This window comes from Tersicoccus solisilvae (assembly GCF_014643255.1).
In the GTDB taxonomy this organism is placed as follows: domain Bacteria; phylum Actinomycetota; class Actinomycetes; order Actinomycetales; family Micrococcaceae; genus Tersicoccus; species Tersicoccus solisilvae.
Genome location: NZ_BMJI01000001.1, coordinates 505,851 through 562,404, shown reverse-complemented (window position 1 = coordinate 562,404; position 56,554 = coordinate 505,851). Strand labels below are relative to the sequence as shown.

Annotated in this window: 52 protein-coding genes (2 of these 52 only partly in view); 28 read left to right on the top strand and 24 right to left on the bottom strand. The window is 70.0% G+C overall.

The window, feature by feature from the left end; translation table 11 throughout:
- Both IEX22_RS02705 and paaZ read right to left on the bottom strand, forming a co-directional pair.
- On the bottom strand, positions 1-223 hold the 5' portion of the coding sequence (locus tag IEX22_RS02705) for a GNAT family N-acetyltransferase (RefSeq protein ID WP_188665922.1). Its footprint begins 272 nt before the window's first position; only the first 223 of its 495 coding nucleotides appear in the window; it begins with the start codon at positions 221-223; the stop codon falls past the left edge of the window.
- An 82-nt stretch (positions 224-305) separates the two neighbouring features.
- On the bottom strand, positions 306-2,375 hold the full coding sequence (gene paaZ / locus IEX22_RS02700) for a phenylacetic acid degradation bifunctional protein PaaZ (protein WP_188665920.1): 2,070 nt from the start codon (positions 2,373-2,375) through the stop codon (positions 306-308).
- Between the two features lie 136 nt (positions 2,376-2,511).
- On the opposite strand from paaZ, the gene IEX22_RS02695 reads away from it, so the two are divergent.
- The 4 genes from IEX22_RS02695 to IEX22_RS02680 all read left to right on the top strand — a co-directional run bounded on the left by IEX22_RS02695 (position 2,512) and on the right by IEX22_RS02680 (position 4,986).
- Positions 2,512-2,925, top strand: a complete 414-nt coding sequence (locus tag IEX22_RS02695; RefSeq protein ID WP_188665919.1) for a PaaI family thioesterase — start codon at positions 2,512-2,514, stop codon at positions 2,923-2,925.
- A gap of 74 nt (positions 2,926-2,999) precedes the next feature.
- Positions 3,000-3,479: a hypothetical protein gene (locus tag IEX22_RS02690; protein WP_188665917.1), complete on the top strand. Its 480-nt coding sequence runs from the start codon at positions 3,000-3,002 to the stop codon at positions 3,477-3,479.
- Positions 3,480-3,532: 53 nt separating this feature from the next.
- Positions 3,533-4,504 (top strand): NAD-dependent epimerase/dehydratase family protein, encoded by a 972-nt coding sequence (locus IEX22_RS02685; protein ID WP_188665916.1) that lies wholly within the window; start codon positions 3,533-3,535, stop codon positions 4,502-4,504.
- Between the two features lie 83 nt (positions 4,505-4,587).
- Entirely contained in the window at positions 4,588-4,986 is a 399-nt protein-coding gene (locus IEX22_RS02680; RefSeq protein ID WP_188665915.1) for a GNAT family N-acetyltransferase, read from the top strand.
- Positions 4,987-6,091: 1,105 nt separating this feature from the next.
- Here the strand turns inward: IEX22_RS02680 and IEX22_RS02675 are convergent.
- The 3 genes from IEX22_RS02675 to IEX22_RS02665 all read right to left on the bottom strand — a co-directional run bounded on the left by IEX22_RS02675 (position 6,092) and on the right by IEX22_RS02665 (position 13,338).
- Positions 6,092-8,131: an FUSC family protein gene (locus tag IEX22_RS02675; RefSeq protein ID WP_188665914.1), complete on the bottom strand. Its 2,040-nt coding sequence runs from the start codon at positions 8,129-8,131 to the stop codon at positions 6,092-6,094.
- Between the two features lie 18 nt (positions 8,132-8,149).
- Positions 8,150-11,602, bottom strand: a complete 3,453-nt coding sequence (locus IEX22_RS02670; RefSeq protein ID WP_188665913.1) for a pyruvate carboxylase — start codon at positions 11,600-11,602, stop codon at positions 8,150-8,152.
- A gap of 74 nt (positions 11,603-11,676) precedes the next feature.
- The gene (locus IEX22_RS02665; protein ID WP_188665912.1) at positions 11,677-13,338 is read right to left on the bottom strand and encodes an L-lactate permease; all 1,662 of its coding nucleotides are present in this window, start codon (positions 13,336-13,338) and stop codon (positions 11,677-11,679) included.
- Between the two features lie 173 nt (positions 13,339-13,511).
- Here IEX22_RS02665 and IEX22_RS02660 point away from each other — a divergent pair, with 173 nt between their 5' ends.
- From IEX22_RS02660 to IEX22_RS02640, 5 genes are all read left to right on the top strand, one after another.
- Positions 13,512-14,312 carry a (Fe-S)-binding protein gene (locus IEX22_RS02660; RefSeq protein WP_188665911.1) on the top strand — a complete coding sequence of 267 codons (801 nt, stop codon included), beginning with the start codon at positions 13,512-13,514 and terminating at the stop codon, positions 14,310-14,312.
- Complete coding sequence (locus tag IEX22_RS02655) at positions 14,309-15,838, top strand: lactate utilization protein B (RefSeq protein WP_188665910.1); 1,530 nt, start codon at positions 14,309-14,311, stop codon at positions 15,836-15,838. Before IEX22_RS02660 ends, IEX22_RS02655 begins: the two co-directional genes overlap by 4 nt.
- Positions 15,835-16,530, top strand: a complete 696-nt coding sequence (locus IEX22_RS02650) for a LutC/YkgG family protein (RefSeq protein ID WP_188665909.1) — start codon at positions 15,835-15,837, stop codon at positions 16,528-16,530. The genes IEX22_RS02655 and IEX22_RS02650 overlap by 4 nt, the downstream gene beginning before the upstream one ends.
- Positions 16,531-16,693: 163 nt before the next feature.
- Positions 16,694-16,936, top strand: a complete 243-nt coding sequence (locus tag IEX22_RS02645) for a hypothetical protein (RefSeq protein WP_188665908.1) — start codon at positions 16,694-16,696, stop codon at positions 16,934-16,936.
- 41 nt (positions 16,937-16,977) lie between these two features.
- A complete protein-coding gene (locus IEX22_RS02640) occupies positions 16,978-17,133 on the top strand; it encodes a hypothetical protein (RefSeq protein ID WP_188665906.1) in 156 nt (51 codons plus the stop codon).
- A 290-nt stretch (positions 17,134-17,423) separates the two neighbouring features.
- Here the strand turns inward: IEX22_RS02640 and IEX22_RS02635 are convergent, their stop codons facing one another.
- Positions 17,424-18,176 (bottom strand): FadR/GntR family transcriptional regulator, encoded by a 753-nt coding sequence (locus IEX22_RS02635; RefSeq protein ID WP_188665904.1) that lies wholly within the window; start codon positions 18,174-18,176, stop codon positions 17,424-17,426.
- Positions 18,177-18,393: 217 nt separating this feature from the next.
- On the opposite strand from IEX22_RS02635, the gene IEX22_RS02630 reads away from it, so the two are divergent.
- Positions 18,394-19,631 (top strand): IS3 family transposase gene (locus tag IEX22_RS02630; protein ID WP_188665903.1). Its coding sequence is split into 2 segments (ribosomal slippage): positions 18,394-18,679 and positions 18,679-19,631, totalling 1,239 coding nucleotides; the frame shifts between segments, so codons are not numbered across the junction.
- 577 nt (positions 19,632-20,208) lie between these two features.
- Here the strand turns inward: IEX22_RS02630 and IEX22_RS02625 are convergent.
- Positions 20,209-20,973, bottom strand: coding sequence for a GntR family transcriptional regulator (locus tag IEX22_RS02625; RefSeq protein ID WP_229659728.1), 765 nt, complete (start codon positions 20,971-20,973; stop codon positions 20,209-20,211).
- 83 nt (positions 20,974-21,056) lie between these two features.
- Here IEX22_RS02625 and IEX22_RS02620 point away from each other — a divergent pair, with 83 nt between their 5' ends.
- The 6 genes from IEX22_RS02620 (at position 21,057) to IEX22_RS02595 (ending at position 26,917) form a co-directional block, all read left to right on the top strand.
- Positions 21,057-22,535, top strand: a complete 1,479-nt coding sequence (locus tag IEX22_RS02620; protein WP_188665901.1) for a purine-cytosine permease family protein — start codon at positions 21,057-21,059, stop codon at positions 22,533-22,535.
- A 59-nt stretch (positions 22,536-22,594) separates the two neighbouring features.
- Positions 22,595-23,188 carry a flavin reductase family protein gene (locus IEX22_RS02615; RefSeq protein WP_438816576.1) on the top strand — a complete coding sequence of 198 codons (594 nt, stop codon included), beginning with the start codon at positions 22,595-22,597 and terminating at the stop codon, positions 23,186-23,188.
- A gap of 74 nt (positions 23,189-23,262) precedes the next feature.
- On the top strand, positions 23,263-24,966 hold the full coding sequence (hutU, locus tag IEX22_RS02610) for a urocanate hydratase (RefSeq protein WP_188665897.1): 1,704 nt from the start codon (positions 23,263-23,265) through the stop codon (positions 24,964-24,966).
- 56 nt (positions 24,967-25,022) lie between these two features.
- Positions 25,023-26,003, top strand: a complete 981-nt coding sequence (locus tag IEX22_RS02605) for a hypothetical protein (RefSeq protein WP_188665895.1) — start codon at positions 25,023-25,025, stop codon at positions 26,001-26,003.
- Positions 25,889-26,509: an aminotransferase class I/II-fold pyridoxal phosphate-dependent enzyme gene (locus IEX22_RS02600; RefSeq protein ID WP_188665893.1), complete on the top strand. Its 621-nt coding sequence runs from the start codon at positions 25,889-25,891 to the stop codon at positions 26,507-26,509. The genes IEX22_RS02605 and IEX22_RS02600 overlap by 115 nt, the downstream gene beginning before the upstream one ends.
- A gap of 114 nt (positions 26,510-26,623) precedes the next feature.
- Positions 26,624-26,917 (top strand): alpha-amylase inhibitor, encoded by a 294-nt coding sequence (locus IEX22_RS02595; RefSeq protein ID WP_188665891.1) that lies wholly within the window; start codon positions 26,624-26,626, stop codon positions 26,915-26,917.
- Positions 26,918-27,161: 244 nt separating this feature from the next.
- Here IEX22_RS02595 and IEX22_RS02590 read toward each other — a convergent pair whose 3' ends face one another.
- Positions 27,162-27,560, bottom strand: coding sequence for a GNAT family N-acetyltransferase (locus tag IEX22_RS02590; RefSeq protein WP_188665889.1), 399 nt, complete (start codon positions 27,558-27,560; stop codon positions 27,162-27,164).
- 308 nt (positions 27,561-27,868) lie between these two features.
- Positions 27,869-28,198 (bottom strand): penicillin-binding transpeptidase domain-containing protein, encoded by a 330-nt coding sequence (locus IEX22_RS02585; RefSeq protein WP_229659705.1) that lies wholly within the window; start codon positions 28,196-28,198, stop codon positions 27,869-27,871.
- 1,550 nt (positions 28,199-29,748) lie between these two features.
- Between IEX22_RS02585 and IEX22_RS02580 the strand changes: the two genes are divergently transcribed.
- A complete protein-coding gene (locus tag IEX22_RS02580) occupies positions 29,749-30,408 on the top strand; it encodes an HAD family hydrolase (protein WP_188665885.1) in 660 nt (219 codons plus the stop codon).
- A 174-nt stretch (positions 30,409-30,582) separates the two neighbouring features.
- Here IEX22_RS02580 and IEX22_RS02575 read toward each other — a convergent pair whose 3' ends face one another.
- Positions 30,583-31,176, bottom strand: coding sequence for a GNAT family N-acetyltransferase (locus IEX22_RS02575; RefSeq protein WP_188665883.1), 594 nt, complete (start codon positions 31,174-31,176; stop codon positions 30,583-30,585).
- 106 nt (positions 31,177-31,282) lie between these two features.
- Here IEX22_RS02575 and IEX22_RS02570 point away from each other — a divergent pair, with 106 nt between their 5' ends.
- Positions 31,283-32,695 carry an MFS transporter gene (locus IEX22_RS02570; RefSeq protein ID WP_306464417.1) on the top strand — a complete coding sequence of 471 codons (1,413 nt, stop codon included), beginning with the start codon at positions 31,283-31,285 and terminating at the stop codon, positions 32,693-32,695.
- On the opposite strand, the gene IEX22_RS02565 is transcribed toward IEX22_RS02570, so the two are convergent.
- Entirely contained in the window at positions 32,679-33,413 is a 735-nt protein-coding gene (locus tag IEX22_RS02565; protein ID WP_188665881.1) for a tyrosine-protein phosphatase, read from the bottom strand. The two genes, IEX22_RS02570 and IEX22_RS02565, sit on opposite strands and share 17 nt — an antisense overlap.
- Before the next feature lie 133 nt (positions 33,414-33,546).
- Between IEX22_RS02565 and IEX22_RS02560 the strand changes: the two genes are divergently transcribed.
- The gene (locus tag IEX22_RS02560; protein WP_188665879.1) at positions 33,547-33,906 is read left to right on the top strand and encodes a hypothetical protein; all 360 of its coding nucleotides are present in this window, start codon (positions 33,547-33,549) and stop codon (positions 33,904-33,906) included.
- 86 nt (positions 33,907-33,992) lie between these two features.
- On the opposite strand, the gene aceB is transcribed toward IEX22_RS02560, so the two are convergent.
- Together aceB and aceA are read right to left on the bottom strand one after the other, a co-directional pair.
- A complete protein-coding gene (gene aceB, locus IEX22_RS02555; protein ID WP_188665877.1) occupies positions 33,993-35,633 on the bottom strand; it encodes a malate synthase A in 1,641 nt (546 codons plus the stop codon).
- Positions 35,634-35,888: 255 nt separating this feature from the next.
- Complete coding sequence (gene aceA / locus IEX22_RS02550; RefSeq protein WP_188665875.1) at positions 35,889-37,238, bottom strand: isocitrate lyase; 1,350 nt, start codon at positions 37,236-37,238, stop codon at positions 35,889-35,891.
- A gap of 137 nt (positions 37,239-37,375) precedes the next feature.
- Here aceA and IEX22_RS02545 point away from each other — a divergent pair, with 137 nt between their 5' ends.
- The gene (locus IEX22_RS02545) at positions 37,376-38,863 is read left to right on the top strand and encodes a helix-turn-helix domain-containing protein (RefSeq protein ID WP_188665872.1); all 1,488 of its coding nucleotides are present in this window, start codon (positions 37,376-37,378) and stop codon (positions 38,861-38,863) included.
- 13 nt (positions 38,864-38,876) lie between these two features.
- Here IEX22_RS02545 and IEX22_RS02540 read toward each other — a convergent pair whose 3' ends face one another.
- On the bottom strand, positions 38,877-39,446 hold the full coding sequence (locus IEX22_RS02540) for a helix-turn-helix domain-containing protein (protein WP_188665869.1): 570 nt from the start codon (positions 39,444-39,446) through the stop codon (positions 38,877-38,879).
- Between the two features lie 114 nt (positions 39,447-39,560).
- Here IEX22_RS02540 and IEX22_RS02535 point away from each other — a divergent pair, with 114 nt between their 5' ends.
- The gene (locus IEX22_RS02535; RefSeq protein WP_188665866.1) at positions 39,561-40,781 is read left to right on the top strand and encodes an MFS transporter; all 1,221 of its coding nucleotides are present in this window, start codon (positions 39,561-39,563) and stop codon (positions 40,779-40,781) included.
- Between the two features lie 9 nt (positions 40,782-40,790).
- Here the strand turns inward: IEX22_RS02535 and IEX22_RS02530 are convergent, their stop codons facing one another.
- Both IEX22_RS02530 and IEX22_RS02525 read right to left on the bottom strand, forming a co-directional pair.
- Positions 40,791-41,723 carry a 5'-3' exonuclease gene (locus tag IEX22_RS02530; RefSeq protein ID WP_188665863.1) on the bottom strand — a complete coding sequence of 311 codons (933 nt, stop codon included), beginning with the start codon at positions 41,721-41,723 and terminating at the stop codon, positions 40,791-40,793.
- 82 nt (positions 41,724-41,805) lie between these two features.
- Complete coding sequence (locus IEX22_RS02525) at positions 41,806-42,792, bottom strand: aldo/keto reductase (RefSeq protein ID WP_188665860.1); 987 nt, start codon at positions 42,790-42,792, stop codon at positions 41,806-41,808.
- Between the two features lie 130 nt (positions 42,793-42,922).
- On the opposite strand from IEX22_RS02525, the gene IEX22_RS02520 reads away from it, so the two are divergent.
- Positions 42,923-43,228, top strand: coding sequence for a hypothetical protein (locus tag IEX22_RS02520; protein ID WP_188665856.1), 306 nt, complete (start codon positions 42,923-42,925; stop codon positions 43,226-43,228).
- Between the two features lie 98 nt (positions 43,229-43,326).
- Here IEX22_RS02520 and IEX22_RS02515 read toward each other — a convergent pair whose 3' ends face one another.
- The 4 genes from IEX22_RS02515 to IEX22_RS02500 all read right to left on the bottom strand — a co-directional run bounded on the left by IEX22_RS02515 (position 43,327) and on the right by IEX22_RS02500 (position 46,935).
- Positions 43,327-44,193: a 3-hydroxyacyl-CoA dehydrogenase family protein gene (locus IEX22_RS02515; RefSeq protein WP_188665854.1), complete on the bottom strand. Its 867-nt coding sequence runs from the start codon at positions 44,191-44,193 to the stop codon at positions 43,327-43,329.
- Entirely contained in the window at positions 44,190-44,975 is a 786-nt protein-coding gene (locus IEX22_RS02510) for an enoyl-CoA hydratase/isomerase family protein (protein WP_188665852.1), read from the bottom strand. Before IEX22_RS02510 ends, IEX22_RS02515 begins: the two co-directional genes overlap by 4 nt.
- Positions 44,976-44,977: 2 nt before the next feature.
- Positions 44,978-46,174, bottom strand: coding sequence for a thiolase family protein (locus IEX22_RS02505; protein WP_188665847.1), 1,197 nt, complete (start codon positions 46,172-46,174; stop codon positions 44,978-44,980).
- Between the two features lie 143 nt (positions 46,175-46,317).
- Complete coding sequence (locus IEX22_RS02500) at positions 46,318-46,935, bottom strand: TetR/AcrR family transcriptional regulator (protein WP_188665844.1); 618 nt, start codon at positions 46,933-46,935, stop codon at positions 46,318-46,320.
- Positions 46,936-47,064: 129 nt separating this feature from the next.
- Here IEX22_RS02500 and IEX22_RS02495 point away from each other — a divergent pair, with 129 nt between their 5' ends.
- Both IEX22_RS02495 and IEX22_RS02490 read left to right on the top strand, forming a co-directional pair.
- On the top strand, positions 47,065-48,456 hold the full coding sequence (locus IEX22_RS02495; protein WP_188665841.1) for an ABC transporter permease: 1,392 nt from the start codon (positions 47,065-47,067) through the stop codon (positions 48,454-48,456).
- Positions 48,457-48,730: 274 nt separating this feature from the next.
- Positions 48,731-49,693 (top strand): putative endonuclease domain-containing protein, encoded by a 963-nt coding sequence (locus IEX22_RS02490; RefSeq protein WP_188665838.1) that lies wholly within the window; start codon positions 48,731-48,733, stop codon positions 49,691-49,693.
- A 539-nt stretch (positions 49,694-50,232) separates the two neighbouring features.
- Here IEX22_RS02490 and IEX22_RS02485 read toward each other — a convergent pair.
- A complete protein-coding gene (locus IEX22_RS02485; RefSeq protein ID WP_229659704.1) occupies positions 50,233-51,186 on the bottom strand; it encodes an L-lactate dehydrogenase in 954 nt (317 codons plus the stop codon).
- A gap of 97 nt (positions 51,187-51,283) precedes the next feature.
- Between IEX22_RS02485 and IEX22_RS02480 the strand changes: the two genes are divergently transcribed.
- From IEX22_RS02480 to IEX22_RS02470, 3 genes are read left to right on the top strand one after another with little or no spacing between them, the layout of a single operon-like run.
- Positions 51,284-52,264 carry a 1,4-dihydroxy-2-naphthoyl-CoA synthase gene (locus IEX22_RS02480; protein ID WP_188665835.1) on the top strand — a complete coding sequence of 327 codons (981 nt, stop codon included), beginning with the start codon at positions 51,284-51,286 and terminating at the stop codon, positions 52,262-52,264.
- An 11-nt stretch (positions 52,265-52,275) separates the two neighbouring features.
- On the top strand, positions 52,276-53,493 hold the full coding sequence (locus IEX22_RS02475) for an AMP-binding protein (protein ID WP_188665832.1): 1,218 nt from the start codon (positions 52,276-52,278) through the stop codon (positions 53,491-53,493).
- Between the two features lie 2 nt (positions 53,494-53,495).
- Entirely contained in the window at positions 53,496-54,377 is an 882-nt protein-coding gene (locus IEX22_RS02470; protein WP_188666119.1) for a 1,4-dihydroxy-2-naphthoate polyprenyltransferase, read from the top strand.
- 27 nt (positions 54,378-54,404) lie between these two features.
- Here IEX22_RS02470 and IEX22_RS02465 read toward each other — a convergent pair whose 3' ends face one another.
- Positions 54,405-54,761: a DUF4229 domain-containing protein gene (locus tag IEX22_RS02465; RefSeq protein ID WP_188665829.1), complete on the bottom strand. Its 357-nt coding sequence runs from the start codon at positions 54,759-54,761 to the stop codon at positions 54,405-54,407.
- Positions 54,762-54,850: 89 nt separating this feature from the next.
- On the opposite strand from IEX22_RS02465, the gene IEX22_RS02460 reads away from it, so the two are divergent.
- Positions 54,851-55,264 (top strand): PLD nuclease N-terminal domain-containing protein, encoded by a 414-nt coding sequence (locus IEX22_RS02460; protein ID WP_188665826.1) that lies wholly within the window; start codon positions 54,851-54,853, stop codon positions 55,262-55,264.
- Between the two features lie 102 nt (positions 55,265-55,366).
- Here the strand turns inward: IEX22_RS02460 and ccsB are convergent, their stop codons facing one another.
- Together ccsB and resB are read right to left on the bottom strand one after the other, a co-directional pair.
- Positions 55,367-56,425, bottom strand: coding sequence for a c-type cytochrome biogenesis protein CcsB (gene ccsB, locus IEX22_RS02455; protein WP_438816575.1), 1,059 nt, complete (start codon positions 56,423-56,425; stop codon positions 55,367-55,369).
- Positions 56,425-56,554, bottom strand: the final stretch of a protein-coding gene (resB, locus tag IEX22_RS02450) for a cytochrome c biogenesis protein ResB (protein WP_438816579.1). Its footprint extends 1,586 nt past the window's final position; 130 of the gene's 1,716 nt are visible here — the last part of the coding sequence; its start codon lies off the right edge, out of view — the gene reads right to left on this strand; its stop codon occupies positions 56,425-56,427. Before resB ends, ccsB begins: the two co-directional genes overlap by 1 nt.

Genomic DNA, 56,554 nt, shown 5'->3' with positions numbered 1-56,554 from the left:
CGAACCGGCCCGACTCCCGCTCGGTCACGTCGTAGACGCCGAACGGCCGGGTGTCGCCGACCTCGTCCCACATCTCCACGAAGGAGGTGAGCGCGCTGCGCTGGTCCATCACCGGGTACCCGGTGCCCCAGCGCTCCGCCTCGGGGATCTCCGCCGCGGCGCGCGCGGCGGCCTCGTCCCGGGTCAGGGCGTGCAGCGTGAGGCGTTCGGTCGTGACATCCACCGGACAAGTCTGCCGCGCCCGGGGTACCCGCTGTCCAATCGGGCCGGTTCCGCGCCGTTCGGTGACGAACCCGCTGCCGACCTCAGCCCTCCTTGGCCACCAGGGTGAGCACGTCGTACTGGGCGACGATCTCGTCGTTCTGGTTGTGGATGACGGCGTCCCAGCGCACCTCGCCGTATTCGTCGGTGACCCGCGGGGTGATCTGCTTGCAGGTCAGGGTCACCCGGATGGCGTCGTCATACGTGACCGGGGTGATGAACCGCAGGTTCTCCAGGCCGTAGTTGGCGAGCACCGGACCGGGCGCGGCGTCGACGAACAGGCCGGCCGCCCAGGAGACGAGCAGGTAGCCGTGGGCCACCCGGCGCGGGAAGAACGGGTTGGCGGTGGCCGCCTCCTCGTCCGTGTGGGCGTAGAACTTGTCACCCGTCGTCTCGGCGAAGTCGAGGATGTCCTGCAGGTGGACGGTGCGCAGGTCGGAAGCGAACTGGTCGCCGATCCGCAGGGTCGCCAGGGACTTGCGGAACGGGTGCTCGCCGGTGCCGGCGTCGACGTCGGCGCGGCTGACGGAGTTCACGGCGGCGCCGGCGTGCCAGACGCCGGTGACCGCGGTGAGCATGTCCGGGGAGCCCTGCACGGCGGTGCGCTGCATGTGGTGCTTGACGGCGCGGATGCCGCCGAGTTCCTCACCGCCACCGGCGCGGCCGGGCCCGCCGTGGATCAGGTGCGGGACCGGCGACCCGTGGCCGGTGGACGTCTTCGCGTCCTGGCGGTTGAGGATCAGCACGCGGCCGTGGTGGGCGGCGATGCCGGTGATCAGCGCGGTAGCGGTTGCGGGTTCGTTGGTGCAGACGGTGGCCACGAGCGAGCCCTGACCGAGGGCGGCGAGCCGGACGGCGTCGTCGACGTCGGTGTAGCCGAGCACCGAGGTGACCGGCCCGAAGGCCTCGACGCTGTGCGCCTGTTCGGTGTCCGCGTCGGCGAAGGTGAGCACGGTGGGCGGGAAGAAGGCGTCGGGGCCGTTCCCGTCGGGCGCCCCGCCGATGCGGACCTGCCCGCCGGCGGCCTCGAGGCGACGCACCGAGCGGGTGACCTCCTCGCGCTGGCCGACGGAGGCGAGCGCGCCCATCGTCGTGCCCTCGGTCCGCGGGTCGCCGATGACGACCTTCGCGAGCTTGCCGCGCAGCGCCTCGACGACGTCGTCCACGAGGGCCGCCGGGACGATGGTGCGCCGGATGGCCGTGCACTTCTGGCCGGCCTTGCTGGTGATCTCGGTGACGACCGAGCGGATGAACGCGTCGAACTCGGGCGTGCCCGGGGTGGCGTCGGGCGCGAGGATGGCCGCGTTGAGGGAATCCGTCTCCGCGGTGAAGCGGACGCCGCCGTCGGCGACCTGCGGGTGGGCCTTCAGCGACGCCGCGGTGCCGGCGGATCCGGTGAACGCGACCAGGTCGCGGTGGTCGAGGTGGTCCAGCAGGTCCCGCGCCGAGCCGGAGATCAGCTGCAGGGACCCGGCGGGCAGCAGCCCGGACTCGACCATCAGCCGCACGCAGGCCGCGGTGACGTACCCGGTGGGGGTCGCCGGCTTGACCAGCGTCGGCACGCCGGCGATGAAGGCCGGCGCGAACTTCTCGAGCATGCCCCAGACCGGGAAGTTGAAGGCGTTGATCTGCACCGCGACGCCGGGCAGGCGGGTGTAGATGTGCTCGCCGATGAAGGAGCCGTCGCGGGAGAGCGGCTCGACGGCGCCGTCGATCAGCACCTGGCTGTTGGGCAGCTCGCGACGGCCCTTGGAGGAGAAGGTGAAGAGCGTGCCGATACCCCCGTCGACGTCGACGAGGTTGTCCCTGTCCGTCGCGCCGGTGCGGTGGGAGAGCTCGTAGAGCTCGTCCTTGTGCGCGGTCAGATGCACCGCGAGTTCCTTGAGCTTCAGCGCCCGCTCGTGCAGGCTGAGCTCGCCGAGCGAGCGCTGGCCGACCGTGCGGGCGTGCTGGACGGCGGCGGCGACGTCGAGGCCGTCGGTACTGACACGGGCGACCGGCTCCCCCGTCGCGGCGTCGCGCACCTCGGTGCCGGCGACGTCGTCGGCGGGGTACCACCACGCGTCCTGCACGTAGCTGGCCACGAACTCGATGGCGGGGGCGGGTGCGGTCATCGTCGACGTTCCTTCCGGTTCCGTACGCGTCGGGCCGGGACCGCGCTCGATGTGAGCACGATGGCGTTACCGACCGATCGTTCAGTATTGTCAGCGTACAGGATGGGTGAGCGGGAGCACACCGGGAAGGGGAACGATGACCGAGTCAGCACAGGCACACGAGCCGTGGCAGATCACGCTCGGGGAGCTCGACGAGAAGATGGGCGTGCGGATCGTCGAGCAGTCGGCCGAACGCGTCGTGGCCACGATGCCGGTCGAGGGCAACCGCCAGTCCTTCGGGCTGCTGCACGGCGGGGCGTCCCTGGCCGTCGGCGAGGCGGTCGGCTCCTGGGCCGCGGTGATCCATGCGAGCACGATGGGCCGCAGCGCCGTCGGCGTCGATGTCTCCGCGACGCACCACCGCTCGGCCACCTCCGGCACCGTGACGATCACCGCGACGGCGATCTCCCTGGGCCGGACCATGACCAGTCACGAGGTCGTCATCACCGACGAGCAGGACCGCCGGCTCTGCACGCTGCGGATCACCAACCTCATCGTGGACAAGAAGTAGACCGGCCCGACCGGGACCCCCGCCACGGAGTAGCCTCGCGTCTGTCACCACCCGCGGACGTCGGAGGCGCGGCGATGGACCCAGATGCGACGGAACCGGTCATCGGGCCGCGGGCGCGGATCCCCAATCCCGCCCTTCAGTCGCTCGCCTTCCTGGTGGGCGACTGGCGGACGACGGGCCGGCACCCGGCCCTACCCGGCAGGACGGTCGGCGGCCGGACCTCGTTCACGTGGCACGAGGGCGGGGCCTTCCTGCTCGTGCGCACCCATGTCGACGAATCCGGCTTCCCCGACGGTATGGCGATCATCGGCAGCGACAACGGATCCGGCCGGCTCGTCATGGTGTACTTCGACGAGCGGGAGGTGTCGCGGATCTACGCCGTCGTCGTCGGCGGTCAGCACACCGTCACCTGGTCGCGCGACGACCCGACGATCGCCCAGACCGTGACCATCCGCGCCGAGGCGGACGGCACGCTCATCAGCACGGGCCCGATTACCGAGCACGGCGGCCCGTGGGGCGCCGACCTCTCGCAGGTGTTCCACCGCATACGCTGACGTCGTCCGGCGCGCCACCCTGCCCGGCCCACCCCTCTCGTCGAAGGAGCACCATGCGCATCGCCGTCATCGGGGGGACCGGCCACATCGGCACGTTCCTCGTCCCCCGTCTCGTTCGTGCCGGGCACGACGTCGTCAGCCTCAGCCGGGGCAGCCGGGCGCCCTACGCGGATGCCCCCGAGTGGAGCGACGTCGAGCAGGTGGTCGCAGACCGGGAGGCGGAGGAGCGGGACGGCGCCTTCGGCGACCGGATCGCCGGGCTGCACGCCGACGTCGTCGTGGACCTCGTGTGCTTCACGCTGGAGTCGGCGACGACGGTGGTCGAGCGGCTGCGCGGGAACGTCGGGCACCTGGTGCACTGCGGCTCCATCTGGCGCGCCGGCGTCAGCCACGTCCTGCCGGTCACCGAGGAGAACGCGACGCCGCCGTTAGGCGAGTACGGCATCGAGAAGGACCGCATCGCGCGGATGCTCAAGCAGGAGACCGCGGCCGGCGGGCTGGTCACCACGTCGCTGCACCCGGGGCATATCAGCGGGCCGGGCTGGGCGCCGATCGGCCCGACCGGCAACCTCGACCCGGCCGTCTGGCGCACCCTGTCCGCCGGCGAGCCGCTGCGCGTTCCCGGCCTCGGCGCCGAGACCATGCACCACGTGCACGCCGACGACGTCGCCCAGGCGTTCGAGCTCGCCGTCACCCACCGCGACGCGGCGGCCGGGGAGGACTTCTCCGTCGTCGCGCCCGACGCGTTCTCGGTGCGCGGCTACGCCGAGGCGGCCGCGTCCTGGTTCGGCCAGCAGGCCCGGCTCGAGTCCGTCGGCTGGGACGAGTTCCGCGCCGGCCTGTCCGAACAGGACGGGCGGACCAGCTGGGAGCACCTCGTCCGCAGTCACGTCTTCTCCATCGAGAAGGCCCGGCGGCTGCTCGGCTACGCGCCGCGGTACACGGTCGGCGAGACGACGCTGGCGGCGGTGCGCTGGCTGATCGAGCACGGGCAGATCGAGGTCACGCAGCCGCTGGTGGTGTGAGTGGTGCCCGATAGGGGATCGACTGGCGGACATCGCGGGTCGCGATTACTTCGAGAGCCAACCTCGCCCGGCAGACTGGCCCCATGGACTCGATCAGCCTTCCTGGCACTCGTTTCAGGATCGCTCGCGCTGTCGAAGCAGATGTACCTGCGATCGTCACGCTCCTGACTGACGACCCGCTCGGTTCGAAGCGAGAGGACGCACCTCTGGCTTGCTACCTCTCGGCGTTCAACGAGATCACGGCTGACGAACACCAACTTCTGCTGGTCGTCAAAGACTCCGACGGTCACGTTGTCGGCACTACCCAACTCACCCTCATCCCTGGGTTGGCACGGGGCGGCGCAAAGCGGCTGCATATCGAGGCGGTTCGCCTCGCTCCATCCGTGCGAGGCGATGGGGTTGGGACCGCGTTGTTCCGAGCCATCGGGGCGTCAAGTCGCCGCTCTGAACGTCATGTCGCCCTAGTCGATAGTGCCCGATAGGGGATCGTCTATCGGACGTTATAGAACCTTCACGCACCCTGGACGTGTGGACGTTGGGTAGCTTGCTCGCCGTCGGCGTACGTCTGAGGGTCCGTAGATGGAACGAGCGCGGCCGGCGCGCCACTCATCGGCTGGAGTTTCGCAGCATCAAGTTTGCGTGCTCCGTCACGGCGGTAGGAGATCGCCCAGAGGGCGAGGATGCCGACCCCGCACACGACCCCCGCTCGTCGCCAGGGCCGAGAACCCGCCACTGAGGTCGCCTACCGAGGGACCGGCAACCGAATCATGGCAGCTGCGTAGAGGCGACGATTGCGGCTGCGCCGATCAGAGGACAGAGCACAGCAGAGATCTGGGTCCGCCTTCGAGCTCGCACACTCATTCGCGAACTGGTAGCTCTCAGAACGAAGAAGAGGGAAGCAAGAAAAGCGACGGCGCAAACTACAAGCAGGAGGACAGTCATCTGGTGGGCTCCTCCGCGTCCCTAGCGAATGCAATCAGAACCCACCGCCTACACTGCGATCGTTCGCTCCGCTCCGCCATACGGTTCCCTTCATCCTGTCGTTAAGACGTACTCACTTCGAGAACAGTCTCACATTGACTGGTGCGGCTCTCCGTTCAGGCACACCCGCCCGATAGACGAAGGACTATCGCGCATCGTCCCGCGGAGCGACGCCCGCCCACGAGCGCTGTGACAACGCCGCCATCTAGCAGGTCAAGTCACATTAAGGCCTCGACAACGAGCAGGTGTCAGAAACGGTCTATTTTGACCGACGACGGATTCGGGGACGTGTCACGAACGGCGCGGTGCTGTTCGTTCCGACCTTGCTGCCGGATTTCACGGATGAGTCCCTTCGACAGCCACTCAGACGTCTTCGCCTCACTCCGGTCTCAGCTGGGCGGTCGGGCTGCTGCCCCTCGGTGACCCGGTGACGGCGATCAACAAGCTCGCCGAGGGCCTTGCGTGGCTAGCGCTCTGGCAGTTTGCAGGGTGATTCGGCGGGCTGAGGACGAGGCTCTGGCCGGGACACCGACCAACCTGCGCCGGATTGGTCCGTCGTTGCGTTAGATGATCCCGCCCGGCGAATCACCGGGTGCGTCGGTCGTATCAGCGAGGGCTGGACAGAACGGCACGAGCCACTCGCAGCTCGGCGACGATGCCGGCCAGGGCTTCGTCGTCGGGCAGCGGCAGGTCCTCGGGGATCCGCCCGTGCCGTGCGGCCACGCGCAGGTCATCCATCGCGACCAGCACCTCACGAACCCCGTCGGCCGGTGGCTTGGGGCCGTCGCGTTCGGCGTGGACGACCAGCGCGGTGACAGCGTCGGTCAGGCGTTCCAGGGCGACGATGCCGGGCCACCATGCGGCGGCCCACCTACTCGCCGGTGGCGGCTCGGCCAGCGCCTGCTGGAAGACGGTGCGCAGGTCGGACAGGCGGCGGTAGGTGTGCCGCCGCAGCCCTTGGCGGGACGAGTCGTCCGGTCCGAGCGCGACGCGCAGGTAGGCGAGGACGTCGTCGGCCGCGTCGGCGAAGCTGTCGGGGATGCGGCGGCGGGAGCGCCAGCTGTCCGGCCAGGGCAGGAAGCCGACCAGCAGCACGATGGCGCTGCCGAGCAGGGTGTCGATGAGGCGGAACATGATCAGCTGGTTGTCACCGCGATGCAGCAGTTCCAGGAGCAGCACTACCAACGGGGTCAAGGACGTCGTGTACAGCCCGTAGTTGCGTGCCTCCCCGACTGGCATGAGCGCCGCGCACACCGCGATCGCGACGAGGACGCCAGGCCCCTGCGGGATCACGACGACCAGCACGGTGCCGATGACCACGCCGACCGCGGTGCCGACCCCGCGCTGGACTGCGCGAGCGAACACCGAGCCGATGTCCGGCTTCAACGACACCGCAACGGTCAGCGCCACCCAATAGGGCCGTTGCAGGGGCAGTGCATGCATCACGATCTCGGCGACCGCCATGCAGAGCGTGAGCCGCAGGGTGGCCAGCATCGTGGCCGGGCGACTGAGCAGGATGTCCCACGTCGCTGCCAGCCGTTGCCGCAGGGTGGCCTTGAGGACAAGATGGGACACGTCGCCCGGCCCGGTCCCGGCCAGCAACGCCCGTACCGACTCCATGCCCGCGACCAGGTGCGCCAGACCCGGCGAATCGGCCCCGACAACAGGCGGCTCCGGCGGTGCCGCTCGTCGCCGGATCGCGATCGCGGTGCCCTGGACTGCCTGGATCACCTGCGGCGGAACGCGCCGGTCGTGGCGCACGAGGACGTGCGCGGCCTCCACCAGGGGCGTCGCCTCGTTGAGCAATGCAAGCAGCTGACGGAACCGGGTGCCGCGGCCGCCCGCGCGTGACCTCGCCGCGATCACCGCGTCGTAGGCCTCGTTGAGCGCGGCGGTCAGTTGCTGGCGGCGCGCGTCAGCACCTGCGGTGCCGGTGGAGGAGGTGCCGATGCCCGCCAGTAGGTGGCCCAGCATGGTGTACACCTTCGCGACCGCGGCCCGCTCCGGCGCGCTCACGCGGCCTTTGCCGGTGGACAGGGAGAGCAGCAGGGAGATTGCCAGTTCCCACCCCGCCCCGGTGAGGTAGAACGCCGGCACGTGCCAGAGCGGGCCGACCCCGAAGCTGAGTCCGGCGCCGACGACGGCGTAGACCAGCAGCTGCAGCGAGGCGAACGACGCGACGTTGCCCAGCACGCTCACCAGTCCGGAGACGAAGGCAACGCCCACCACCACGAGGATGGCCAGCACGCTGTGTCCGAAGGCGGCGCTGCCCAGCGTGATTCCCGTCGCACCGGCGGCCGCGACCGTCGCGACCCGGATCGATCGTTGACGGAACGGGCCTCCCCGGTCGCCCAGGGACGCGGCCAACGCGCCCAGCGATGCGATCACACCCGGCCCGAGCTCGCCGGTCGCCATTCCGACGCCGACGGGGGCGGCCACCGCGAGCCCGGTGCGGATCGCCCGCTCCCACGGGATGGGCGCGGGGTGTGGGCGCAGCAGGTGCCGCAGCCACACCGGACCCATGAGGCGGCTCGTCCCACGAGGACCGTCTGGTGCGGGCATCTCTCGATTATGGGGTTCGCTGTTGCATGGAGGCATGTCGCCGGCAGATGGGCCGTTCGCTTGTAGAGCGTCCGCGTAGGCCACGGGTCGAGCCTTGTTCCCTCATGGTGCGGGTTCCAGTTCGACCAGCAGGTCCCCTCCGCTGACCTGCGCAACTCCGTCGATGGTGATGCGTTTGACGATTCCACCGGTGGGCGTGGTGATGGAAGCTTCCATTTTCATTGCCTCGATGGTTGCGACCTGGCCACCGGCGGCGATGGTGTCGCCGACGGTTGCTGTGATGGTGACGGCCCCGGCGAAGGGAGCGGCGACGTGGCCGGGATTGGTGGGATCGGCCCTTTCGGCCTCCGGCGTAGAGGATGTGATGGAGGTGTCTCGCACCTCGATCGTCCGGGGTTGACCGTTGAGGGTGACCATCACGGTCCGCATGCCTTTGTCGTCGGGCTCCGAGATGGCTTGCAAGGTGACCAGGAGCCGCACGCCTTTGCCCAGGGAGATGACGTGCTCGTGGTCGGCGGTCAGCCCGTACAGGAAGTCGCGGGTGTGCAGGACCGAGACGTCCCCGTAGGCTTCCTGGCTGGCGTCGAAGTCGCGGGTGGGTCCGGGGAAGAGCAACCGGTTCAGTGCGGCGCGGCGGGTGGCCGAGTCACCGTGCAGCGCGTCGGCGTCTTCCGGATTCAGGTCGGTGACGCCGACCTTCACCGTTCGGCCCTGGAGGGCCTTGGTGCGGAACGGCTCGGGCCACCCCGCGGGCGGGGTGCCCAGTTCCCCGGCCAGGAAGTTGGTGACCGAGTCGGGGATGTCGAAGTTCTGGGGGTTGGCTTCGAATTCCGCGGGGTCCACCCCCATCCCCACCAGCTGCAGGGCCAGGTCTCCGACGACCTTGGAGGAGGGGGTGACCTTGACCAGTCCGCCGAGGATGGTGTTCGCGGCCGTGTACATGTCCTCGATGGCCTCGAACTTCTCCCCCAGGCCCAGGGCGATGGCCTGTTGGCGCAGGTTGGAGAGCTGCCCACCGGGGATCTCGTGTCGATACACCCGGCCGGTAGGGGCGGTCAGCCCGGATTCGAATGGGGCGTAGATCTTCCGCACGGTCTCCCAGTACGGCTCCAGGGCTGCGGCGGCGTCCAGCGGGATACCCGTGTCGCGTTCGGTGTGTTCCAGGGCGGCCACGAGCGCGGAGGCGGGGACCTGGGAGGTGGTCCCGGCCATGGAGGCGTCGGCGACGTCGACGGCGTCGACGCCGGCGTCGATCGCGGCCATCAGGGTGGCCAGTTGTCCACCGGCTGTGTCGTGGGTGTGCAGGTGGACCGGCAGATCGAACCGGTCCCGCAGGGCGGTGACGAGCCGGGCGGCGGCTTGGGGTCGCAGCAGCCCCGCCATGTCTTTGATCGCCAGGATGTGCGCGCCCGCGGCGACGCACCGGTCGGCGAGATCGAGGTAGTAGCCCAACGTGTAGGTCTGCTCGCCCGGGTTGAGCAGGTCCCCGGTGTAGCACAGGGCCACTTCGGCGACCGCGGTCCCGGTGGCCCGGACCGCGTCGATCGCCGGGCGCATCTGGTCGACGTCGTTCAGGGCGTCGAAGATGCGGAAGATGTCCACGCCGGTCGCGGCCGCTTCGGCGACGAACGCGTCGGTGACCTCGGTGGGGTACGGGGTGTAGCCGACGGTGTTGCGGCCGCGCAGCAACATCTGGAGGGGAATGTTGGGCATCGCTTCGCGCAGCAGCCTCAGTCGTTCCCACGGGTCTTCGCCGAGGAACCGGAGCGCCACGTCGTAGGTGGCTCCACCCCAGGCCTCGACGGAGAGCAGCTGGGGCAGGGTATGCGCGTAGGCCGGAGCGGCGGCGAGCAGGTCGCGCGTGCGGACCCGGGTCGCGAGCAGTGACTGGTGCGCGTCCCGGAAGGTGGTGGACGTGACGGCGACCGGCACCTGGTCCCGCAGGGCCCGGGCGAAGCCCTCGGGGCCCAGCTCGGTCAGCTTCTGCCGCCAGCCCGCCGGCGGGGTGTGCGTGGACGGTCCGTCGAACGGGGACCGGAGGGGCTCGTCTCGCTTGTCGCCAGGGTGGTGCGGGAGCTTCTCGCGCGGGTCGATGCCCTCGATCCGGGGGCCGTTGGGCCGGTTGACCGTGGTCTCGGCCAGCCAGGTGAGGGCTTTGGTTGCTCGGTCGGCCGACACGCGCGCCTGGAGCAGCTCGGGCCGGCGTTCGATGAAGTCGGTGGCCACGTTCCCGGCCAGGAACTCGGGATCGGCCAGCACGGCCTGGAGGAACTGAATGTTGGTGGCGACCCCGCGGATGCGGAATTCGGCCAGAGCCCGCTGCGCCCGGTGGACGGCCATGCTGTGGTCCCGGCCCCGGCAGATGAGTTTGACCAGCATGGAGTCGAAGTGCGGGGAGATCTCCGCCCCGGAGTAGACGGTGCCGCTGTCCAGACGGATGCCGGCGCCGCCTGCGGACCGGTAGCCGGTGATCCTGCCGACGTCGGGGCGGAACCCGTTGGCGGGGTCCTCGGTGGTGATCCGGCACTGCAGCGCGGTTCCGCGTACGGTCAGGCCGTCCTGGCTGATGCCCAGGTCGGCGAGGGATTCCCCGGCCGCGATCCGCAGCTGGGATTGGACCAGGTCGACGTCGGTGATCTCTTCGGTCACGGTGTGCTCGACCTGGATGCGGGGGTTCATCTCGATGAAGACGTGTTCGCCGGCCCGGTCGCCGGCGGTGTCGACGAGGAACTCGACCGTGCCGGCGTTGACGTAGCCCAGTTCCCGGGCGAATTTCACCGCGTCCCGATGCAGCGCCTGGCGGATGTCCTCGTCCAGGTTCGGGGCGGGGGCGATCTCGATGACCTTCTGATGACGCCGCTGCACGGAGCAGTCCCGCTCGAACAGGTGGACGGTCTCGCCGTGGGTGTCGGCGAGGATCTGCACCTCGATGTGCCGGGGTCGCAACACTGCTTGTTCGAGGAAGACGGTGGGATCCCCGAACGCGGTGTCCGCCTCTCGCATGGCCGCGGCCAGTGCGTCCGGCAGTTCCGCCGGCGTCTCGACCCGGCGCATGCCGCGACCGCCGCCGCCGGCGACGGCCTTGACGAAGATCGGGAAGCCGATCCGGTCGGCCTCCTCGAGCAGGGCCGCAGGGTCCGCGGACGGCGCGGAAGACTCCAGGGTGGGAATGCCGGCCCGTTTCGCGGCCTGGAGGGCGGCGACCTTGTTTCCCGCCAGTTCGAGGATGTCCGCCCGCGGTCCGATGAAGGTGATACCGGCAGCTTCGGCGGCACGCGCCAGATCGGGGTTCTCGGAGAGGAAACCGTAGCCGGGGTAGATGGCGTCCGCCTCGGATTCCCGTGCCACGCGGATGATCTCATCGACGTCGAGGTAGGCCCGAACGGGGTGGCCCTCCTCCCCGATCTGATAGGCCTCGTCGGCCTTCTGCCGATGGATGGAGTTGCGGTCCTCGTACGGAAAGACCGCCACGGTCTTGATGCCGAGCTCGTAAGCCGCACGGAACGCGCGGATGGCGATCTCACCGCGGTTGGCGACCAGGATCTTGGAGAACATGCTGCCTCAATTCCGCGCCTGGCCCGGTGCCGGCGCTGAGTCGTGGATGGAGCGAGGAGGTGCAGTGGAGCAGGTCAGGGAAGCATCCAACCCAGGACCGGCGTGGACTGCAGGAAGACCAGGACACACAGCACGAGCAGCAGCCCGGCGGACCACCCGACCACCTTGCGCAAGATGGTGCCCTCCTGCCCGTCCAGCTGCACCGACGTGGCGGCGATGGCCAGGTTCTGCGGGCTGATCAGCTTGCCGACGACACCGCCGGTGGTGTTGGCCGCCACCAGCAGGTTCGGGTCGATGCCGGCGTTCACGCCGGCGGTCTGCTGCAGCTTGGCGAACAGGGCGTTCGCGGAGGTGTCCGACCCCGTGACCGCGGTGCCCAGCCAGCCGAGGATGGGTGAGAGGAAGGCGAAGAAGCCGCCCGTCCCCGCCAGCCACACGCCGATGGTGACCGTCTGGCCGGACAGGTTCATCACGTAGGCCAGGGCGAGCACGAGGAGGATGGTCGCCGCGGCCCACCGCATCCGGTAAACCGTGACCCCGATCTCGCGGATCGCGGTGCCGAAAGGCAGCCGAAAGCGCCCGCCGTCGTCGTTCAGGGAGTACACCAGGGCGACGATCAGACCCGTGATCAGCAGCAACGTGCCGGGGCTCGAGAGCCAGGTGAAGGTGTAGGTGGTGGAGCTGAGCGGCTTGCCGGCGGCGTCGACGAGGCGCTCGGACAGGCCGGGCCACGGGATCTTCACGTCCGTCGCCGCCAGGGCGGCCGGGATGTTCACGCCGAGCTTCCACAGCTTGGCGATCCCGAAGATCACGATGACGAGCAGGTACGGGAACAGGGCCATGACGATGCGGCCTGAGGAGAGCGACTCGCCCGTCTTGACGGTGGCGATGCCGAGCCGTTCACGCGCCTGGTCGCGGCCGCGTGGGGTGTAGACACGCAGGATCAGGACGGCGGCGGCGAGCCCGACGAGGGAGGCGACGATGTCGGTCAGCTCGTACGAGAAGAAGTTCGAGCACAGGAACTGCGCCACGCCGAACGCGACGCCGGTGCCCAATGCGATCGGCCAGGCGTCCTTCACGCCGCGGCGGCCATCGAGGATGAAGAGCAGGATCAGCGGGACGATGACCGCCAGCAGGGGCGCCTGCCGGCCGACGACGGCGCCGATGTGGGCGGGGTCCAATCCGGTGAGGCTGCCCGCGGTCGTGATCGGGATGGCGACCGCACCGAAGGCGACCGGGGCGGTGTTGGCCAACAGCACGGCGCAGGCTGCCTTCAGTGGGGAGATCCCGAGGGCGACCAGCATCGTGGCCGTGATGGCGACCGGGGCGCCGAAGCCGGCGAGGGCCTCCAGCATGCCGCCGAAGCAGAAGGCGATGAGGATGGCCTGCACCCGCACGTCGCCGCCGCCGATCATGTCGAAGACCCGCCGCAGGTCATCGAACCGGCCGGAGAGCACCGTGACCTGGTACAGCCAGATCGCCATGATCACGATCCACAGCACCGGGTGAGCACCGAACACCGCACCTTCCGTGCCGGCCAGCAGCGCCAGGTCGACCGGCATCCCGAACGCCGCGACCGCCACGATCAAAGCGGTCACCAGGGCCGCGAGCCCGGCGACGTGCGCCCGGACCTTCACCACGGCGAGCAGGATGAAGAACACAACCAGGGGGATCAACGCGATCAGCGCGGACAGCGGCACGCTGTTCGCGACCGGGTCGGTCACGGGAGTGAACATGGATGTACCTTTCTGCCAGGAGCCGCCCCGGTCGAGACGGCGATCCACCTTTCCAGGTGGTCTGACCACTATGGTCTGACCATGTAGTGTAGCTCACACTCTTGCCATTGTGAAGTATCCCACCTACGATGGTCTGACCACATGAACGGGATCCAGCTGCTGGGAGGCCGCCGATGAGAATCGCCCTGTTCGCCACGTGCATCGTGGACGCCATGTACCCCCAGGTCGCCGTCGCGACCGTGAACATTCTGGAGCGGCTCGGCCACGAGGTCGTCTTCCCCGCCGGGCAGGCCTGCTGCGGCCAGATGCACGTCAACTCCGGCTACGCGGACGCGTCCGTGCCGGTCATCCGCAATCACGTGCGGGCGTTCGAGGCAGCGGAGTGGGACGTCGCCGTCGCACCGTCGGGCTCCTGCGTCGCCTCCGTCAAGCACCAGCACGCGCAGATGGCCCGCCGCGCCGGCGACGAGGACCTGGCGGCGCGGGCGGAGACGATCGGCCGCGGCACCTATGAGCTGTCGGCCCTGCTCACCGACGTCCTCGGTGTCACCGACGCGGCCGCGCAGCTCGGTTCCTGGTTCCCCCACCGAATCACCTACCACCCGTCCTGCCACGGGATGCGCCTGCTCCGGCTCGGGGACCGGCAGCTGGATCTGTTGCGCAGCGTCGAAGGGATCGAGGTGAATCCCCTGCCGCAGGCGGAGGAGTGCTGCGGGTTCGGCGGCACGTTCTCGGTGAAGAACGCTGCCGTATCCACGGCGATGCTGGACGACAAGGTGGCCAACGTGGTCGCGACCGGGGCCTCCCTGTGCGCTGGCGGCGATGCGTCCTGCCTGATGCACATGGGCGGCGGCCTGTCCCGCCAGCACACCGACGTCGGCACGGTGCACCTGGCGCAAGTGCTCGCCAGCACCCGGGAGGACCCGCTCGTCTTCGATGGCGCGGCCCAGCTGCAGGGAGGTGCCCTGCGATGAGCACCGATCTGGGCATGCCGCGGGTTCGCCCCGCACACGGCGTCGGCAACATCGTCGAACGCGAACCGTTCCCGCAGTACGCCGGGCGAGAGCTCGGCAACGAGCAGCTGCGCGCGAACCTGGGCCGGGCAACCTCCACGATCCGCGCCAAGCGCGCCGCCGTCGTCGGGGAGCTCGACGACTGGGAGGCCCTGCGGGACGCGGGCTCGGCCATCAAGGCCGCGACGATGGCGAACCTGCCGGCTCTGCTCGAGCAGTTCGAGGCGAACGTCATCGCCCGGGGTGGCGTCGTGCACTGGGCGCGCGACGCTGACGAGGCGAACCGCATCGTCGAACAGCTGGCCACGCAGTACGCGCCGGTGCTGCCGAACGGGCGGCGGGAGGTCGTCAAGGTCAAGTCCATGGCCACCCAGGAGATGGGCATGAACGAGTACCTCGAAGGCGTGGGGATCGACGCGTTCGAGACGGACCTGGCCGAGCTGATCGTCCAGCTCGGGCATGACACGCCCAGCCACATCCTCGTCCCCGCCATCCACCGCAACCGGCGGGAGATCCGGGAGATCTTCCTGGCGGAGATGACCGACATCGATCCCGAGCTCTCCGACGACCCGAAGTTGCTCGCGGCGGCCGCCCGGACCCACCTGCGCCGCAAGTTCCTCGCCGCGAAGGTCGCCGTCTCGGGCGCCAACTTCGGCATCGCCGACACCGGCACCCTGACCGTCGTCGAGTCCGAGGGCAACGGCCGGATGTGCCTGACGCTCCCCGAGACGCTGATCACCGTGATGGGCATCGAGAAGCTGCTGCCCACCTACACCGACCTCGAGGTGTTCCTCCAGCTGCTCCCCCGCTCCTCGACCGGCGAGCGGATGAACCCGTACACCTCGATGTGGACGGGCGTCACTCCGGGCGACGGGCCCCAGAACGTGCATGTGATTCTCATGGACAACGGCCGCACCGCCGCCCTGGCGGACGAGGACGGCCGGTCCGCGCTGCACTGCATCCGTTGCTCGGCGTGCCTGAACGTCTGCCCGGTGTACTCGCGGACCGGCGGCCACGCCTACGGCTCCACCTATCCCGGGCCGATCGGGGCGATCCTCTCGCCGCTGCTCACCGGGGTGGAGCAGGGAGAGAACGGGTCCCTGCCATACGCGTCCTCGCTGTGCGGGGCGTGCTACGACGTGTGTCCCGTGAAGATCAACATCCCTGAGATCCTCGTGCACCTCCGCGGCAAGGACGTCGAGGCGCGGAAGGAGGCAGGCACTCTGAAGGGTCAGTTGGACACGGCGTTGAAGGGCGCCCAGTGGATGATGAGCGACGGCCGCCGCATGGCCGCCGCCGAGCGCGCCCTGCCGCTGGGCTCCCTCTTCGCCGGCCGGGACCGGAAGTTCTCGAAACTGCCCGGCATCGCCGGGGCCTGGACGTCGAGCCGGGACATCCCCGCCCCTCCCACGGAGTCGTTCCACACCTGGTGGAAGAAACGACAGACGAACGACGGGAACCCTGGGACTCGGAAGGAACAGCCATGAGCGAGCAGCCCAACGACGGGCCGGCCTCGGCACGGGAGACGGTGCTGGCACGGATCCGCTACGCCCTCGCCGACGACGGCTCCGCCATCGGCGACGACGCTCGGGAAGCGGCACGGACACCGACGGACATTCCCCGGGACTACCGGCACTCATCGTCGCTCAGCCCCGACGAGCTCGTCGAGCTGCTGGTGGACCGCCTCGTGGACTACCGGGCCGACGTCGAAGTGATCGACACCGCCGATCTGCCTACCGCGGTCGCGCGCCGGTTGGCCGGGGCCTCGTCGTACGTGGTCCCGCCGGCACTGGACGAACCAGATCATCCCTTGGCCAGCCTCCAGACCGAGGCACGCCGCCTCGTCGATTCCGCCGACGCCCCCCTGGATGTGCACATGCTCGACCAGGTGGGGGCGGTGGTTACCAGTAGTGCGGTCTCGGTCGCCCAGACCGGCACGATCTTCCTCGACGGATCCACCGACCAGGGCCGGCGCGCCATCTCCCTGGTGCCGGATCATCACATCTGCCTTGTTCCGGTGGAGTCGATCGTCGGGCTGGTGCCGGAGGCCGTCGGCCGGCTCGATCCGGTCCGGCCGACGACCATGATCTCCGGTCCGTCGGCAACGAGCGACATCGAGCTGGAACGCGTCGAAGGGGTTCACGGTCCTCGCCACCTGGACGTGTTGATCGTCAGGTGAGGTTTCGAAGTACAGGCGAACGGCCCCCTACATGGGGCCGTGTCGGGGATCGCACGAGGATAAGCCAGAGCGGCTCATGGTGCGTGAGCATGTTGTTGCCGCAAGATCACCCCCTAGGACAGACCATCAACCACCGGGCCATGCCCTGGCGGCGGCACCGGGCATGAAGAGGCGGTCGACGTCCGAGCGGCGCGCCGCGCCGCTGATTCCGACGGGATCCCTGAACCGTCACACCTACCGGCACGTCGTCGAACTCACCGAGCAGGTGTTCACGCTGCTCGATGGCGAGGAGTATGACCGGCTCGAGACGTTGATGCACGCCGTTCCGACCGAGACGCGCCCCATGATCCCCTCACAAGCGCCTGGCGGACGATTCGCCACGATTGGGGAAAGCTCGAGCGGCTGACCGATTCCCGTGTTGAGCTGCCAGGGGGAGCCGCCGTCGCCGTGGACGACGACACTTACCTTGATGGCACCGTCGTCGGCGCGACTGCCATTCAATGCAAGGCCGGGTCAGCAGAGGGGCGCGTTGCGGTGACCAAGGACCTGAAGGTGATCGGCATCCTCATGGTTACCCCGAAGCACGGTCGGCTCCCCTTCTGACCGGACACCGGCGGCAGTCTTTCCGCCAGCGGGCAGGGCAGCAGGACGCCGGCCACCGGACCGCGGGTGAACCGGGACCGGCTCCGACGGTGGACAGCAGACCCAGCACTTAACGGTTGGGGTTGGATTTCGCGGTCAAGGCGACCGCGCCGAGGAGGAGACCAGCGTTGGTCCAGAAGACACCCGCTGCGCTATCGAGGGTTCCAGCCGCAGAAGCTCCACTGTGCCGGAACGATCAAGCTCAAGTTGCTGCCGAATCCGTGCGGAAGACCTTGCCGTGCGAGGTGGGATCACGACGAGATGGCCGCGATTTGAGAGTGCCTGGCTGGCAGGTCAGTCGATGCCCGCGCCACGAACCACGCGATATGGTCGCGGGCGAGGCGCTCCGCGGTGTCCCCGTCACCGGCCAGCACCGCATCGAGGATGCCACGGTGCTGTAGCCGCAGTTCCGCGGACACGTCGACCCAATCGGTCAAGTCAGTGAATGCGTCGATCACATAACCCCGGATTGTCTCCCGCAGAGAATCCATGACAGTACTGATCACCACGCTGCCGGCCAACGCCGAGACGGCGAGGTGAAACTGCGAGTCAAGGATGTGGAACCGCACGCGGTCCACGTCCTTTGCGCTCATCTGTTCCAACAGTGCGGAAGCTTCCTCGAGCTCGGAGAAATGCGTTCCCTGCGTGGACACGCGGTCGGCGGCAGCCCGCGCGGCCCAGCCCTCCAGCAGCATCCTCGTTTGCACGATGTCTTCGAGGGGCAGGTTGCGCGCTGCCATGTGCAGCCGCATCGCCCGCGCCATCCCGCTGGCGGGTTCGGAGATCACGATGGCTCCAGACGCGGGCCCGGACCCAACAGCGGACTTCACCAGCCCGATGGTGTCCAGCACGCGCAGGGCCTCACGAACGGATGCACGGGAGATCCCGTACTTGGCGGCAAGAGCCCTCTCCCCCGGCAACCGGTCACCGGAAGAGAGCTGGCCGCTTCGGAGGTCTGCCTCCACGCCATCCAGCACGACTTGGTACGAACGATCCGACGGCACATGTTTCCTTAGGTCAGTGGACTGACCTCATTATCTCAGCACGCACGGGACATTGCGTGCAGCGAACAGGTCGAATCGCCCCGCGACCCGTCGCCGGCACCGCCGGGGCTGACCCCGGGCGCCGCACGCGGCGCGGCGCACAAGCGGGACTGCTGCACCGATAGGTGACTGAATCGGCCTGACTTTCGTTCCGTTCTTCAAGTAAGGATGGAACACGATGAACAGGAAGTATTCGCCGGAGATGCGTGAGCGGGCGTTGCGGATGCTCGCGGAGACGCGGCCGTCGCACCCGACGATGATGGCCGCTGTCAGGCATGTCGCCGGATTGCTCGGTATGAGCCCGGAGACGCTGCGGCTGTGGCAGCGCCGGGCTGAGGTTGACGCCGGTGTGAAGCCGGGGCTGACGACGGACGCGGCGGCGGAGATCAAGCGGCTGCAGAAGGAGAACGCCGAACTGCGCAAGGCCAACGAGATCCTCAAGGCTGCGAGCGTGTTTTTCGCGAAGGAGCTCGACCGCCCCTGACCGAGATGATCCGGTTCATCAATGAGTACCGGGATCGTTTCGGGGTCGAGCTCATCTGCCGGGTCCTCAGGCCCGCAGTCCAGGGCTTCCTCACCTCCCGCGGCTACCGCGCCGCCGTCGGCCGTGCGCCGTCAGCGAGGCAGTTGCGCGACGACCTGCTCGTGCCCGAGATCGCTCGCCTACACGCGGAGAACTACGGCGTCTACGGGCGCCGGAAGATGCATGCGCTGATGCGGCGACAAGGGTGGGAGATCGGTCGCGATCAGACCGAACGGCTGATGCGGTTGGCCGGCGTGGAGGGTGTGAAGCGGTCCAAGAGAGTGTTCACGACGAAGTCCGATCCGGCAGCGGAGAAGCCGAAGGATCTCGTGCAACGCCGGTTCACCGCCCCTGGCCCGCGCCGACTCTGGGTGGCTGACGTGACCTATGTCGCAACGTGGTCCGGGTTCGCGTATGTCGCGTTCGTCACCGATGTCTACTCGCGCCGCATCGTGGGCTGGAACGTCGCAGCCACGCTCAAGTCCGATATCCTGCCGCTACGGGCACTCGATATGGCCGCGTGGGACGCCGGCGGACGCCTCGACGGGCTGATTCATCACGCCGATCACGGATCGCACTATCTCGCCGTGGTCTACACCGACCGGATCGAGGAACTCGGCGCGAAACCCTCCACCGGCACCGTCGGCGACTCGTTCGACAACGCCCTCGCTGAGGCCGTGAACGGCCTCTGCAAGACCGAGCTGATCCGTCAGCGCGGCCCTTGGCGGACCGTCGAGCAGGTGGAACTCGCGACCCTCGAGTACGTGTGGTGGTGGAACAACCAGCGCCTCCACGGCGAGCTCGACATGCGCACCCCGATCGAGGTCGAGCAGGCGTACTACGCTGACCTGGAATCAGCCCAGCCGGCACTTGCCGGACAAAGCTCCCGATAGGAACGAAAGTCAGGCCGATTCACTACCGTCAGAACCCGGTCCTCACCGAGGTCCGATCCAACTAACCGAGCCTCCACGAAACCCGGGGCGATTCAGTCTTCGGTTAGGTTGCTTGGTCGCTACCCATCCTGAAGACCTCGACCTCTCTCACCCCCGCAACGCCACGCCGACACCCTCAACCACGCTCAGATCCGAAGAGCCTGATTACGACCGAGAACAAGTGACACGCTGGTGTCGAAGCTTCTTGATGTCGCAACCAAGCGCTTGTCCCTGCCGGCAGAAGCTCAGCTATAGGCGGACAAGCTTTTCGGACTTCGCAACCGCTTGGCACTCTTGCTGTGACTAAGCAGGTCAGACGTCGAAGCGACGATGGTGATGGTGATCTTCCCGCAGCGGACGTCCGAACCCGGACGGCCCCGCTTCGCCTGACCACACCACCGAAGTTTGCTTCGCCCCCGGCCAGGATCTGCCGGGCTTGTCTCGGCGTCGGCGGCCCCCTCGCTGGAGGTTTGGAAGACGGCGGCGACCGTGCGAGCCATCACACCGGCTGTTCGATCGTCGATGCCCCTTCGGTCTTTCAGGAGATCGGGGCACTCACCCGGGTCGCGCGGGAACCAGACCGGATGGTCGCGAGGGAGAACTCGACGAGATAGTCATTGAGTGCGCGCGACGCCGCGGACGAGGCGTCGGGGTCGTCGTCCACGACGGCGCGCAGGATCGCGGCGTGCAGGCGCGCTCCCCGGTGCACCTCGGCGTCGACGTCCCGGACGTGGGCGTGCCAGAACCGCCGCGAGAGTCCCTGCAGCGGCGCCATCGCATCCTCGACGTACTCGTTGTGGCTGGAGGCGACGAGCACGTGATGCACCTCGGTGACCGAGTCGAGGTAGCTGCGCAGCGTGAAGTCGCCGGTGTCAAGCAGGTCGATCATCGTGCGCATCCGGTCCCGCTCGGCCGCTGTGGCCCGGTCGCACGCGAGCCGGACGCTGAGCGCCTCCAGCTCGCGGCGCAATTCGAGCATGCGCAGCTGGGCCTCGAGCGACGTCGGCGGAACAAGAACGCCCTTGTTCGGATGGATTTCGACCATGCGGTTCCGTGCGAGCTGCTGCAGTGCTTCCCGGACAGGCGTGCGGCCCAGGCCGGTGCGCTCCATCAACACCGCCTCGGACACGAGGGAACCCGGGGCGATCTCTTCGAGCACGATGAGGCGCTCGATCTGGTCGTAGGCCTGTGCCGCCTTGCCCTGCAGCATCATCGCCGAGCCGCGCCCGGCAGCGGACACCGGGTTCGAGGGCGGCCGCGGGTGGGACGCAGAGGCAGAAGCATGCCCACACTGTAACCGCACGAGTTCCAAGACGCCGCCCTTGTGCAACCAATATATCGGCTGCATACTGGTGTGATCCCGACCACCCCAGGAACGAGGTCACCATGGCGAGGACCGCCTCCGTCGAGCAGCGCTCGATCGATTTCATCCCCGATGCCGAGCGGTACGGGTCCCCGCGCAGCCTGCTGTTCGTATGGTTCGCGGCCAACACGTCGATCACCGCCGTCGTCACCGGCGCGCTGTTCGTCATCCTCGGCAACAGTGCGGTGTGGTCCGTCCCGGCCATCATCATCGGGAACGCCGTCGGCGGCTTTGTCACCGCCCTGCACTCGGCGCAGGGCCCCCGCCTCGGCGTTCCGCAGATGATCCAGAGCCGGGCGCAGTTCGGCTACTACGGCGCAATCCTGCCGCTCGTGCTCGCCCTGATGATCTACATCGGCTTCTACGCCACCGGCCTCGTGCTGGGCGGCCAGGCCATCGGCACCCTGTTCGGCGTGCCCCACCAGGCGGGTTCGGTGATCTTCGCGGTCTTCTCCACCGTGCTGGCCATCGTCGGCTACCGCTACATCCACCGGTTCTCCCACCTGGCCGCGTCGTTGAGCTTCGTCGTCTTCGTGTGGCTGCTGATCCGGATCCTGCTGGACGGCCACACCGGGCAGGTCGCTGCCGAACCCGCGTTCGACGGCGCCGCCTTCGTGCTCGGCATCTCGCTGTCCGCATCGTGGCAGCTGACCTTCGGTCCGTACATCGCGGACTACTCGCGATACCTTCCCGCCGGGACCCCGAAGCGCGCGACCATCGGTTGGACCTTCGCCGGCAGCGTGCTCGGCGGTTCCCTCGCCATGACACTCGGGGCGCTGGCCGCCGCGCTCGGCGGCGCCGCCTTCGGCCACGACCAGGTGGGGTACATCGCCGGGCTGGGCGGGGCGCTGTGGCCTATCGTGCTGCTCGCGGTGATCCTCGGGAAGCTGACCGGCAACACGCTGAGCTCGTACGGGGGTTACATGTCGGTCGCGACGATCGTCACCAGCCTCGCCGGCCATTCGAAGGTCGGTCCACGGGCCCGCAGCATCTATGTAACCGCCATCTCGGTCATCTCGCTCGCGATCGCCCTCGCGGCCACGGACAACTTCCTCACCGCCTTCACCAACTTCCTGCTCTTCCTCCTGTACTTCATGACGCCGTGGTCAGCCGTCAACCTCGTCGACTACTACCTCGTGCGCAAGGAGCGGTACTCGATCGGCGCCCTGTTCGACCGGAACGGCGAGTACGGCCGCTTCAACGTCGGCGCCTTTGTCGCCTACGCGGTCGGCGTGCTCATCCAGATCCCGTTCATGAACAGCAGCCTCTACGTCGGCCCGGTGGCGCAGTTGTTCGGCGGTGCCGAGATCGCCTGGATCATCGGGATCGTCGTCGCCGGCGGGCTGTACTGGCTCTTCTCGGGACGGATCCGGCGCACCGTGGCCCTCGACCGCGATCTCGACACGCCCTTCACCGCCACCGACACCACTCCCCTCGCCCAGCAGCCAGCGGCCGCCGACCGGGCCGGTGTCCACACCATCACCACGAAGGAGAACTCGTGAAGTACGACCCGTCTGCAGGACGAAGCCCCCTGCCTTACTCCCCGTTCAAGAGCTGCACCGTGCCGCGGCCGATCGGGTGGATCTCCAGCGTCAGCCCCGACGGCGTCGAGAACCTGGCTCCCTACAGCCAGTGGCAGAACCTCACCTTCGACCCCCCGATGGTGATGTTCTCCGCCAACCAGTACCCCGACGGTCGGCGCAAGGACACCGTGCTGAACGCGGAGCAGACCGGATGGTTCGTGTGGAACATGGCCACCTACGACCTGCGCGAGGCGGTCAACATCAGCGCGATGGCCCTGCCGCCCGAGGTGAACGAGTTCGACCGCGCCGGCATTGGCAAGACCTACGCGGACCTGTCGTCGACGCCGATGGTCGCCGAGAGCCCGGTGCACTTCGAGTGCCGCTATCTCTCGACTCACCGGATGTCCGGCAACTCGAACGTCGGCACGATCGACATCGTCTTCGCGCAGGTTGAGCGTATCCACATCGCCGACGAGGTCATCGACGTCGACGGCAAGCTCGACATTCCCCGCATCAAGCCGCTCGCCCGCATGGGGTACTACGACTACGCCACCATCACCGAGACCTTCGAGATGCGCATCCCGGAGGCGTCCGACGCCGAGGCATCCGGCCTCGAGGGCCAGCCCGGCTGACCTCCGTCAGCGGGTCGCCCCGGCCCGCCCCTCTGCCCTAAGTCGACCGTCACATGTTTTTAGGAGAGATGACCATGGCCCTGCCCGGAGCCCGTCCCGTCCGCGCCCCGCGCGGCACCGAGCTGACTGCCCGGAGCTGGCAGACCGAGGCGCCGTTGCGGATGCTGATGAACAACCTCGACCCGGAGGTGGCCGAGCGCCCGGACGACCTGGTCGTCTACGGCGGCACCGGCCGGGCCGCGCGCAGCTGGGCAGCGTACGACGCCATCGTTGCGACCCTGACGGACCTGGCCGACGATGAGACGCTGCTCGTGCAGTCCGGCAAGCCGGTGGGCGTGTTCCGCACCCACGCGTGGGCGCCGCGGGTGCTGATCGCCAACTCCAACCTCGTCGGCGACTGGGCCACCTGGCCCGAGTTCCGCCGGCTGGAGGCCGAGGGCCTGACCATGTATGGGCAGATGACCGCCGGCTCGTGGATCTACATCGCGACCCAGGGCATCCTGCAGGGCACCTTCGAGACGTTCCACGCGGTCGCGAAGGTGATGCACGAGGACGGCCGGCTGTCCGAGCCGACGCTCGCGGGGACGCTGACCCTGACCGGCGGCTGTGGCGGCATGGGCGGCGCGCAGCCGCTGGCCGTGACCCTGAACGGGGGCGCCTGCCTGATGGTCGACGTCGACGAGGCCCGGCTGCGCCGTCGGCAGGCCAAGCGGTACCTCGACGAGGTGGAGACCGATCTGGAGACCGCGCTCGCGAAGGTGACCGCGGCGAAGGACGAGCGGCGTGCCCTGTCCGTCGGGTACGTCGGCAACGCCGCGACCGTCTTCCCCGAACTGCTGCGCCGCCACCGGGCCGGGGAGCTGACGGTCGACGTCGTCACGGACCAGACGTCCGCGCACGACCCGCTGTCCTACCTGCCGACGGAGTACACGGTCGAGCAGTGGGAGGCCGAGGCCGCCGCCGATCCCGACGGGTTCACCAAGAAGGCCCGCGAGTCCATGGCGACCCAGGTGCAGGCCATGGTCGAGTTCCGCGACGCGGGCGCCGAGGTGTTCGACTACGGCAACTCGATCCGCGACGAGGCCCGGCAGGCCGGCTACGCCCGCGCCTTCGACTTCCCCGGTTTCGTGCCCGCCTACATCCGGCCCCTGTTCTGCGAGGGCCTCGGCCCGTTCCGCTGGGTGGCGCTCTCGGGCGACCCGAAGGACATCGCGATCACCGACGCCGCGATCAAGGAGCTGTTCCCGGAGAACGAGCACCTGCACCGGTGGCTCGACGCCGCCGCGGACCGGGTCGAGTTCGAGGGGCTGCCGGCCCGGATCTGCTGGCTCGGCTACGGGGAGCGGCACCGCGCCGCGCTGCGGTTCAACGAGCTCGTGGCCGACGGCACCCTCTCGGCGCCGATCGTGATCGGGCGCGACCACCTGGACTCCGGCTCCGTCGCCTCCCCGTACCGGGAGACGGAGGCGATGGCCGACGGGTCCGACGCGATCGCCGACTGGCCGCTGCTCAACGCCCTGACCGCCGCCTCCTCCGGGGCCACCTGGGTCTCCATCCACCACGGCGGCGGCGTCGGCATCGGCCGCTCCCAGCACGCCGGGCAGGTGGGCGTCGCCGACGGCACCCCGCTGGCCGCGCAGAAGCTCGAGCGCCTCCTGACCAACGACCCCGGCATGGGCGTCATCCGGCACGCCGACGCCGGGTACGAGCGGGCGCTCGAGGTCGCCGACGAGCGCGGCGTCCGCATCCCCATGCGGCACCAGCGGGACCGCGCGTGACCGGACCGCTGACACCCTTCCTCGTCGCCTCCGTCCATAACAGGAACGCATCTACCATGCCCGGCCAGCTCACACACGGCGGCGACGTCGCTACACCCGACAGTGCCTGGCGGACTCGCAAGGACGCCTGGGAATACCTGGGCTACCTCCTCACCGAGCAACTCCACCACCGAGCAACCGGGACCGCCGGACGCCGCACCGACGCCGAACTCGACCGTCTGCTCGGCCGCCTCTCCGGCCTCGAGCCGTACTGGGCAGTCCCGGGAACTCAACGCGTCGCGGCGATCGCCCAGCTGGTCGACGCGGGCAGATACCGGGACGCGCTCGACCACACGGAAACCGTGGCCGACGCCCTGCGCACACCGGAATATGCCGGTCCCGACGCAGCGGCTGACGCCGACCGCGCGTCCAACCCGCCAGCGGCGGTCCCGGCCGCCATCGAGGTGCTCGTCATCGACGACGGACCGACCGAGGACGTCGAGCGGTTCCGCCGCTCGCTGGTGCGGCAGCGCCGGAGGGCGGACGCGTTCCACTACGAGGTCAACGTCGTCTCGAGCGCGGACGACGCCGTCGTCGCCCTGCTCCTGAACCCGACCATCCAGGCATGCGTCATCACCCCCCGGTTCGCCACGCGGTCCGAGCGGAACCTCGGCACCTCGCTGCGTGCCTTCGCCCACCGCCGGGTCGGATCGGCGATGGACGCGGCGCCACCGGCACAACGGATTGTGGACCTCGCGGCCGCTCTGGGGAACCTGCGTCCCGAACTGGACCTGTACCTGGTGGCGGGGGTCGCGCTGGAGACCCTGGCGGGGTCCCTGTTCGCGGCATCCGTCGGATCTTCTCCCGAACCGACACGCTCGACCTCCATGTCTCGATCGTCGACGGCATCGCGGCGCGGTACGAGACGCCCTTCTGCACCGCGGTGCGGAAGCACAGCGAACGGCCGGGAAGCGTGTTCCACGCCCTGCCCATCTCTCGCGGGGGCCCCGTGCACTGTTCTCCGTGGACGAACGACCTGGTCGACGTCTACGGGATGAACCTGCTCCTGGCGGAGACGTCCGCGACGTCCGGCGGGCTGGATTCCCTGCTCGATCCGCGCGGGTCCATCAAGGACGCGCAAGAACGGGCTGCCCGCGCATTCCACAGCCAGCACACCTATTTCGTCACCAACGGCACCTCCACCGCGAACAAGATCGTCCACCAGGCAGTCATCGCACCGGGGGACATCGTTCTCGTGGACCGGAACTGCCACAAGTCGCACCACTACTCGCTCGTCCTCGCTGGCGCAGACGTCAGCTACCTCGAGGCCAATCCCGTGGAGGCGTTCTCGCTCTACGGTGCGGTGCCGCTGGTGGAGATCAAGCGACGACTGATCGCCCTCCGTCGGGAGGGACTTCTCGATCGCGTCAAACTGATCGCGCTCACCAACTGCACGTTCGACGGCATCGTGTACGACCCACGTCGCGTGATGGAGGAGTGCCTGGCTATCAAGCGGGACTGCTGCACCCAGTACCCGCACCCAGCACGACGGTCAGATCTCTGAATGAGAGCACCATAAACGGTCTACATAGAGTGTTGGGACAAGACCAGCTACACCAGTTCTCGCGATCCCAAGAGCATCTAGACGATCACCCAACAAAATGCGACACTTCCTCGCATGAACCGACCTACCAAGACCGTCGTCGCGTTGCTCACCGCGTTGAGCGCCACCGCAGCGTCCGTGGCGATTGCTGAGCCAGCACAGGCGGCCGTGCCGTCCTGTATGAACGTCTACCAAAACAAGCTGACCCACGGCATCCAGATCAACTCGACGTGCGATCGCACAATCTGGATCAAAGTCAAGTGGGCCTTTGGGTCTGACAGCGCGTGCAAGGCCGTCGTCCCCTATAAGTACAACTACTACCCACGCCCCAACCGCTTCGCCCGATACGACGGCGCATACCGCTGCTGACGGGCGCCAGAACCCCCGCATGACCGGCCGGTTACGTCAAGTATGCGTCAACAAGCGACGTCGGGCTGAAGTGACAGCGACACCTACTCGAACCGACGACGTCCGATCGGTGATTACTAGGTGCTCCTAATGGCAGAGCCGGGCATGGCACTCGGACGACCAATCGGGCTAGCTGTTGACCGGGAATGTCCGCGCGCATGGCGGTGTCGTCCAACGTTGGCCACCGGACCGGACCGGAGAAACCTCATCGACTGTAGTCGCTGACCCACAACCCGGGGATAACCTCTCGGTCGCCGAGATGAGTAAATCGAAGTTTTTGGTAGAGCGCCCGAGCGGGCGCATTGCCTCGACCCGTAGAGACCCGTGCCGCCTCCGACGGCAAGGCCATGACCAGGGCACGGCCGAGCCCGTGGCGATGCCAAGCTGGGTCGACCACGAGGCGGTCGATGTCGATTACGCCGTCCTCGACGGCGAAGGCCAGAGCTGCGATCACCTGCCTGTCACTGCAGACGACCTGCCAGACCAGGCCCGCCTCGAGAAGTTCAGCGACAGACTCAGTCAACTGCGGTATTCGATCATCGCCGATCAGCTCAGCCTCGACTCGATATGCACGCCTCTGCAGCAAGATCAGCTCGGGAGCCACTCGGCGAAGGTCTGCGCCAGTGAGGGTCCGGACCGGCCCGGGGGAACTCAAGTGCACAGTCCCACCCAACGCGACTGAACCAAGCTTCGCAACGGCGCGGATGTCGGGTGTGGTCCGGCGTCGGGGGCGTGACCGTCGCACCTGAACGCGGCACACCCGAGGCGGAAGAGGTAGTGAGGAGTTATCCAATGGTTCAAGGCGCCGCTTGGCGGCGCCTTGTCCGCCCGCTCCGGGCTCGCCGAGGCGTCCGGAACCATGTCCGAGACGCACCTACGAACTACTCTCCGTCGGCGTCGCGGAGCACTCCTTCATTGCTGCGCGGTCTGGGCTGCCTCAAGGACCTTGAGCATGATGGGGGTTCCCGTGATGGAGCCGAGGTCTCCGTCTTCGACGAAGACGGCCGCGGCGAGGTCCTCGTGGCCGGCGATGACCCACGAATGGGTGCGCGGGGGGTTCTCGGTGCCGTACTCCGCGGTGCCGGTCTTGCCGACGGCGGTGTCCGGGGTCAGGTCGCTCAGGTGCCCGGTGGCCACGACCTCGCGCATGAGCGCCCGCAGGTTCGTCGCATCACCGGCGCTCAGCGCCGGTCGGGACCCGGGGGACGGGGAGCCGCCGTCGAGGACCAGGACCGGGCTCACGAGCCTTATCGAAACCATCACCCAACAAGGAACCGACGTGACTGCCGTCGTACGCATCGACGCCGCCGCACCCAATCTCACCCACGCCGGAACAACAAGCCACGCGACACGACGGTTCACTCTTCACGCAAACTTAGACATCCACTCGTCAGACGGCCACGAAAACTGGGACCCCGTTAAGCCGGTATGAGCAGCGCCGCCTAACGATCTCGACCGCGTCGACGCATTCATGCCAGCCATCGTCCGATAGGCGATCCTCTGTCGGACGGCACACGCATACCTGGCAGGGTAGGCGATCGTGAAGGCTCCCTTCTGAGATGATCGCTCGATGAAGTCGTTGAAGAAGCAGCGCTTCGCCATTGCGGTTGGTGGATCGGTGGGGATCATCGTCGGCCTCAGTCTTGTGCTACTCGGTGGGACTGGTTTGCTCGGCTCCTGATCTGGGAGAGAGGCCCTGCGACGCCGACCGTTAGACGAGCGTGCATCGTTCCTTCTCCGGGAGGGCACGCCGTCCGCTGGCTCGTTGACGGTGTTACGGTGATGGCAATAGGGGGAGGCGCATGTCATCGCTGGGGTTGGCGTTGTTGGAACGCTTCGCTCACACCGAGGTCTGGGTCCGGACGCTGGTGAGCGCTAATGCGCCCCTGGAGACGACTCTTGTCGTGCTTGCTCTCGCTATAGCTCTCAGCGTCCTGATGGCGCATGTCTACGAGGCGGTCCTCCGCACCATTCTGGCTACCGGTGTCCATCCTGGCAGCTCCCGTCGAGATGATGGCCGCCGCTCAAGTCTTTCCTGCCTGGTTCTCTACGCGCCCGTCGGCGGGTCAGGACCACGCGCTCCGGGCGACCGGCTTCGTCGTCGCGGGAGCATCGAACCAATCATGTGACATTGGGCGCGCTGTTCCGCAAGCGACGACAGAACCGTTTCTGCCGACCGCCAGAAGGAACTCGTTGCGATGTCTTCTCGTGTCCTGTCATTCTTGCCCTCCCCGCCTCCCAATAAGCCGCCGCGTTACCGTTCACCCGCCCTCCGACTCCTCGGATTGCAGCGACTGAGAGCCAGACGGCTCTACCGGCGTGTCGCTGTACGCGTCACCCTCTTCGGCGGATGGGTGTGGTTCGCGGCCGGCTCTCTGATCGGGTTCGAAGCGTTCGAAATCCTCTTCGGCTCATTCGCTCTCGCTCCCGAGTGCCTCCCCGTTGTCATACTGGGGCTCGCTCTGACGTGGTATTTCCGTAGCCACCTTCGCCGCTCGTGGCGCCGTATCCGCGCGTATCGACGCATCAAGCGCATGCGTCGTCGCCGGTCCAGCCCGGCTCCATCCGAGGGCGCGCTTCGTGGTCCCGTCCAGCAGCCCTTAGACGGTCGGTCGTGACGTTCGGTCAGCGCCGCCGACCGAGAGGGGCGTTCTCGGCAAGAGATGGTTGTTTCGGCGACGTGCCCTCGTGCCACCGCGCGTCCTGCACCACGACGCGCGGCGTCCGTGCAGTCCGCGACGCTTTGGTCGAATCGGACGCGGTCATCAGGCCCATGCCGTTAGATTCGGTGGGTGGGTCAAGCTCAAGGTCTGGTTGCTGTCGATCTGGATGGCACCCTCGTCAATCAAGCGGCTGCAGCGTGCCGATGGGCGCAGGAGTTCGTTTGTGAGTTCGGCATCGACGCCGACATCGAGGAGACGGCTCGGGCGCTGGCGCAGCCCCGGCCGAAGGGGCCGGTGTTCAGTGAACTCGTCGAACGCTTCGACTTGCCCCTCTCGGCCGAGGCGTTGTGGGCTCGGTATCGCCGTCGCATGCCGTACCTGGTGACCTGCGAGCCGGAGGACCGCACGGCACTGGACAGGCTGCGGGCTGCCGGCTGGGCAGTTGGGATCCTCACCAACGGGATGAGCGACAACCAGGAGGCCAAAATCCGTGTCCTCGGGCTCGATGCACACATCGATGGCTGGGTCGTCTCTGACGACGTCGGGGTCAGAAAGCCCGAGCGTGCCATCTTCGAAGCTCTCGCAACACGGCTGAACCGTCGCCTGACCGGGTGGATGATTGGCGACGGATTGGAGCACGACATCGTTGGCGGCCATCGAGCCGGGCTGCGGACCGCGTACATCAACCGGTCGGGTTCGGCCGCCGCCAGTCCAGCACCGGATCTGATCGTGGCGTCAGTCTCCGAGGCGGTCGATGCCATCCTCACCGGAGCTTCGGCTGGAGCGTGAGCAGTGCCGGCCATCGCCAGCAGCCGCCCGATAGGCGAACGTCATCCGAACGATGCCCAGGAAATGTCTCGATCGTCTGCCCACGTCAGGAGGCGGTGCCCGATAGACCCGCCCGCTGACGATGCCCGCAACGGGGCCTTTTCTGCGACACCCCCGACCAACGCCGAACCGGCGTCAGCCGTGCGCGTCCAGCCGCATGCGCAGTTCGTTGCGCACCGCCGGCCACTCCGCCGCGGTGATCGAGAAGACGACCGTGTCCCGCAGGGAGCCGTCCGCCATCCGCTGGTGGTTCCGCAGCACGCCGTCCTGCTTCGCGCCCAGCCGCGCGATCGCCGCCCGGGACTGCTGATTCATCCAGTGCGTCCGGAACTCGACCGCGATGCAGCCGACGACGTCGAAGGCGTGCGTCAGCAGCAGCAGCTTCGACTCGGTGTTGGTGCCGGTGCGCTGGGTGGACGCACGGTTCCAGGTGGACCCGATCTCTGCCCGCACGTTGACCCGGTCGATGTTCATGTACGTCGTCATCCCGAGCACGACGTCGTCGGCATTCCGGCGAGCGACGAACGGGATCATCGAGCCGGCCTCCTGCAGGGCGAGCCGCCGTTCGATCTCCGCGCGCATGCTCTCGGGCCGGGGCACCGAGGTGTACCAGAGCGTCCACAGCCGGCCGTCCTCGACGGCCTCGGCGAGGGCGTCGTGGTGCTCGAGCGTGAGCGGTTCGAGGGTGACGAGGTCGCCGCGCAGCGTGACGGGCGCGAAGTCGGTCATGGCGACGACGGTACCGGTCGCGGGAGGGGGCATCGCGAAGCTGGGAGTAACCTGACAACCGGCCGGGCTGCCGTCCGCCCCGATCACCGTCGACGACGGGATCCTCATGTCCACGAGCGCCGCACCACCCAACGAATCCGCCCGGACCCGGCGGGCGATCAGCAACACGCTCAAGGGGTCGGCGGGCAACCTCATCGAGTGGTACGACCTCTACGTCTACGCCGCCTTCTCGTCCTACTTCTCGACGTACTTCTTCAACCAGAGCGACCCGGCGCAGGCGCAGATCGACGCCTATCTCACGTTCGCCCTGACGTTCCTGATGCGCCCGGTGGGCAGCTGGTTCTTCGGCCGGTACGCCGACCAGCGGGGCCGCAAGGCCGCCCTGACCCTGAGCGTGACGCTCATGTGCGTCGGATCGCTGATCATGTGCCTGCTGCCGGGCCTGAACCAGATCGGGATCTGGTCGACGGTACTGCTGTACCTCACCCGGCTGCTCCAGGGCTTCTCCGTCGGCGGCGAGTACGGCACGAGCGCCACCTACATGTCGGAAGCGGCCACTTCCGGCCGCCGCGGCTTCTTCTCCAGCTTCCAGTACGTCACCCTCGTCGGTGGGCAGGTCCTCGCCCTGCTGACCCTGGTGATTCTGCAGAACGTCCTCAGCCCCGAGGACCTGACCGCTTGGGGATGGCGGATCCCCTTCTTCATCGGCGCGATCGCGGCCCTAACCGTCCTGTGGCTGCGCCGGACGATGGACGAGACGATCAGCACGGAGCAGATCAGCGCCGCAAACTCCACCGCGGACGCCGCCGGTCACGGGCTCGCCGCCCGGCCCGGCAGCCTGAAGCTGCTGTTCACCCAGCACTGGAGGCCGTTCCTCGTCGTCGTGTTCCTGACCATGGGCGGGACGATGGCGTTCTACCTGTTCACCACCTACATCCTCAGCTTCATGAACAACGTCTCCCACATCCCGAAGACGCAGACCTCCGTCATCAACTTCTGGGCGCTGTTCGTCTTCATGCTGCTGCAGCCGGTGTTCGGGCTGCTCTCGGACCGGATCGGCCGCAAGGCCCAGCTGATCGCCTTCGGGGTGCTCGGGGCCGTCTTCACCTGGCCGATCATGTCGACACTCGCCGGCGTGACCGATCCGATGGTCGCGTTCTGGCTTGATGCTGGCCGGCCTGACCATCAACGCGCTGTACACCTCGGTGAGCGCCGTGGTGAAGGCCGAGATGTTCCCGGCCTCCATCCGGGCGCTGGGCGTCGGGCTCGCCTACGCCGTGGCGAACTCCTTGTTCGGCGGCACGGTGCCCTTCATCGGCGAGTCACTCTCGGCGGCGGGACACAAGGAGTGGCTGTTCGCGTACGTGACCATCGCGATCGCCCTGTCCCTGGTCGTGTACATCTTCTTCGTGCCGGGCAAGCACAGCCCCCGGAGGTCCTCGTTCGACGACGACGCCGTCGCGTCCGGTTCGCGCCCGCGGCCCTGAGCCGGGGCCGTAGCCTCACCCGTCCTCGGTGAGCCGGTCTCGGAGGGCGTCGAGGTCCTCGGGCGCGAGGCCCGCCCGCAGGAGGAAGTCGGCGGCGTCGAGCTCGGCGAGGGTGCGCAGCAGGTGGTCCCGGGTCTCGGCGACCCATGCGTCGAGCTGCTCAGGGGTCCGGTAGCGCTCCACCGGGTGGTCGATGACACGGAACCGCTCGTTGGCGGCGCGGACGCCGCGCTCGTAGTCGTCGGCGATGGCCTCGTGCGGCACCCCGAGCAGCTGCAGGATCAGCATCACGACCAGCCCGGTGCGGTCCCGCCCGCCCGAGCAGTGCACGAGCACCCCGCCCGGTGGCGCGACGGCGATGTCGTGGACGATGCGGACGAACCGCTCGGGCCACAGCCGGAGATTGTCCGCGTAGTACTTCGGCGTGTTCAGGTAGGGCCAGCACAGCTGCTTGAAGTCCAGGTGCGTGGGATCCTCGGTGGGGCGCACCAGCCGGGTCAACCCGTCGAGGCCGGCCTCGTCGACGACGGCGTCGCTCGCCCGCCGACCACGCTCGTCATCGTTGCGCAGATCGATGACGGTGCTCACGCCGTCGGCGCGCAGCTGCACCCAGCCCGCCGTCGTCATCGTCTCGGTGCGGCCGGACCGGAACAGCCGACCGGACGCGATCCGGCCCCCGCCCGCGATCGGCAGCCCGCCCAGATCCCGGACGTTGATGGCGCCTTCCCACTGCGGCGTGCGGATCCCCATGCCGGGAGGCTATCAACCATCTCGCTTGTCGAAATACCCGCCGCCGGCACCGACGCTGCGTTGTCCCGTGGCGGGACGGGTTGGTAGGTTTCGCAGCACACCGCCCCTGAACGGGCACGACGCGAGGAGCCCCATGACCCGCAGGATTCTCGGATTCGCCGCCGCCGTGGCCCTGGCCGTCGGAGGGGTCGCCGCCGGAAGCGTGGCATCCGCCGCGCCGGCATCGGCCGGCACCTGCACCACCTGGCAGTACAAGGTCGAGCGCACGGCGGGTCTCTACCGCGGCGGCATCGGCGGGACCGTTCCGGTGAAGCTCAACACGAAGGCCTACGCGGGGTATTACTTCAACACCGACGATCCCACGAAGTACTACTTCGGCCCGGAGCGATCGACTCGAGCGCTCTGGGGCAACGTCTACGACCGCAACAAGGATCGGGTCGCCACGGGCGTCTTCATCCTGACCGACAACCTCGACTACGTCACCTGCTGGTGACATCGCGGCGATGACGCCGAGCGCACGAGAGGGGCGCCGACCCGCGGGGTCGGCGCCCCTCCCGTGCGTCCGAGCGGAGGCGGGACTCACGCCGGGACGAGCTCGGCCATCTCCTCCTGGACCCACCGCGCCGGCCGGGTGCGGCACAGGTACTCGGCGTAGGCGATGGAGGTCAGGAAGTCCGGGAACTCGGCGCGCATGGCCGAGCGCTCCAGGATCTCCCGCGCCTCGTCGAACCGGTCCTCGGCCGAGCGCTCCAGGCCGTCGAACTCCTCGTCCAGCAGCCGCTCGACATATTCGGCGGTGACGATCTCCCCGTCCTTGGTCAGCGCCTCGCAGTGGATCCACTGCCAGATCTGGGCGCGGGAGATCTCCGCTGTGCCGACGTCCTCCATCCGGTCCCCGACGGCGACGGCGCCCTGGCCCCGCAGCCACGACTCGAGGTACCGCAGGCCGATCCGCAGATTCTGCCGGATGCCGCCCTCGGTGATGCTGCCGGTCGTGGCGGCCACGTCCAGCAGCGCCCGATCGGAGAACTCGACGTCGTCCCGCAGCCGGTCCAGCTGGTTCGGGGCGTCGCCGAGCGCGGCGTCGAACACGTCCCGGCACAGCGGCACCAGCCCGGGATGGGCCACCCACGAGCCGTCGAACCCGGCCTCCGCCTCCCGCTCCTTGTCCCGGACGACGCGGGCCAGGGCCCGGTCGTTCTCCGCCTCGTGCTCGGGGGCCGGGATCACCGTGCTCATCCCGCCGATGGCGTGCGTGCCGCGCCGGTGGGCGACGGCCACGAGCTGCTCGGTGAAGGCCCGCATGAACGGCTGGCTCATGCTGACCCGATCCCGGTCCGGCAGGATGAACCGCGGTCCGCGCTGCCGGAAGTTCTTGATCATGCTAAACACGTAGTCCCAGCGGCCGGCGTTCAGCCCCGCGGCGTGCTCCCGCAGCTCGTACAGGATCTCGTCCATCTCGAACGCCGCCGTGATGGTCTCGATCAGCACCGTGGCGCGGATGGTGCCGCGCGGGAGGCCGAGCAGTTTCTGCGCCAGCACGAACACGTCGTTCCACAGCCGCGCCTCCTCCGCCGATTCGATCTTCGGCAGGGAGAAGTACGGCCCCGAGCCCTGGTTGATCAGGTGCTGCGCGTTGTGGAACAGGTAGAGGGCCATGTCCACCAGGCCGCCCCACACCGGCCGGCCGGCGATCTGCAGGTGCTTCTCCGGCAGGTGCAGGCCGCGGGGTCGCACGGTGACGGTGGGGCGTTCGCCCCCGGCGTCCAGCTCGGGGATGGCGCCGCGCAGCCCGTCGTGCAGGTTGAGCTGGGCGTTGATCACGTTCTCCCAGGTCGGCACGCTGGCGTCCTCGAGGTCGGCCAGCCAGACGTTGGCGCCGGAGGTGAGGGCGGTGACGGTCGACGCGCGGTCCACCGGGGTGGTGATCTCCACCCGCCGGTCGGCCAGGTCCGGCGCCGTGGGTGCGACCTGCCACGTGCTGTCGGCCCGCAGCGCGGCGGTGTCGGTGCGATAGGCCGGGTCCTGGCCCAGGGCGATCGCCCGGCGGCGGGTGCGGCGCGCCTCGAGCAGCTCGTCCCGGCGAGCGAAGGTCGCCCGGTGGAGGGCGGCGACGAACCGCAGCGCGTCCGCGGTCAGGACCTCCTCCTCCCGTCGGATCGACGGCGCCAGCAGCGTCACCCCGTTCATGGTGCAGCCCTCGGTGCTGATGTGGTTCATCTCGATTCCCTCCTTGCGGCCCGGTGTCACGAGCGGAAGATCTCCGCGTCCTTCAAGACTGCGGGCCTGATACCGGAGTTGCACCCGATGATCGGCGAGAAGTTGTGCGGTTCTTCGGGCTCCGAGAAGAAGGTCGGGCGCGACGGACGCCGGCGACGGACGCCCCCGGACGGGCGAGAGGGCCGGCACCTCCCGGGTGGGTGGTGCCGGCCCTCCGTCGGCCGCCGGACGCGTCTCAGGCGTCCCGTGCCGGGCCTAGTGGAACTGGCCCTCCTCGGTGGACCCGACGAGCGCCAGCGTGGAGCCCGACGGGTTGAGCGCGGTGGAGACCAGGTCGAAGTAGCCGGTCCCCACCTCCCGCTGGTGCCGGGTGGCGGTGTAGCCCCGGGACTCGGCGCCGAACTCGCGCTCCTGCAGGTCCACGTAGGCGGACATGCCGTCGCGGGCGTACCCGTGCGCCAGGTCGAACATCGAGTAGTTCAGGGCGTGGAACCCAGCCAGGGTGATGAACTGGAAGGTGAACCCCATGGCGCCCAGCTCGCGCTGGAACTTGGCGATGGTCGCGTCGTCCAGGTGCTTCTTCCAGTTGAACGACGGCGAGCAGTTGTAGGCCAGCATCTGATCCGGGTGCTCGGCCTTGACCGCCTCGGCGAAGCGGCGGGCCAGCTCCAGGTCCGGGGTGCCGGTCTCCATCCAGATCAGGTCCGCGTACGGGGCGTAGGCCTTCGCCCGGGCGATGCACGGCTCGATGCCGTTGCGCACCGTGTAGAAGCCCTCGGCGGTCCGCTCGCCGGTCAGGAACGGGACGTCCCGCTCGTCGACGTCGGAGGTGATCAGGGTGGCCGCCTCCGCATCGGTGCGGGCGACGACGACCGTGGACGTGCCGGACACGTCCGCCGCCAGGCGCGCGGCGTTGAGCGTGCGGACGTGCTGCTGCGTGGGGATCAGCACCTTGCCGCCGAGGTGGCCGCACTTCTTCTCGCTCGCCAGCTGGTCCTCCCAGTGCACGCCCGCGGCGCCGGCGGCGATCATCGACTTCATCAGCTCGTAGGCGTTCAGCGGTCCGCCGAAGCCGGCCTCGGCGTCGGCGACGATCGGCACCAGCCAGTCCTCGACGGCATTTCCGTCTCCGCCGGTCTCCCTGCCCTCCGCGAACTCGATCTGATCCGCCCGCAGCAGGGCGTTGTTGATCCGGCGCACGACCGTCGGCACGGAGTTGACCGGGTACAGCGACTGGTCGGGATAGGTGTTGCCCGAGGTGTTGGCGTCGGCCGCGACCTGCCAGCCCGAGAGGTAGATGGCCCGCAGGCCGGCCTTGACCTGCTGCACGGCCTGGTTGCCGGTCAGCGCGCCGAGCGCGTGGACGTAGCCGCCGTCGGCACGGCAGGCCTGCAGCGTCTCCCACAGCTTCTCGGCGCCGCGGCGGGCGAGCGTGTGCTCCTCCTGCACCCGGCCGCGCAGCCGGACGACGTCCTCGGCGGTGTAGTCGCGCGTGACGTCGTTCCAGCGGGGGTCGGCCTCCCACTCGAGCGCCAGCGCCTCCGCCTGCTGCGTGAGGGACGAATTCGTGGGGCGGTCGTCCGTGGGACGGGGATCCGTGCTCATCGGATGCTCCTTCGCGTCGATGTCGGCGACGCACCGGGAGGGTGCGCCTTGCTGTGACTTCCACTTTTCTGGATCTGCCCTGCTACCGAACGGGAAATGAGAATGAAGAAATGAGCTTCTTCACGTAGGGTGCAGAAATGACCGCCGACGGCTGGTATCGAGACCCTTCCGACCGACGCGCCCGCGACGCGACACCCGAGCTGGACGTCATCAGCCTGGGCCGGCGGGTCCGCCACCTGCGCAAGCGTCGCGGCCTGACCCTGGACCAGGTCTCCGCGACCGTCGGCACCGCGCCGAGCCAGCTCAGCCTGATCGAGAACGGCAAGCGAGAACCCCGGCTCAGCCTGCTGCGGGCGCTCGCCTCGGCGTTCGACGTCACCCTCGACGATCTGCTCGGCGCCGAACCGCCCACCCGGCGCGCGGCCCTGGAGATCGCGCTGGAGAAGGCGCAGCGTGGGCCGCTGTACCAGTCACTGGGCCTGCCGACCATCCGGGTCGGCCCGCGCACGTCCACCGAGGTGCTGGAGGCGATCGTCGGCCTGCAGGGCGCCCTGGAGCGGCAGCTGGAGGAGCAGATCGCCACGCCGGAGGAGGCGCGCCGGGCGAACACGGAGCTGCGGGCCGAGATGCGGCGCCGCGACAACTACTTCCCCGCCATCGAGCAGGAGGCCGGTGCCCTGCTCGGCGCCGTCGGCTACACCGGCGGGCCCCTGTCCCAGCACGTCATCGCCGACATCGCCCGGCACCTCGACTTCACCCTGCACCACGTCGGCAACCTGCCCCACTCCACCCGGTCCGTCACCGACCTGAAGCACCGCCGGATCTACCTGCCGCAGGGCAGCGGCGACGGGCACGACCCGCGGTCGGTACTGCTGCAGGCGCTCGGCCACCACGTGCTCGGCCACGGCACGCCGGGCAACTACGGCGAGTTCCTCCGCCAGCGGGTCGAGACCAACTACTTCGCCGCCGCGCTCCTGCTGCCCGAGGCCGCCACCGTGGCCTTCCTGCAGCGGGCCAAGGCGGCCCGGGAGCTGGCCGTCGAGGACATCCGGGACGCGTTCGCCGTCTCCTACGAGACCGCGGCCCACCGGTTCACCAACCTGGCCACCCACCACCTCGGCATCCCGCTGCACTTCCAGAAGGTGCACCGCTCCGGGATCATCTACAAGGCGTACGAGAACGACGGCGTCAGCTTCCCCGCCGACCACACGGGAGCGATCGAGGGACAGCCGGTGTGCCGGTACTGGACGTCGCGCGAGGTGTTCGACGTGCCGGACCAGTTCTCCGCGTTCAACCAGTACACCGACACCCCCGCGGGCACCTACTGGTGCACCGCGCGCACCGAGCACAGCGCGGGCGGACTGTTCTCGCTGAGCATCGGCCTGCCGTACGCCCACGTGAAGTGGTTCCGCGGCCGGGAGACGACGGCGCGCTCGGTGTCCCGCTGCCCCGACCCGGACTGCTGCCGGCGGCCTCCCGCGCAGCTCGCCGAGGCCTGGGCCGGGCAAGCGTGGCCCAGCGCCCGGGCGCACTCGCACCTGATGGCGGCCCTGCCGCCCGGCGCGTTCCCCGGTGTGGACGAGACCGAGGTGTACGAGTTCCTGCAGACCCAGGCCGAGCGCTGACGCCCCCCTTTCCTCACGTGGGTTCGGCGTCGCGGGGGATCGTCACCACCCACACGAAGTCGGCGACGGGCGAGGCGGCCTCGAAGACCCGGTCGTGGCCGGCGTCGAGCCGCGCCGATCGTGTCGGGTCGATCAGCCGGTCCGCCTCCCCCACCCGCACCCGCACTTCGCCCCCCGTCACGTGCACCATGGACGCCGGCGCGCCCACGGCGGCTCCGGCCTCGTACCGATCCCCACGGATCAGGTGCCAGGTCCACAACTCGATGGTCGCCGCGGGCGTCTCGACGGCGTTGACGAGGTAGGCCCAGCTTCCCGCCGGCGTCGACCAGACCGCCACGCCGTCCGGCGCGGGACGGTCGAGCACGCCGATCAATGCGGAGAAGCTGGTGCCGAGCGCCCCGGCGATCTTGTCGACCGTGGTGAGGCTGGGGTTGGCCTGACCCAGTTCGACCTGGGTGAGCATCCGCCGACTGACGCCACTGCGCTCGGCGAGGCTGACCACGCTCAGGTCCTGGCTCGTCCGGATCGCGCGGATGCGCGCTCCGACGAGGCGGGCCACGTCGGGCCGGATCTGCTCGCTCATCCACTGCTCCTCGCGTTCCGCACGCCTGGTGAGCCGGTCACTCCGACTCTAGGCGCACGATCAAATTGAGCACTATAGTGCTCAGAGGAGAGGTCGACCGACGACGGAGGTGGCGTGACCGGGGCACCGCGGCTCAGCCCGGGACGGGCCGGGGGGCAACCCCGCCGCCGCGGGCCCGTGCTGCGGTGGCAGGTGGGCTACGGGACGTTCGGTGTGCCGCAGGCGGCCGCACCGATCGCCTTCGCGCTGGTGGCCCTGGCGGTCACCGGGTCCGCCGCGGCCGGAGCGGCGCTCGTCTTCGCGATGACCACCGCGCAGGTGCTCGGCGCGGTCCCGGTGTCACGCCTGGGCGCTCGCTTCGACAGCGTCCACTACCTGCGCGGGCTGATCGCGCTGCGCACCCTCGCGCTCGCCGTGCTGACGGTGCTCGCCGCGGTGGGAGTCCCCTTCCCCTGGCTGGTCGTCCCGGTCGCCGCGGCGGGCCTGGTCAACGGTGCCGCCTACGGCTACCTCCGGCTGCTGCTCAACCATCTGGTCGAACCCGGCCGCCTGCCTCGGGCGCTCGGCGTCGCCGCCACCCTGAACGAGGTCACCTTCGCCGCCGCCCCGGCGCTCGCCGCGCTGCTCGGCGCGATCTCGCCGACGTGGGCGCTGGCGACGGTCACCGCGCTCGGCGTCGCGCCGCTGCTGCTGATCCCGAGCATCCCGGGATCGGCACCCGCCCGGGCCACGGACCCCACATCGGGACGCCGGCCTCGTGAGCCGATGCCGCGCGGCGTCGTCCTCTGGCTGCTGTGTGCCGGCGCCAGCGGCGCCGTCGTCGCGGCCGTCGAGGTCGGGGCGGTCTCCTTCGCGCTCGCCCTCGGGCTCGAGGCCGGCTGGGCGTTCCTCTTCGCCCTGGCGCTCTGCGCGGGCTCGGTGACCGGCGGGATCTGGGTCAGTGTCCGCAACCGCGTCCCGGGGCTGGCGACGGTCGCCGCGTTCCTCGCCGTCACGGCGGCGGCGGCCGGGCTGATTCTCGCCGCCGGACACCTCGTCACGACGTTGGCGGCGGCCGCCGTCGTCGGCTTCCTCCTGCCGGTGCTCGGTACCTTCTACTCCCTCGTCGTCGATCGGCTGGCGCCTCCGCACCGCCGCGCCGAGCTGTTCGCCCTGTTGCGCACCGCCAACAACCTCGGAGTCATCACCGTCAGCGGCATGCTCGCGCTGCTCGGCCTGCGCGCGGCGCTCGTCGGCGCGTTCGCGCTGCTGGTGCTCGCCACCGTCCTCGTGACGGTGCACGCCGTGCGCGTCCGCGGGGCGCTGCCGTCTGCCCCCGGTACCGCGCACGCGTGAGCGGTCGCGTCAGCGGGTGTCGAGCGCGGTGAGGATCCGCTCCACGGATCCGCCGAGGTTCCACTGCTCGCCGAGCGCCTGGACCCGTTCGCGGTCCTTCCCCGTCACCGGGCGCAGCCGCGCGTCGCCCCTCCCCAGGCCGAGGTCGAGATCCCGGACGACCCGCACGACGGGGGCGGCGGCGGCCAGGTAGTCCGTGGCCGCGGTGATCTTCGCCCGCGCGCCGCGGGACATGGTGCTACCCGGGTCCGACGCCGCGGTGATCACACCGTCGAGGTCGCCGTGGTCGGCGATCAGCCCGGCCGCCGTCTTCTCGCCGACGCCGGCGACGCCGGGAAGCCCGTCCGAGGTGTCCCCGCGCAGCGTCGCGAAGTCCGCGTACTGGGCCGCGCCGATGCCGTACTTCTCCCGGATCACGGCATCGGTCACCACCTCGATCCTGTTCATCCCGCGGGCCGTGTTGATCACCCGGACCCCGGCATCGTCGTCCACCAGCTGGAACAGGTCCCGGTCCGAGGTGACGATGTCGACCGGCGTCGTCGCGCGCGTCGCCAGGGTCCCGATCACGTCGTCGGCCTCGTGGTCCTCCGCTCCCACCCGGGTGATGCCCAGGGCCGCCAGGACCTCCCGGATCACCGGCACCTGCGGCTCGAGCAGCTCCGGCACCTCCTCGACGTCGACACCGTCGGGGTCCTCGCGGCGTACCCGGTGGGCCTTGTAGCTCGGGATCAAGGCGGTGCGCCAGTGTGGCCGCCAGTTCTCGTCCCAGCACGCCACCAGCTCGCTCGGCTCGTACTCGCCGATCAACCGGGCGATGGCGTCGAGCAGCCCGCGCACCGCGTTGACGCTGGTGCCGTCCGGCGCCTTCAGCGAGTCCGGCAATCCGTGGAAGGCCCGGAAGTACATGGCGGCGGTGTCGAGCAGCATGAGGCGATCGGCCATGCGCAGATCATGGCACGACGGCGCGTCCCCCACGAGTCGAGCAGGTGGCGTGGTCGGTACGCGGCACCGGCCGGCGAGTGACTCAGTGATTGACCGAGCGCATGCCGTTCTCGTCGTAGCGCTCACCGGAGGCGACGCCCACCGGGGCCACCTCGTCGAGCGCGGCCAGCTCGTCCGCCGTGAGCTCCAGCTCGGCGGCCGCGACGTTCTCCCGCAGATAGGTGCGCCGCTTGGTGCCGGGGATCGCCACCGCGGACTCCTGCGCGAGCACCCAGGCGAGGGCGAGCTGGCCGGGCGTGACCTTGCGGGCGTCGGCCAGTTCCCTGACCTTCGCGACGACGGCGAGATTCGCGTCCATGTTCTCGCCGCTGAACCGCGGCGCGTGCTTGCGGAAGTCGTCGGCGGCGAGCTGGTCCGGGCTGGTGATCGCACCGGTCAGCAGGCCCCGGCCCAGCGGCGAGTACGCGACGAAGGCGATGCCCAGCTCCCGGGTGGTGGCCAGCACCCCATTGGCCTCGGGCTCGCGCTGGAACAGCGAGTACTCGGTCTGCACGGCCGAGATCGGGTGCGCCGCGTGCGCCCGGCGGATGGTCTCCGGCGCCGCCTCGCTGATGCCCAGATACCGGACCTTGCCCTCGGTGACGAACTCGGCGAGGGCGCCGATGGTCTCCTCGACCGGCCGGTTCGGGTCGATCCGGTGCACGTAGTAGAGGTCCACGTGGTCGCGCTGCAGGTTCTTCAGCGACCGCTCGAGCGCCGTGCGGGCGTACTCCGGGCTGCCGTTGACCGGGCCCCGGCTGCCATCGTCGCCGATCTCGGAACCGAACTTGGTGGCCAGCGCGTACTCGTCGGCGCGGTGGCCGATCGCCTTCGCGATCAGCTGTTCGTTGATGAACGGCCCGTACAGCTCGGCCGTGTCGATCAGGCTCACGCCGAGGTCGAGGGCGAGGTTGAGCGTGGCGGCGGACTCGTCGTCGTCGCGCGGGCCGTAGAACGCGCTCATCCCCATCGCGCCGAGTCCCTCGTTGCTGGCCCGCAGCCCCTGACTGCCCCACGGCACCGTTCTCATGGCGTCCTCCTCATGCTCGCGTCATCCGGTCCTCCGCCAGCATCCTCTCCCGGCCCGGATCCCGCCAGTGCGACTAGGCTGCCGACCAGGGCCGGCCACCGGAGCCGGCCACGACCGGGAGGAGAGGCACATGTCGAAGGAGAACGAGGCGCGACTGTCCGCCGACGGACTCAGCCGCAACCTCGGTGGGGAGTACGCCCAGGAGCACGGGTACGGCGACGCCGACACCTACTCCGACGGGTCGGAGAAGCACCTGCCGGCCGAGCCGCTGCACGCGCACGGCCACGACGAGCCGCGCGACACCACGGGCAGGGGACCGGACACGGAGTCCGCGGAGCCGAACGAGGACCGGACCGAGCACCTGGAGGAGGCCGCGTTCGGCGAGCGCGGCTCGGGCAAGACCGACCCGGGCGCGTTCACCCAGGCGCCGGGCTGAGCCCGTCATCGCCACGGACGCCGGCGGCCCGGGCTGATGATCAGCCCGGGCCGTCGTGCGTCGACCGGTGACGCGTCACCGGTCGGTGGAGGGACGCCTCACCAGTCGTAGAAGCCGCGCCCGGACTTCTTGCCCAGCTCCCCGGCGGCCACCTTGTCGCGCAGCAGCTGCGGCGGGGCGAACCGGTCGCCGAGGGTGGAGGCGAGGTACTCGGCGATGCCGAGCCGCACGTCCAGCCCGACGATGTCGGTGAGCTTGAGCGGTCCGACGGGGTACTTGTAGCCGAGCACCATCGCGGCGTCGATGTCCTCGGCGGAGGCGACGCCCTCCTCGAGCATCCGGATCGCCTCGAGCCCGATGGCGACGCCGAGGCGGGAGGACGCGAAGCCGGGGGCGTCCCGGACGACGACGGGCGTCTTGTCGAGGTCGCGCACCCAGGCCGGGGCGAGGTCGCGCAGCTCGTCGCCGGTTCGCTCGCCGATGACGACCTCGACCAGGCCGGAGGCGGGCACGGGGTTGAAGAAGTGCAGCCCGCAGAACCGCTCGGGGTGGCGCAGGTGCGCCGCCAGGTCGTCGACGGACAGGGACGACGTGTTGGTCGCCAGCCACGCGTTGGCGCCCAACCGCTTCTCGACCTCCGTCAGCGCCGTGACCTTGAGGTCGACGTCCTCGGGCACCGCCTCGACGACGAGGCCCCGACCGGTGAAGGCGTCGTAGTCCGTGGAGACGCTCAGCCGACCGGTCAGGGTGCCGAGGTCGTCGCCCGTCGTGCCCCGGTCGACCGAGGTCTGCAGCGAGGATCCGACCCGCTCGCGGGCCGCCGCCGCGGCTGCCTCGTCGCGCTCGACCACGACCACCTCCGCGCCGGCCAGGACGAAGGCGTGGGCGATGCCCGCGCCCATCCGGCCGCCGCCGAGGACCCCCACCCGGGTGGGGATGGAGGTGGGGATGCTGGTCGGGCTCATGCGGGGTTTCCCTTCGTGGTTCGGGAGGCCCGCTTGGCGAGGAACGCGTCCATGCGGGCGAACTTGGCGTCGGATTCGAACAGGATGCCCTGGGCGAGGGTGTCGATCGCCGGGTGGGCCTCGCGCGGGGCGTGGAAGACGGTCTTGGTCAGCCGGACGGCGAGCGGGTCCTGGGCGGCGATCCGGTCGGCGAGCGCGTGGGCGGCGTCGAGCAGGTCGGCCGATTCGTGCACCTCGGTGATCAGCCGCGCGGCGAGCGCCTCGTCGGCGGTCAGCACCCGGCCCGCGAGCAGGATCTCCTTGGCCAGGGGCTCCCCGACGACCTCCTTGAGCCGCCACGTGGCGCCCGCGCCGGCGGTGATGCCCAGGCCGGTCTCCGGCTGGCCGATCTTCAGGCTGGGCGTGCCGATGCGGAAGTCGGCCGCGAGCGCGAGTTCCGCGCCGCCGCCGAGGGCGAACCCGTCGAGCGCGGCGATGACCGGCATCGGCAGTTGCGCGATGCGGATGAAGACGTTGGCGTTGATCCCGGCGAGGGCCTCCTCGCGACGGCGTTCCCGCAGCTGGGCGATGTCCGCACCGGACGCGAAGACCCCCTTCCGGGACTCCGTGGCCGGGGTGCCGGAGAGGATGAGGATCCGCGGTTCACGCTCGAGCCGGTCGCAGACGTCGTGCAGCTCGGCGACCATGGTGGCGTCGATGGCGTTGCGCACCTCGGGGCGGTCGAGGGCGACGTGGAGCCGGTCCTCCCGCTCGTCGACGAGCAGCGTCGTGTAGTCCGGCATGTTCACACCCGTTCCAGCAGCAGGGCGGTGCCCTGGCCGACGCCGACACACATGGTGGCCAGGCCCTTGTCGGCGCCCTCGCGTTCCATCCGGCCGAGCAGGGTGATCGCGATCCGGGAGCCGGACGAGCCGAGCGGGTGGCCGAGCGCGATCGCGCCGCCATCGTTGTTCACGATCGACGGATCCAGGCCGAGCCTGCGGATGCAGGCCAGGGACTGGCTGGCGAAGGCCTCGTTCAACTCGACGGCTCCGATGTCGTCCACCGTCCAGCCGGTGCGGCCGAGCACCTTCTGCGTGGCCGGGACCGGGCCGATGCCCATGATGGGCGCGGGCACGCCGGCGGAGGCCCCGTCGACGATCCGTGCCCGCGCCGTCAGGCCGTACCGTTCGACCGCGGCCTCGGAGGCGACGACGATGGCCGAGGCGCCGTCGTTCAGGGAGCTGGAGTTGCCGGCGGTCACCACGCTGCCGCCCTTGACGACGGGCTTGAGCTTGCCGAGGACCTCGGCGGTGGTGCCCTCGCGCGGGCCCTCGTCGGTGTCGACGACGGTCTCGCCCTTGCGGGTCTTCACGGTGACGGGGACGATCTCGTCGGCGAACCTGCCCGCCTCGATCGCGGCGAGCGCCTTCTCCTGCGAGCCGACGGCGAACGCGTCGGCGTCCTCCCGGGTGATGCCGTCGACGCGGGCGACCTCCTCGGCCGTCTCCGGCATCGAGTAGGTCGTCTTCTCCTGGGCCTGGAAGATCGGGTTGACGAACCGCCAGCCGATGGAGGTGTCGAAGGTGTCCCCCGGCTTGGCGAAAGCCGTCGTCGGCTTGGCCATCACCCAGGGCGCGCGGGACATCGACTCGACGCCGCCGGCGACGACGACGTCCGCCGCACCGGCCTTGATCATGTGGCTGGCCATGATGATGGCGCTCATGCCCGAGGCGCAGAGTCGATTCACGGTGATGCCGGGGACGCTGTCCTCGTAGCCGGCGAGCAGCCACGCCATGCGGGCGACGTTGCGGTTCTCCTCGCCGGCGCCGTTGGCGTTGCCGAGGATCACCTCCTCGACGCTGCTCGAGGGGATGCCGGCCCGCTGCACGGCCTCCTTGACGACGAGGGCCGCCAGGTCGTCGGGGCGGACGGACGACAGGGCGCCGCCGTACCGGCCGACCGGGGTGCGGGCACCGCCGACGAGAAATGCTTCGGGCATCGGGAACTCCTTCGTCCAGCTGCGGGGTCGGCTCGTCCCTCCGTCACGGGCACAGGGGTCCCCCTCCGACGAAATACCGACCGATCGTTCAAGAATGGCACGGGGCGCGGGCCGGGTCAATGTCGTGACGCCCGCTCGCCCGGTCAGTGTGCGGCCGGCCCCGCCACGGCGGTCATCACGGCACGCATCGACGCCTCGTAGTCGGCGTCCCGGTCGGGGGCCATCACGGGCCGAAGGATCCAGGCCTGCAGCAGTCCCGCGACGGCCGGCGTCAGCAGCACGGCGCGGCGGTGCGCGTCGGCCGGCGACAGCAGCGGACCCTCGTCGCCGTCGGCGAACCAGGCGGCAAGATACCCGGCCACGGCCGTGCTCACCCGGCCGTAGGCCTCCTGGGCGAGCTGCGCCATCGGGTCCGACACCGTCGCGAGCGCCCACACCTGGACGACCAGTCCGCTGCCGCGCGGCACCGCGAGCGTGCGCATCAGCTCGCCGAGCACATCGGCGGGCGGGCGCACCGGGCGTTCCTCCGCCGCGACGGCGAGAGCCGTCAGCCGGATCTCGAACGCCCGCGTGGCGACCGCGCGAATCAGCTCGTCCTTGCCCGAGAAGTACCCGTAGATCGCGCCGGCGGACAGGCCGGAGGCCTCAATGATGTCGGCCATCGAGATCTCGTGCAGGCCTCGCGCCCGGGCGCGCTCGAGGGTGGCCTCGGTGATCCGGTCGATCATCTGTCGCCGGTGGGCATCGCTGACGCGGGGCATGGGACGAGGGTACCAACCAAACCGAACGATCATTCTTGATACTGCGGTCGGTCCGTGGTCTCATGGAGAACGACCGTTCTTTTTTTCGATGACGGCGCACCCGCCGTCCTCCGGCACGCGAGGATCACCATGAGCACGTCCACCACTCTCTCCCCGCCCGTCGGCGACACCCCCGCCGCGCCGGGCGGCCTGCCGACGGTTCGCCACCGCACTCGGTGGCGGGCCACCCTGCTGGCCGGCCTCGGTGCCGCGCTCGCGGTCGCCGTCGTGCTGCTGGCCTTCGTATGGCCGACCGTCACCTCGAGCGTGAAGGACCTGCCCGTGGTCGTCGCGGGCTCCGGTGAGGCCGCGAGCACCCTGCACCGGACGCTGGCAGACGACGGCCGCTTCGACGTGCGCGACGCCGCGACCCGCGATGATGCCAAGTCCGCCCTGACGCACCGCGACGCGTACGCGGCCTTCGTCGTCTCCGGCTCCTCGCTGGAGGTGATGACCGCCTCGGCCGGCTCACCGACGGCGACCCAGCTGGTGGCCCAGCAGGCCGCGCTCATCGGCCAGGGAATGCAGCGGGACGCCATCACCGCACAGACGGCGCTCGCGCGCGCCGCCGCGACGGCCGGCGCGAAGGCGGCGGCCGCGCAGGCCGTCGTGGGGACCCTGCAGGGGGTGGCGACGCAGCAGTTCCCGACCCCGGCGTCCCACACCGGACCCGCGTGGGCGGCCTTCTCGGCGCAGCTCGCGGGCGCGCAGCAGCGGGCCACGGCGGCAGCGAACGCGGCGTCGACAGCCGCCGCCGCGGTGACCGCCGCACCCAGGCCGTCGATCACCACCACCGACGTCGCCCCGCTCAGTTCCGGCGACCCGCGCGGCGCCGGTCTGGCGCTGCTCGGCCTTCCGCTGGCGATGGGCGGCATGATCGGTGGCCTGATCGTCTCCCTGCTGATCTCCGGTTTCGGCCGGCGGATCGCCGCCGCCACGACCTACGCCGTCGTCGGCGGCCTCGCCCTGATCGTCATCATGCAGCCGTGGTTCGGCTTGCTCCAGGGCCCGTTCCTGCTCAACTGGCTGGCGATGGGACTGGGCCTGTTCGCCACCGCGATGACGATCGTCGGCCTCGAGTCGCTGCTGGGTCGCCCCGGCATCCCGATCGGCGCGATCCTGACGATGTTCGTGGGCAACCCGCTGTCCTCTCTCGCGTCACCGCCGGAGTTCTTGCCGTGGGCGTGGGGCGCCATCGGCCAGTGGTTCGTGCCCGGTGCGACCGGCAACCTGCTGCGCGATCTCTCCTACTTCCCCGACGCGAGCACGGCGCACGGCTGGCTGGTGCTGGTGTGCTGGTCCGCGGCGGGCGTGCTGCTCGCGGTGCTGGGCCGGCACCGGAACGAGGAGAGGGTGCACCTGGCCGGGACCTCGGAGGACGACGGGGAGTCCCCTGCAGCCGCCCCCGCCGGCGGCGCCCGGCCGGCCGGCGAGCCGGAGGGGGTCAGCGCGTCGCACGGGAGGCACGCCGCCAGCTCCTGAGGGGCGGCGCGTCACCGGCCCCTGGCGCGTCACCGGAGGGGCAGCGCGTCACCGGCTCCCGGCCGTTCTCGGCCTTCTGCCTTCCGTCTTCCCGAGCTCGCCGTCGGTCGAGTGGCCACACCCGGCGCCACCCCTCGCCGAGTGGCCCGAAACCGCGCCCAACCCGCCCCCATCACGACAACCTCCGCACACTCGGTGAGAGGGTGAGGTGGCGAGCGGCGCGGGCTGTGGATAACCCGATCCAGTCGGCGCCACTATCGGTCATGCTGCGTCCATGCGACCCGTTCGACCCCTGCCGTCGACCCTCCGTGATGCGTGCTTCACCGTGCATCACGCGCTCGATCTCGGCGTCACACCTGCACGGCTTCGCGGTCGTGATCTGGCGTCGCCGTCGCGATCGCTCCGGTGGGCCTCCCCCACCGCGCCGGACCCGCTTGCCGTAGCACGCGGGCTCCTGCTCTTGCATGGCGACGCGGTCGTCAGCCATCAGACCGCCGCGCTCTGGTGGCAGCTTCCTCTTCCCGAGCGCCTGCGAGCGGACCCGATGGTCCACCTCACGCTCCCGGCGCGCGACGGGTCCGTCACTCATGTCCGGCGACGGGGAGTGGTGTCCCATCGGGCGGCGCTGCCGGAGGACGACATCTGGCCGCTCGGGCGCTGGATCGTCACCAGCGTCGAGCGGACTTACCTCGATCTTGCGTCGGCGCTGAGGGAGGATGAACTGGTCGAGCTCGGAGACGCCATCGTGTGCGCGCATGATGACGACCGCCCCTCGAGCCGCGGCACGTTCAGTACGCCCGCCCGACTCGTCGAGCGATGCGAGAGCTCGCACGCCCGTGGCGTACGCCGAGCCCGCGCAGCCCTGGATCTCATCCGGGTCGGCAGTGACTCGGTCCAGGAGACCCGCCTCCGCCTCGCCCTCGTGCGCGCGGGCCTTCCGGAACCCGAGCTGAACGTCGTCCTCGCGGTACCGGGGCGGCCGCGACGAGTCTTCCCGGACCTCGCGTACCGGCGCCGCCGACTCTCGGTGCAGTACGACGGCGCCCACCATGCCGACCCCCGGCAGCACCAGCTCGATATCGAGCGCGCCGACCTGACCGCCGCAGCTGGTTGGGCCGAGGTGCGCATCAGCGCCGACGATCTGCGTGTCCTGGTTCCCCACCGAACGGGGTTGGTGCCTCGAGCCGTGGTGAAGGTCGAGGAGGCACTCCGGGCACAGGCGGCCCTGGCCCGGTGACGTCGTTCGATCAACCCTCGCCGAATGGCCCGAAACCGCACCCAACCCGCCGCCGGCACGACAACCTCCGCACACTCGGCGAACAGCGAGCAGCCGGCCCGGGCGCCGGCCCCCGCCGAATGGCCCGAAACCGCACCCAACCCGCCGCTGGCACGACAACCTCCGCACACTCGGCGAGCAGCGGTCCCGCCCGGGCGCCGGCCCCCGCCGAATGGCCCGAAACCGCACCCAACCCGCCGCTGGCACGACAACCTCCGCACACTCGGCGAACAACCCTCCCGCCCGGGCGCCGGCCCCCGCCGAATGGCCCGAAACCGCACCCAACCCGCCGCCGGCACGACAACCTCCGCACACTCGACGAGCAGCCCTCCCGCCCGGGCGCCAGCCCCCGCCGAATGGCCCGAAACCGCACCCAACCCGCCGCCGGCACGACAACCTCCGCACACTCGGCGAACAGCGAACAGCGGGCAGCGGGCAGACACTCGGCGAGCAGCGGGCCGCGGGCGGCGAGCCGCCGAGCGGCGGCCGACAGCGAGGCCTCAGAACCCCAGACCGGCCAGCGACTGGCGCAGCGTCTCCGCCGAGTCCCGCAGCAGGCCCAGCTCCCGGCCGTTCATCGGCACCTCCAGCACCCGCTCGATCCCGCGCCGGCCCACGATGGTCGGCACCGACAGCGCCACCCCGGAGACGCCGGCGTAGTCGTCGAGCACGCTGGAGACCGGCAGGACGGAGTGTTCGTGCCGCAGCACCGCCTCCACGATGCGGGCACCGGAGAGGCCGATAGCGTAGTTGGTCGCGCCCTTGCCGCGGATCACCGTGTAGGCGGCGTTGACCACCTGGTCGGTGAGCTGCTCGAGGTACTCCCAGGTGAACAGCTGCCGCCCGTCGACGGTCCAGTCCCGGATCGGCACCAGACCGATGGTCGCGCTGGACCACAGCGGGAACTCGCTGTCCCCGTGTTCGCCCACGATGGTCGCGTGCACGCTGGACGTCGCCACGCCGGCCTTCCGCGAGATCAGCCACCGCAACCGGGACGTGTCCAGCACCGTGCCGGAGGAGAACACCCGGTGGGCCGGCAGGCCGCTGATCTGCCGGGCGGCGACGGTGAGCACGTCGCAGGGATTGGTGACGAGGACGTACACCGCGTCCGGCGCCTGCTCCAGCAGCCGCGGCAGCACACTGCGCAGGATCGCGATGTTGGCGCCGGCGAGGTCGAGCCGCGTCTGCCCCGGCTGCTGCTTCGCCCCGGCGGTGATGACGACGATGTCGGCACCGGCCACGACGGCGATGTCGTCCCCGCCGACGATCGTCGACGAATCCGTGAACTGGGTCCCGTGGGCCAGGTCCAGCACCTCCGCCTCGACCTTCGCGGCGGCGATGTCATAGAGCGCCACCTCGCGTGCGGAACCACGGATGAGGGCGGCGTACGCGAGTGAGGTGCCCACCGCTCCGGCGCCGACGACGGCGAGCTTGGTCCGGGACATCGTGGTCATGGCGGGTCCTCTCCCCGAGCGCCGAGCCCACCCACGGCGGGCCGTTCCGCCACCAGCCTAGGAATCGGGGCGGCCACCCCGCCACTAGACTTGCGGGGTGACGACGCCAGGCGAACCGAATCCCTCGCGGCGGGACGAGGTCCCCGCCTCCGTCTCCGATCTCTTCGACCCGCAGCAGTGGCGCGTGGTCGAGGGCTTCGACCTCACCGACATCACGTACCACCGGCAGGTCGAGCGCGACCCCGACGGCGCCGTCGTGAAGGACCTGCCGACCGTGCGCGTCGCCTTCGACCGGCCCGAGGTGCGCAACGCCTTCCGCCCGCACACCGTCGACGAGCTGTACCGTGCGCTCGACCATGCCCGGATGACTCCCGACGTCGGCACCGTGCTGCTGACCGGCAACGGCCCCTCCCCCAAGGACGGCGGCCACGCGTTCTGCTCCGGCGGGGACCAGCGGATCCGCGGCCGCGACGGCTACCGCTATGCCGAGGGGCAGACCTCCGAGACCGTCGATCCTGCCCGCGCCGGCCGGCTGCACATCCTCGAGGTGCAGCGCCTGATCCGGACCATGCCGAAGGTCGTCATCGCCGTCGTCAACGGCTGGGCGGCCGGCGGCGGCCACAGCCTGCACGTCGTCTGCGACCTGACCATCGCCTCCCGCCAGCACGGGAAGTTCAAGCAGACCGACGCGACCGTCGGCTCCTACGACGCCGGCTACGGGTCGGCGCTGCTGGCCCGGCAGGTCGGCCAGAAGGCCGCCCGCGAGATCTTCTTCCTCGCCCGCGAGTACTCGGCCGAGGACATGGTGCGGATGGGCGCCGTCAACGAGGCCGTCGACCACGGTGACCTGGAGCGCACCGCCCTGGCGTACGCCGCCGACATCGCCCGCCAGTCCCCGCAGGCCATCCGGATGCTCAAGTTCGCGTTCAACCTGCCCGACGACGGCCTCTTCGGCCAGCAGGTGTTCGCCGGGGAGGCCACCCGGCTCGGGTACATGACCGACGAGGCCGTCGAGGGCCGGGACGCGTTCCTGGCCAAACGTGACCCGGACTGGTCCCGCTTCCCGCACTACTTCTGAGCCGCCGCCCGATGAGCACCACGCTGCGTTCCCTGCACCTCCCGCGCGGCGCCGACCCGCTGGCCCTGCTCGACCCGCTCGCGGCCGCCCTGTCCGGCGGTCCCGCCGTCGTCGCCTCCCCCGACCCGCGGGTCCTCGCCACGGTGACCGAGGCGGCCGACCGGGCCGGGCTGCCCGCGGGCACCGCCGCGATCGTCTCGACGTCCGGTTCGACCGGCACCCCCAAGCGCACCCTGCTGCCCGCCTCCGCCCTGCGCGCCTCGGCCGACGCCACCCGTGCGGTCCTGGGTGGGGCCGGACAATGGCTGCTGGCCCTGCCCGGGCACTACGTCGCCGGGCTCCAGGTGCTCTCCCGCTCGGTGTTCGACGGCACTCGGCCGGTGGTCGTCCCCGACAACGCCCCCTTCGACGGCACGGCGTTCCGCGCGGCCGTCGCCCGGATGAGCGGCCCCCGGCGCTACGCCTCGATGGTGCCCGCGCAGCTGGCCCTGCTGGTGGACGGCGCTCCCGGCCGCCCCGTCGACGCCACCGAACGAGCGGCCGACCTGGAGGCCCTGCGCGGCCTGGACACGATCCTGCTCGGCGGCGCCCGTGCGGACGAGACCCTGCTGCACCGGGTCCGCGACGCCGGGGTGCGGGTGGTCACCACCTACGGCATGAGCGAGACCTGCGGCGGCTGCGTGTACGACGGCGTCCCGCTGCCCGGCGTGCGCGCCGAGATCGCGGACGACGTGATCCGGCTCGGCGGGCCGGTGGTCGCGGGCGGCTATCTCGGGGACCCGGAGCTGACCGCCGCCGCGTTCAGCGAGCATGACGGCGTCCGCTGGTTCACCACCAGCGACACCGGCACCCTCGACGCGGCCGGCTTGACCGTCACCGGGCGCGCGGACGACGTCATCAACACCGGCGGCCTCAAGGTCTCCGCGACGGTGCTGGCCCGGACCATCGAGGAACTGCCCGGCGTCCGCAACGCCTTCGTCACCGGGCTGCCGGATCCGGTGTGGGGGCAGCGGGTCGCGGCCTGGGTGGCCGGCACCGTCCCCGCCGAGACGATCCGCGCGCACGTCGCCGACCGGCTCGGCGGCCGGCTCGCCCCGAAGGTGCTGCGGCGCGGGACGAGGCTGCCGATGCTGCCGACGGGAAAGCCGGACCGGCAGCGCATGATCGAGGACCTGACCGCAGAGGCAGCATCGACGACGACGGCCCCGCGGGCCGAACGGGAGGCATGAGCGTGGCGACGACGGCGCAGTGGGTGGAGGGGGCCCGGCTGCGGACCCTGCCGATGGCGATGGCCCCCGTGATCGCCGGGTCCGCTGCGGCGGCCGGCCTGGGAGCGTTCCACCCGGTCCGGGCGCTGCTGGCCCTCGTCGTGGCCCTCCTGCTGCAGATCGGCGTCAATTACGCCAACGACTACTCGGACGGCATCCGCGGCACCGACGACGCCCGCGTGGGCCCGCTGCGGCTGGTCGGCTCCGGGGCGGCGACGCCGGGTGCGGTCAAGCGCGCCGCCTTCGGCTGCTTCGGCGCGGCCATGGTGGCCGGGCTGCTGCTCGTGGTGCTCAGCGGTACGTGGTGGCTGTTGCTGGTGGGCGCCGCCTCGGTGGTGGCGGCGTGGTACTACACCGGCGGTTCACGGCCCTACGGCTACCACGGCCTGGGCGAGGTGTTCGTGTTCGTCTTCTTCGGTCTCGTGGCGACCCTGGGCACCACCTACACCCAGGCCCTGACCGTGAGCGGGCCCGCGATCGTCGCCGCCGTCGCCACCGGCCTGATCGCCACCGCCCTGCTGATGGTCAACAACATCCGGGACATCCCGACGGACAGCGCGGTGGGCAAGCGCACGCTCGCGGTCCGTCTGGGCGACCGGGCCGCCCGGGGCACCTACGTCGGGATGCTCGCCGTCGCGCTGCTGCTGGTGGTCGTGGTGGTACCGGCGCACCCGTGGCTGCTCGTGGTGCTGCTGCTGGCGCCGGTGTGCGTGCCGCCCTGCCGGCGGGTGCTGACGGCGACCGACCGGGCCGCACTGATCCCCGTCCTGCGACAGACCGGCATCATCAATCTCGCGTACAGCCTGCTGTTCACCCTCGGGATCGTGCTCGACCTCGCCGGCTGAGCTGCACGCCGGGAAGGCCAGCGGCGGTCAGGCGCCGCGGCGTCGCTCGGTGACCGACTCGACGCGGTCGGACGCGACCGCGGTAGCGCCCCGGGGCTTCTCGTCGGGCGTCACCACCTGCTCGTGCTCGTCCCAGTAGCCGTCCTCGGCGGCGGCGTCGTCGAGCTCACCGGAGGAGCGGCGACCGGTCCGTCCGGTGATACGGCCACCCACCTGGGTGGCCGCGGCGGTGCGCAACCGGCCGAAGAAGAGGTAGCTGATGCAGAACGAGGCGACCAGCGCGACCAGCAGCGACATGACGATGCCCAGCCGCAGCAGCAGTCCGAGGGCGAAGATCAGCGCGACGAGGCCGAGTCGGGCGGCGGAGTACTTCAGAAGGGCCACCGCACCAGTGTAGTCGCGGCGGCCGAGGTCGGCCGGCCCGCTCGGGCCTCGCCCAGCGGGCATCCAGCCGTCGCGACTACACTTCCGGCATGCGTTACCTGCCGTTCGCCGTGCTGGCGGTCGCGATGATCTACACCCTCGTCGACTGCGTGCGGTCCGACGGTGCCCGCGTGCGGGCCCTGCCGAAGGCGGCCTGGTTCGCCGTCATCCTCCTGCTCCCGGTCCTCGGCATCGTCCTGTGGTTCCTGCTCGGCCGGCCGCAGGCCGTGGCCGCGTCGAGGCCCGCCGCCCGTCCGCTGGCCCCGGACGACGATCCCCGTTTCCTCTCCGACCTGGCCGAGCGCCGTCGTCGGGAGCGGGCCGCCGAACGCGCCGCCGAGCGGGACCGCTCCGGCGAGGCCCCGCGCGCCGGGACCGAGCACACGCGCGACGAGCAGTCCGGCCGCAACGGCCGCAATCCCGCACAGGGCGCCACCGGCACGGACGACGCCCCCAGCCCCTGAGCACTCCACCGGTGCCCTGAACCACGGAAGCCTCCGCTCGTGCGAGCGGAGGCTTCCGTCATGATCGAGGGACGGCGGGGCGGGTGCCCGGGCCGTCCGGGCTCAGAGCCCGGAGTACGAGTGCAGGCCGGCGAACACGGTGTTGACGACGGTGAAGTTCACGATCACGCACAGGTAGCCGACGATGGACAGCCACGCGGCGCGCGTGCCCGTCCAGCCCCGCGTGGCACGGGCGTGCAGGTACCCGGCGTAGACGGTCCAGATGACGAAGGTCCAGACCTCCTTGGGGTCCCAGCCCCAGTACCGGCCCCACGCGTGCTCCGCCCAGATGGCGCCGGCCATCAGGGTGAAGGTCCAGAACACGAAGCCGACCGCGTTGATCCGGTAGGCGCCGTTCTCCAGCGTCAGGGCGCTCGGCACCCGGCCGAGCAGGACGGAGAGGCGCGGCGTCCGGCCCGCGGCGATCGCCGCCTCGCGGCGCGCCTGCAGCAACTGCAGGACGCTCATGCAGAAGGAGAGCGTGAACAGGGCGGAGGAGAACACCGCGACCGAGACGTGGATGACCAGCCAGTAGCTCTGCAGGGCGGGGATCAGGTGCGCGACCGGGGTGCGGAACGCGATCGTGGCCGCACACAGCATGATCAGCACCAGTCCGATGACGAACGTGCCGAGGAACCGCAGGTCGCGTCGGATCAGCGAGAGGAGGAACACCGCGGCGACGATCAGCGCGCCGGTGGTGCAGAACTCGTACATGTTGCCCCACGGCACGCGGGCGGCCGCGACACCACGGCTGATCACGGCGGCGGCATGGATCAGGACGGCGAGAGTGGTCAGCGCGACGCCGATGCGCGCGGCACGACGGCGTCCGGCGCCGTAACGCAGGTCGTCGCGGGGCACCGTGTCCGTCTGCACCTGCCCGTCGGGGCCGGTGCCGGCCGGGTTGACCGGGCGTTCGCCCGCGCCGCCGCCCGCCATGGCCGGGGCGCGTTCCCGGGATCGCTGGGTGACGGCGGCCTCCGCGGCGCGTGCGTCGATGGCACGCAGCGTCGTCGAGCTGGAGGCCATGTCCCAGGCGAAGGCCACGAAGGCCACCAGGTACACGAACGCGGCCGAGAGCATGAACAGCTCGCTGTACTGGCCGAGGGTCTCGTTGATTCCCATCACAGTCCTGTCGTTCCACGATCGGCGCCGGCGGTTCCCCCGGCGTCATTCTTCCCGTTCGGCGCCCGTTCGGCCACCAGGGCGTCGTCCAGCGCTCGGCCGAGCGCCACGCGTTCGCGTTCGAGCCGG

Excerpts from the sequence above, each read along its gene's own strand:
- IEX22_RS02620 (WP_188665901.1), top strand. The coding sequence starts at position 21,057 with ATGGCGAGGACCGCCTCCGTCGAGCAGCGCTCGATCGATTTCATCCCC.
- aceA (WP_188665875.1), bottom strand. The coding sequence starts at position 37,238 with ATGAGCACGGATCCCCGTCCCACGGACGACCGCCCCACGAATTCGTCC.
- IEX22_RS02510 (WP_188665852.1), bottom strand. The coding sequence starts at position 44,975 with ATGCCGGACTACACGACGCTGCTCGTCGACGAGCGGGAGGACCGGCTC.
- IEX22_RS02525 (WP_188665860.1), bottom strand. The coding sequence starts at position 42,792 with ATGAGAACGGTGCCGTGGGGCAGTCAGGGGCTGCGGGCCAGCAACGAG.
- IEX22_RS02665 (WP_188665912.1), bottom strand. The coding sequence starts at position 13,338 with ATGTTCACTCCCGTGACCGACCCGGTCGCGAACAGCGTGCCGCTGTCC.
- paaZ (WP_188665920.1), bottom strand. The coding sequence starts at position 2,375 with ATGACCGCACCCGCCCCCGCCATCGAGTTCGTGGCCAGCTACGTGCAG.
- IEX22_RS02495 (WP_188665841.1), top strand. The coding sequence starts at position 47,065 with ATGAGCACGTCCACCACTCTCTCCCCGCCCGTCGGCGACACCCCCGCC.
- IEX22_RS02680 (WP_188665915.1), top strand. The coding sequence starts at position 4,588 with ATGGACTCGATCAGCCTTCCTGGCACTCGTTTCAGGATCGCTCGCGCT.
- IEX22_RS02565 (WP_188665881.1), bottom strand. The coding sequence starts at position 33,413 with ATGGGGATCCGCACGCCGCAGTGGGAAGGCGCCATCAACGTCCGGGAT.
- IEX22_RS02520 (WP_188665856.1), top strand. The coding sequence starts at position 42,923 with ATGTCGAAGGAGAACGAGGCGCGACTGTCCGCCGACGGACTCAGCCGC.
- IEX22_RS02650 (WP_188665909.1), top strand. The coding sequence starts at position 15,835 with ATGAGCGAGCAGCCCAACGACGGGCCGGCCTCGGCACGGGAGACGGTG.
- IEX22_RS02560 (WP_188665879.1), top strand. The coding sequence starts at position 33,547 with ATGACCCGCAGGATTCTCGGATTCGCCGCCGCCGTGGCCCTGGCCGTC.
- IEX22_RS02660 (WP_188665911.1), top strand. The coding sequence starts at position 13,512 with ATGAGAATCGCCCTGTTCGCCACGTGCATCGTGGACGCCATGTACCCC.
- IEX22_RS02670 (WP_188665913.1), bottom strand. The coding sequence starts at position 11,602 with ATGTTCTCCAAGATCCTGGTCGCCAACCGCGGTGAGATCGCCATCCGC.
- IEX22_RS02655 (WP_188665910.1), top strand. The coding sequence starts at position 14,309 with ATGAGCACCGATCTGGGCATGCCGCGGGTTCGCCCCGCACACGGCGTC.
- IEX22_RS02575 (WP_188665883.1), bottom strand. The coding sequence starts at position 31,176 with ATGACCGACTTCGCGCCCGTCACGCTGCGCGGCGACCTCGTCACCCTC.
- IEX22_RS02545 (WP_188665872.1), top strand. The coding sequence starts at position 37,376 with ATGACCGCCGACGGCTGGTATCGAGACCCTTCCGACCGACGCGCCCGC.
- IEX22_RS02685 (WP_188665916.1), top strand. The coding sequence starts at position 3,533 with ATGCGCATCGCCGTCATCGGGGGGACCGGCCACATCGGCACGTTCCTC.
- IEX22_RS02605 (WP_188665895.1), top strand. The coding sequence starts at position 25,023 with ATGCCCGGCCAGCTCACACACGGCGGCGACGTCGCTACACCCGACAGT.
- IEX22_RS02645 (WP_188665908.1), top strand. The coding sequence starts at position 16,694 with ATGAAGAGGCGGTCGACGTCCGAGCGGCGCGCCGCGCCGCTGATTCCG.
- IEX22_RS02475 (WP_188665832.1), top strand. The coding sequence starts at position 52,276 with ATGAGCACCACGCTGCGTTCCCTGCACCTCCCGCGCGGCGCCGACCCG.
- IEX22_RS02690 (WP_188665917.1), top strand. The coding sequence starts at position 3,000 with ATGGACCCAGATGCGACGGAACCGGTCATCGGGCCGCGGGCGCGGATC.
- IEX22_RS02490 (WP_188665838.1), top strand. The coding sequence starts at position 48,731 with ATGCGACCCGTTCGACCCCTGCCGTCGACCCTCCGTGATGCGTGCTTC.
- IEX22_RS02460 (WP_188665826.1), top strand. The coding sequence starts at position 54,851 with ATGCGTTACCTGCCGTTCGCCGTGCTGGCGGTCGCGATGATCTACACC.
- ccsB (WP_438816575.1), bottom strand. The coding sequence starts at position 56,425 with ATGGGAATCAACGAGACCCTCGGCCAGTACAGCGAGCTGTTCATGCTC.
- IEX22_RS02500 (WP_188665844.1), bottom strand. The coding sequence starts at position 46,935 with ATGCCCCGCGTCAGCGATGCCCACCGGCGACAGATGATCGACCGGATC.
- IEX22_RS02530 (WP_188665863.1), bottom strand. The coding sequence starts at position 41,723 with ATGGCCGATCGCCTCATGCTGCTCGACACCGCCGCCATGTACTTCCGG.
- IEX22_RS02695 (WP_188665919.1), top strand. The coding sequence starts at position 2,512 with ATGACCGAGTCAGCACAGGCACACGAGCCGTGGCAGATCACGCTCGGG.
- IEX22_RS02540 (WP_188665869.1), bottom strand. The coding sequence starts at position 39,446 with ATGAGCGAGCAGATCCGGCCCGACGTGGCCCGCCTCGTCGGAGCGCGC.
- IEX22_RS02505 (WP_188665847.1), bottom strand. The coding sequence starts at position 46,174 with ATGCCCGAAGCATTTCTCGTCGGCGGTGCCCGCACCCCGGTCGGCCGG.
- IEX22_RS02595 (WP_188665891.1), top strand. The coding sequence starts at position 26,624 with ATGAACCGACCTACCAAGACCGTCGTCGCGTTGCTCACCGCGTTGAGC.
- IEX22_RS02515 (WP_188665854.1), bottom strand. The coding sequence starts at position 44,193 with ATGAGCCCGACCAGCATCCCCACCTCCATCCCCACCCGGGTGGGGGTC.
- aceB (WP_188665877.1), bottom strand. The coding sequence starts at position 35,633 with ATGAACCACATCAGCACCGAGGGCTGCACCATGAACGGGGTGACGCTG.
- IEX22_RS02485 (WP_229659704.1), bottom strand. The coding sequence starts at position 51,186 with ATGACCACGATGTCCCGGACCAAGCTCGCCGTCGTCGGCGCCGGAGCG.
- IEX22_RS02570 (WP_306464417.1), top strand. The coding sequence starts at position 31,283 with ATGTCCACGAGCGCCGCACCACCCAACGAATCCGCCCGGACCCGGCGG.
- hutU (WP_188665897.1), top strand. The coding sequence starts at position 23,263 with ATGGCCCTGCCCGGAGCCCGTCCCGTCCGCGCCCCGCGCGGCACCGAG.